This window comes from Arthrobacter sp. GW822-FHT05G07, from assembly GCF_058799755.1.
This window is the reverse complement of sequence record NZ_JBXALT010000003.1, coordinates 1-54,853: the sequence shown is the minus strand read 5'-3', so window position 1 is coordinate 54,853 and position 54,853 is coordinate 1. Positions and strand designations below refer to the sequence as shown.

The following is a 54,853-nucleotide window of genomic DNA, read 5'->3' as shown; positions in this document are numbered from 1 at the left end:
GGCACGGTACCCGGCAAGGTTCGACTGCTTGCTGAGCGAGTAGACACACAGCAGGCCATCCGTGGAACCACCGGTAACCCGGGGATCCAGGATGCTGGGGACGGCTTCCCCGCCGCGCTGGGCATCCCATTCGCCCCAGCCCAGCTCCGCGTAGCACTCGTCAGAGGCCACGACCGCTCCGAGCTCACGGGCCTGAGCTACGATCCTTTGGAGTGACTCAACGTCCCGGACGCTGCCCGTGGGATTGCCCGGTGAGTTGATCCAGATCAAGCGCACTTTAGCGCGGGTGGCTGGATCGAGTTCATCCAGGTCGTCAGCTGCAACGGCAGTGGCACCTGCCAGTGAGGCTCCGATGTCGTAGGTCGGGTACGCGACGGTGGGACGCACAACGACGTCCCCGGCGCTCAAACCCAACAGGAACGGCAACCAAGCCACCAGCTCCTTTGAACCCACCGTCGGCATGACGTCCTTGGGATCCAGCCCCGGGACGCCGCGACGACCGGCGAACCAGTCCACAACGGCCTGCCGCAAGGCTTCCGTACCGTGAACCGTGGGATAGCCGTGGGCGTCGGCAGCGTTGGCCAGAGCCTCACGGATCAGCCCGGGGGTGGGGTCCACCGGCGTTCCGATAGAGAGATTCACTGCACCGCCGGGATGCTTGGCGGCCGTGGCAACATACGGCGCCATGGCCTCCCAGGGGTAGTCAGGCAGGTTCAGGCCGAAAGCCGGCGCCGCGGAAATCAAAGAAACTACCGCCTAGTGGTCTTGGTTCTGCGGGGGCAGCGCGGCGATGTACGGGTGATCCTTGCCCGTGTTGCCGATCTTGGCGGCACCGCCCGGGGAACCGAGATCGTCAAAGAACTCCACGTTGGCCTTGTAGTAGTCGGCCCACTCCTCCGGGGTGTCATCCTCGTAGTAGATGGCCTCAACCGGGCACACGGGTTCGCAGGCACCACAGTCGACACATTCATCGGGGTGGATGTAGAGGGAACGCTCACCTTCGTAAATGCAGTCGACAGGGCATTCTTCAATACATGCCTTGTCCTTGACATCTACACACGGCTGCGCGATTACGTACGTCACGTCCCAGACCTCTCCACGGTTTGTCCCGGCGATAGCCGGGGTAATACGGCCGGCATCATGCCGGGCACTCAACTTCCGAGCCTATTATCCAACAGTGCGCTGACGCCAACCTAGCCCGCGTCTTAGTATGAAACGGTGACTCCCCCGAATTTGCCGCCCCGACAATTCCTTCTCGACGCAGAACCAGGCATCCGGGTGGTGGTCCGCTACCGGATCGAGGACGGGTTGACGGACGCCTTGGGCTATCTGGTGGGAACCACGGAAGGTTCCTGTACCGTACGGACCCGTACTGCCGACGTCGAAATTCCGTTGGCAATGGTTATCGCGGCGAAAGAGGTTCCCCCGCCACCGCCGCGGCGTCAGTCCGCCCGCGTCGCATCCGACTAACAACCAGCGGTTTAACAGCCATAAGCATGATTAACGTCACTACGCCGATGCCGAAGACCCACACGTTGCCCACCGCGTCACCAAGTATCAACTGCTTGGCCGCACCGGCTGAGGACAGGAAGCCGACGGCGGCATAGCTCACCACGCCTGCCACCGCCGTCGGTACTACCGAGCGGGACCACGAAGCGAGCCACAACTGCACAGAGGCAAGCAGCAGCAGCGCAGCGGCCACGCCCCATGAGATCTCCACCCCGGACCAAAGCAAGGTCTGCCGGTGCAAAACCGTACCGGCCAAGGCGACGAAAAGAGCCGCCGGCACGGCCGTGGCAATGCCACGGACCGAACCGGCGACTCTTCTCTTCATTCAGCTGTTCCTGACTGGTTCAGACCAGTACAGGCTAGGACTTGGCGCGGGCGCGGTTGGCCTTGGCGCGCTCGTTGGAGTCCAGGATGACCTTGCGGATACGGATATCTTCCGGCGTAACCTCAACGCATTCGTCCTCACGGGCGAATTCGAGGGACTCTTCGAGGGTGAGATCGCGCGGCGGCGTCAGGTTCTCGAAGGAGTCAGAGGAAGCTGCACGCATGTTGGTGAGCTTCTTTTCCTTGGTGATGTTCACATCCATGTCATCCGCGCGGGAGTTCTCGCCCACGATCATGCCTTCGTAAACCTCGGAGGTGGGCTTCACGAAGAAGGAACCACGTTCCTGCAGGTTGATCATGGCGAACGGCGTAACAACACCGGCGCGGTCGGCGATCATGGAACCGTTGGTGCGGTATTCGATGGGGCCGGCCCACGGCTCGTAGCCTTCGGAGATGGAAGCTGCGATACCGGCGCCGCGGGTGTCCGTGAGGAACTTGGTGCGGAAGCCGATCAGGCCACGTGCAGGCACGATGAATTCCATGCGGCACCAGCCCGTACCGTGGTTGGCCATGTTGGTCATGCGGCCCTTACGGGCAGCCATGAGCTGGGTGACGGAGCCGAGGTACTCTTCCGGCACGTCGATGGTCATGTGCTCCATCGGCTCGTGGATCTTGCCGTCGATGGTCTTGGTGACAACCTGAGGCTTGCCCACGGTCAGCTCGAAGCCTTCGCGACGCATCTGCTCAACCAGGATGGCCAGCGCGAGCTCACCACGTCCCTGGACTTCCCAAGCGTCGGGACGCTCGGTGGGGAGGACCTTGATGGAGACGTTACCGATCAGTTCCTTGTCCAGGCGATCCTTCACCTGGCGGGCGGTGACCTTGGCGCCCTTGACCTTGCCGGCCAGCGGCGAAGTGTTGATACCGATGGTCATGGAGATCGCGGGATCGTCCACAGTGATCAGCGGCAGCGGCTGCGGGTTCTCGGCGTCCGTGAGGGTTTCACCGATGGTGATGTCCTCGATGCCGGCGACGGCAACGATTTCACCCGGGCCGGCGGACTCGGCAGGTACACGGGTCAGAGCCTTGGTGGCCAGCAGTTCGGTGATCTTGACGTTCTTGAGCTCACCGTTGGCGCGCGCCCAGGCCACGGTCTGGCCCTTGCGGAGGGTGCCGTTGTAGATACGGAGCAGGGCGAGGCGGCCAAGGAACGGCGATGCGTCCAAGTTGGTCACGTGTGCCTGCAGCACGCCGTCCGGGTTGTACGTCGGAGCGGGGATGTGCTCGATGATGGTCTTGAAGAGGGGCTCGAGGTCCTCGTTCTCCGGAGCCGAGCCGTTGTCCGGCTGGTCCAGGGACGCACGGCCAACCTTTGCAGCGGCGTAGACGACGGGAACTTCGAGGACCTTGTCCAGGTCCAGGTCCGGAACTTCGTCGGCGAGGTCCGAAGCGAGGCCCAGGAGCAGGTCCATGGACTCGTGGACAACTTCGTCGATGCGGGCGTCGGGACGGTCGGTCTTGTTGACCAGGAGGATGACCGGGAGGTGCGCGGCAAGGGCCTTGCGGAGCACGAAGCGAGTCTGGGGCAGGGGGCCCTCGGAGGAGTCGACCAGAAGGACGACGCCGTCAACCATGGAGAGACCGCGCTCTACCTCGCCACCGAAGTCGGCGTGGCCAGGAGTGTCGATGACGTTAATGGTGATGGTCTCGCCGTTGGACGACGGGCCGTTGTAGGCAACCGTGGTGTTCTTCGCGAGGATGGTAATGCCCTTTTCGCGCTCCAGGTCACCGGAGTCCATGACACGGTCCTCAACCTCACCATGGGAAGCGAAGGAGTTGGTCTGCTTGAGCATGGCGTCGACCAGGGTGGTCTTGCCGTGGTCAACGTGTGCGACGATCGCGACGTTGCGCAGATCGCTCCGCGACGCAGTGTTGGTGATGGTTTCAGACATGCGTTAATGACTCGTTTCAGTGGTGAAGTCAGCTGTTTGTATCCGCGCGCATACCTGATCGACTTGATCGGAACACACAGCGAAAAGACCCCGGGACACAGGGCACCTGCATCCAGTCTAAACGCAGTTGCATTTCTCAGCCTAAAAAGCAAGCGATTCAGTGCTTCAATGTGGCGCTGCTCACACTTTCGAGTTGTTACGTAAACGCAAGTCCAGATGCTGGATTTTCCATGCCCCGTGCACCATGATGGGCTGCAGAACCAGTGCCATGTGGAGAACAACGATGCGAAACGCTCCGGCCGTGTTCCGCCTGCTCGCACCATTGATCGCCATCGGCGTTCTTTCGGTGGGCTGCGGACCAAGCCCAGCACCAATCAGCGCCCCCTCTGGCTCAACCGCGCCCGGGCCCGCGCAGACATCGGCCGCGGATAAACCGCTCAGGATCGCCCCGGCCCCCAGCTCGCTGAACCTACCCGTGGGCTCGCTGTACAAAAACCCCGCGAACAACCGCAGCGAAGTGGTTCTCGCAGACGTGCGCCACACGGCGGTACTCATCGGCGACTCCCAGTCAATGCCGAAGGACTCCTGGCCGCAGCAGGGCATCGCAGCCATGGGCTACAAACTGCACGTCGTAGGCATGGGCGGCACCGGGTACGTGGCCAGCAATGGCAAGACAGGAAACTACATCGATGCGTTGCAACGCGGCGACTGGGTGCTGCCCTTCGGCGACCCGCCGCTGATCGTGATCCAAGGTGGCGGCAACGACGCCACACAACGTGCCACCGACGCCCAGATCACCAGCAACGCCGAGCGGCTTCTCGCCGCCCTGAAGAAGCGCTACCCCGGCACCACGCTGGCCATGATTGGAACCCTTGCCAGGGGCGTGAGCAACGGAGGCGGACGCCGCACGGAAATAGATGCCCTCCTGGGCCGCATCGCCGCCAAGCACGCCATACCGTTCGTCAGCGCGGGCGATTGGCTCACCCGCTACAACGCGATTGTGGATCTCCAAGATGGCGTGCACTTGAAGCCGGCCGGGCATGCAAAGCTGGGCGCCGCCCTGGCTCACGAATTCACTGCGCTTGGCCTCACGGCACGCCGGGACAGCGCCGCCTCCGCACCGGAATCTGCACCTGAATCTGCACCTGCGCAGTAGAGCGCGCGTTGCGGGGCCCGCTCTGCACGCTTCGTGAGCCCTTTTGCGCGCAGAGCAGGCCTCACAATACGTAGTTGCGCGTTGCGCGGCCCGCTCTGCACGCTTCGCGAGCTTTATGACGTGCGCAGCAGGCCTCACAACACGAAGTTAACGGCAAGAGCCGGTGGTTCCCTTCCGGGGAACCACCGGCTCTGTTGCTGACCGGCTGATGAAACTTACGACGCCGGTCAGGCCACCTCTGGGGGCAACAGCAGTGAACCACCCGGGATGGCGTCCAGAAGTGCCTGCGTGTAGGCCTCCCTCGGGTTGTCGAACACGTCATCCGTGCTGCCAGTCTCCACAAGCTTGCCCTTCTGCATGACGCAGACGTGATCCGCAATCTGCCGCACCACCGCAAGGTCGTGGGTGATGAACAGGTACGTCAGGCCGAGGTTGTCCTGCAGGTCAGCCAAGAGGTTCAGCACCTGGGCCTGAACGAGGACGTCCAGTGCGGAGACCGCTTCATCACAAATGATGACTTCCGGATCCAAGGCCAAGGCACGCGCAATGGCAATGCGCTGGCGCTGGCCACCGGAGAGTTCGTTGGGGTAACGGCGCATGGTGGACTGCGGCAGCGCCACCTGGTCCAGAAGCTCGCGTACTTTCTTCTCACGACTGGCCTTGTTGCCAATCTTGTGGGTCCTCAACGGCTCTTCAATGGTGCGGAAGATGTTGTACATCGGGTCGAGGGAACCATACGGGTCCTGGAAGATCGGCTGAACCCGGCGACGGAACTTGAACAGATCCTTGCTGCCGAGCGTGGACGTGTCCACGCCGTCAAAGATGATCTTTCCAGACGTCGGTTCCAGCAAGTTGAGGACCATTTGTGCCACTGTGGACTTGCCGGATCCCGACTCGCCAACAATCGCCGTGGTGGTTCCACGCTTGACAGCAAAAGACACGGAATCCACGGCGGTGAAGTCTGTGGACTTGCCAATTCCTCCACGAAGCTTGAAGACCTTGGTCAGGTCCTGGACCTTCAGGACCTCCTCCGGCAGAGCCGTCTCGACGACGACGGGCTCAACAGGAGCCAGCAGCTCCTCCGACTCGATACCCTGCTCCTTGGCAACCTGGATACGACGTGACGCCAGGGACGGCGCCGAAGCAACCAGCCGCTTAGTGTAGGGGTGCCGGGGGTTACGGAGAAGTTCCAGAGACGGGCCGGACTCCACAACCTGGCCCTTGTACATGACAACTACCTTGTCCGCGCGCTCAGCTGCGAGGCCGAGATCGTGGGTAATGAGCAACACAGCCGTTCCCAGCTCGGAGGTCATCTTGTCCAAGTGATCCAGAATTTGCCGCTGGACCGTAACATCAAGGGCAGAAGTCGGCTCATCCGCGATCAGGAGGCGCGGCTGGCACGAAAGCCCAATCGCAATGAGCGCGCGCTGGCGCATACCTCCGGAGAACTCGTGGGGGTACTGTTTGGCGCGGCGGGTGGCGTCGGGCAGACCGGCTTCGGAAAGCACCTTGGCCACGTCCTCGGGTCCGGAAGGAAGCCCGTTCGCTTTCAACGTCTCCTTGACCTGGAATCCGATCTTCCAGACGGGGTTCAGGTTGGACATGGGATCCTGCGGAACCATCCCAATGGAATTGCCGCGAAGCTCGATCATCCGCTTCTCGCTGGCATGGGCAATGTCTTCGCCGTCAAACAGAATTTCGCCGCCGGCAACTCGTCCATTCCCGGGAAGCAGCCCGATGGCCGCCAGGGCTGACGTCGATTTCCCTGAGCCTGACTCCCCCACAATCGCCACAGTTTCCCCAGGCATGACCGTGAGGTGGGCGTTCCTCACAGCATTGACCTCACCATTACTGGTGGTGAAGTTGATCGCGAGATTCTTGATCTCCAGCAGCGGACGCTCCGAGCCAGCGACTTCTTCCTGGATGTGAACTGAAGAGTTCATGGCTTCGCCTTTCATCGTTTACGCGCCTTGGGGTCCAGGGCATCCCTGAGGGCATCGCCCAGCATGATGAAGCTCAAGACTGTTATGGAGAGAGCAATGGCCGGGTAGAGCAAGGGCATCGGGTTGGATCGCAATGATGCCTGAGCGGCCTGGATGTCATTGCCCCAGGACATGACACTCGGCGGCAGCCCAATACCAAGGAAGGAGAGGGTTGATTCTGCGACGATGAAGGTGCCCAGGGAGATCGTGGCCACGACGATGATCGGCGCGAGCGAGTTCGGCAATACGTGGCGCAGCAGTGAGCGGAAACGTGAAACGCCCAAGGACCTGGCCGCCATGACAAAGTCAGCATTCCTGACCTCAATCACAGCGCCTCTGGTGATTCGCGCGATTTGGGGCCAGCCAAAGACAATCAGGATCAACACCAAGGTCCACACCGTGCGGTTGGCGCGGAACACGGGAAGCTGCATCATGACGATCGCGCCCAGGATCAGGGGCAATGCGAAGAAGATGTCCGTCAGGCGGGCCAGCAGGGCATCAGCCCAGCCACCGTAGTAGCCGGCAAGGGCACCCACAACGCCGCCGAACAGAACCACGCCGATGGTAGTGAAGAGACCCACCGTCACTGACGAGCGGGTACCAAAAATAACGCGGGCGTAAACGTCGCAACCTTGCTGGGTAAAACCAAGCGGGTGTCCGCTCGTTGGTCCACCATCCGAGTTGGCCAACTGGCACGCCTCAGAGGACGGATCGATCTGTGAGAACAGGCCCGGGAACAGGGATACCACTACAACGGCCAGAATCATCACAGCCGAGATGATGAACAACGGCTGCTTGCGAAGGTTCTTCCAAGCCTCACCCCACAGGCTTGAAGGAGCGCTGTCTTCCTTGACCTTGTCCGTGGCCTGAAGCGGCGTCTCGTCAAGGTCGGCAACAAAGTGCTCGATGTGTCGGCGGGCGGTGTGCTGCCCGGTCAGGTTACTTTCAGGAGTCATAGCGGATCCTCGGGTCAAGCCAGGCGTATAGGAGGTCAACAAGCAAGTTGGAGAGGCAATAGATCAAAACCAACACCGTGACAATGGAGACCACCGTGGGTCCCTCACCCGACAAGACGGCACGATAGAGCCTGTTGCCCACGCCGGGAACGTTGAAGATGCCTTCCGTGACGATCGCGCCACCCATCAGCGTGCCCAAGTCTGCGCCCAGGAATGTCACCACCGGAATAAGGGAGTTACGCAGAATGTGGACGTTGACAACCCTGAAGCGGGACAGTCCCTTAGCCGTCGCTGTCCGGACATAATCGGCGTTCATGTTCTCTATGACGCTGGTCCGGGTCAAGCGGAGAACATACGCGAAGGAAGCCAACCCAAGGACGATTGCCGGCAGGATCAAATCCTGCACGGTTGCGGCCGCACTGACAGTTGGTTTCGCCCACCCCAACTGCACACCGATGAAGAACTGGAGTATGAAGCCAAGGACGAAGATCGGGATACCGATAACGATCAGGGAGGCGATCAAAACGGTTCCGTCAAAGAGCTTGCCCTTGCGCAGACCGGCAATGAGCCCGAAAGCAATGCCGAAGACTGCTTCAAAGATCAAAGCCATCACTGCAAGGCGGGCCGTCACAGGAAATACCTCGCCGAGGACGGCGGCAATGGGGCGGCCGGAGAAGTCCTGGCCGAGGTCGAACGTGAAGATGCTCTTGAGATAGAGCAGGTACTGGATGATGAAGGGCTGGTCCAGGTTGTACTGAGCCCTCAGCTTTGCAGCAACAGCCTCATTGACAGGCTTGTCGCCGAACAGTGCGGCAATGGGGTCGCCAGGAAGGCTGAACACCAGGAAGTAGACCAGCAGCGTGGCCCCAAGGAAAACGGGGATCAACTGGAGGAAGCGTTTGAGGATGTATGTCGCCATCAGCGCATCACACCCCGATCAGCAGGCACCCTGTCCATGGGTGCAGCGGAGTTGTTCATCGAAGAACCTTTTCGTCTGATGTGCAAACGTTCCAAGCCAAGGCAAGCGAAGGTCTGCACAAGGACGCCCAACCGGAGTTGGGCGTCATTGATTTGCAACGTGATACGGCGGCGGAAGCACTCAGCTGAGCACCTCCGCCGCCGTTTCGCGGTTACTTGCCAGTGATGTTGTAGTACAGCGGGACGCCGTCCCAACCGTAGTCAACATTCGTGACGCCTGTGCTCCAGCCACCCTGTGATACCTGGTACCACAGCGGAATAGCCGGCAGGTCCTGCAGCAGGATTTCCTGGGCCTTGTTCATGGCCTTGTTGCCTTCAGCCACGGACGGTGCGGACAGTCCATCGGAAATGGCCTTGTCGAACGTCGGGTTCTCATAGCGGGCGTCGTTCGAGCCAGCGCCGGTCTTGTAGATCGGGCCGAGGAAGTTGTACAGCGACGGGTAGTCTGCCTGCCAACCGGCGCGGATTGCACCAGTCAACTTGCCGGTCGTAGCAAGATCGCGGGCTTCCTTGAACGTTGCGAACGGAAGTCCCTCTGCCTTGATGCCGAGGTTGTTCTTCAGCTGGTTGGTAAGAGCCTCAACCCAAGCCTTGTGACCGCCCTTGTCAGCGTTGTACGCAATGGTGAAGGCAGTGTTCGGATCCCACTTCTGGATGGCGTCTGCCTTGGCCCAGAGTTCCTTGGCCTTGGTGGCGTCGAAGTTCAGGTTGTCCGAGCCCGGGATGCTGTCGCTGTAGCCGTCCAGGACGGGAGCAGTGAAGTCCTTGGCAGGCTGGCGGCCGCCGCTGAAGATCACCTTGGTGATCTCTTCCCGGTTGATGGCCATGGAGATTGCCTGGCGACGGAGCTTGCCGGCTTCTCCGCTCCACTCCGGGAGGTATTCCGGAATGGCGATGGTCTGGTTACCGGCGTAGGGCTTCTCGATGAAGCGGTCGCCAAGGTCAGACTTGAAGTTCTTCAGCGCGCTGGTGGGGATGACCTGCAGGATGTCCAGATTGTTGGACAGGAGATCCTGGTATGCGGCGTCATCGTTCTGGAAGATCTTGAACGTCACGCCACCGTTCTTTGCCTTACGAGGACCGTTGTAGTCCGGGTTGGGGACGAGCTGGATCTGCACGTTGTGCTGCCAACCGTTTTCCGCCATCTTGTACGGGCCGTTGCCTACCGGCTTTTCGCCGTAGGTCTTGGGGTCTGCGAGTGCCGCCGCCGGGACCGGCATGAACGCCGTGTAACCGAGACGCAGCGGCCAGTCAGATTCCGGCTGCTTGAGTTCAACGGTGAACGTGGTGTCGTCGACGACCTTGAGGCCGGACAACGTGTCCACAGTGGAACCCTCTGCACTTGCTTCGTCGTAACCCTTGATGCTCTCAAAGAAGGTGGCGCTCAATTGCGCGTTCTTTGCTGCTGCACCGTAGTTCCAAGAGTCCACGAACGTCTTAGCCGTGATGGCGTCACCGTTGGTGAACTTCTGGTCCTTCTTGATCTTGATGGTGAAGTTCTGTGCGTCGGGCGCCTCAATGGACTCCGCCAGCTCGTTTACCGGCTTTCCGGACGGGTCATAGCTGACAAGGCCGGAGAAGATCAGAGTTGCAATCTTTCCGCCGCCAACCTCGTTGATATCGGCCGGCATCAGCGGACGCTGCGGCTCCGAGCCGTCGGCAATGATGACCTTGTTCGGGTCACCCGCAGATGTACCGGAGTCGTTGCTGCCGCCGCCACCGCAACCGGTAGCTGCGAGGGCGATGATCGCCGCTACGCCTAGAGCTTTGGAAGTGCGCGAGAAACGCATTCCGCCTCCTATGTGTCGTGGAGTTGAGCAGGGAAAATTCGTGATTTCCCCCAGGCAAAGGCACAGTTTCCTACTGTGACGTTGCCTACATGTGTGTGTAAGCCTACCCACATTGTGTCCGGATGTTGGGACTTGCTGGCCAAACTGTAACCGTTCCGCAACCTCCAGATGCCTAAATTGTCAGGGATTTCAAGTCAAACGCTACCCGGTGGTAATATTCGCTGTCTGACAGCAGGACAGGACGATTTTGGCGCGAAAAAAGGACCCCGGTTCTGTTGAACCGGAGCCCTTCGACATCGTGCTTTGTCGAACTTCTACGCAATGAGCCGATACGCACGCACTGATTGAATGTTGTTCTTGAAGAACGTGCGGCTGTACCACCCAACGTCGAAGCCATACGTCGCACCGATCGTGAAACTCGAGGCGACTTCGTCCCGGTTGTCGAAGCTAACGCCCCGGGATATCCCCAACGTCCCGCAATTCGATGTCTTCACCAAGACTGAGGCTGTAGAGGCTCCCCCTCGCGTTCCGCCTGAGTTGGTTCCCGGCTCCGCCGACACCACCTCGCACTGAAGGGTCTGGACGTCTTTCGTGTCCAACCAGGGACCCACCAGGACGAAGACCAGGAATGCACACAGAGGAATGGCAAGCCAAGCCCACAACCGATCCATTTTAGAGAGGTTCTTTTGCGGCGAAGGCGTCAGAGCAGCCTGGGGCTGGACAGGGGCTAGCCCGAGCTCACGTAGGCGTGAATCGAGCCTGAGGGCGGCCGCCTCCCGCTTGTGGAGCGAGTAGGCGGACCGACACTGCGAGGTGGTCCAACCCGCTCCCCGGTAAGCAGCCCACTGCCTACGGGCAGGCCCCTCAATGATGAAAGCAGCCAAGGCAACAACGAATGCAATGATCTGGCTAAGGCCCCCGAACATGACGCCAAAGACGGCTATGTTGGCTACCATCTCCGGATCCGTAGGTAATTCGTAGCCTGTGCTGTCCAAGTACCCAAAGAACATTCCCAAGGCAATAACCGGAAGGCCTATGCGCAGGGAATACCGCCAGAGGTACGACCAGAACGACCAGTGAGCTGGAGGCATCCTGGTCACCGCTGGAAGGGTACTTCCATTCACACTCGCGCCCGGTGGGGCCTCACCAGTTGCTTCACCGGTGCCGGAGTTGTGCTGATGGCCTTCCCCTGCGGCTTGAGGGATCGGGTCGCGGCTCATGGGGTTAGACGTTGAAGCGGAACGTACCTTATATACACGAGGCATGACGAAACCTTCTGAATCCGTTGAAATTCATAGATAATTCCGTTGCTCCAAGACGGCCAAAGATGGTGTGGCGCGGACCTGCTGCGGACTTTTTGCGGACTAAGCGAACGGATCGTGCGCGGTCTCGGTCCACCACTCGTCCTTCTTCGCCCGTCTTGCTCGGACCCAATCGATGATGCTGGCGACGTCGTCGGCGTGCAGCATGATGCGGTTCTTGCTGAGCCTGGTGCAGTGACCGGACTCCCGGCAGTAGCGCCGGAGCTCCGTCTTGGTCATCCCCAACTCTGGGGCTACCTCTTCAGGTGTGCGGAAGACTGTTCCGGTCACGGCCGATCGCCTGGCGCCTCGGTGGGTAACGCCTTCAGCCAGTCGGTGAGTTCGTCGGCAAGGATAACCGGCTTGGAGTTGGCGTAGCGGGCAACGAGTTCGCGGCTTCGGACAGCACGTCGAATGGTGTCAACGCTGTAGCCGATGGCTGTAGCCGCTTCCTCGAACGAGTATGCGAGCTTTGGAGTTGTCATGGCTTCAACAGTAGTGAAGTCGTACTGTTTGCCACATGGAAGAGCCTCGAATGTTAACGGCCGCGGATCTGGCCGCCCGCCTGAATGTCGCCGTGGACACCGTTTACCGAATGTGCAGCGCCGGCAAGTGGCCGCACAGCAAGATCGGCCGGCTCTACCGATTCACCGAAGAGCACTACCAAGCCATCATCGCCACGCCAGAAAAGCCCGAACCGTGGACGAAAGAACGGCGGGACAACATAGCCCGGATGCTCCGCCAGCTATCAGAGTGAATTACGGAGCGGTTCGCTCCACCGTGGCGTCCAAGCTGAGCGCCTCCCATGCTCCCGGCGCCTTTTCGTTCATAACGTGGAAAACACCCTGCTGAAGCAGCACCTTCAAAGCGAATGCCGGATCCTCACGGAACTTGAAGCCGAACTCAACATCGATTTCACCTAAGCCATTTGGCTGCGTGCGGAACGAGTTTGCGACAGCCACACCCAGGTCATCCCCATCGACTTCAATCCTGCCAGTCATGGTGAACTCAAAAACTGCCACAGCGCACTTCCTTCACATCGATTCAGAGACGATTCCTACCTACATGGATGGCCGCCAATGGCCATTGAAGCCCAGCGGGAGAATCTCGGGGGGATATTTTCGCTGTACCAAGGGGGACGACGCGCAATGGGGCACCCGAGGGGACCCTCCCCTGGTCCTCGGGGACGCTCACAGCTACCATTGACGGCTTGTTCGCAGTGGTTTGGCCGCGAGCACTACTGAGGGCTTGGGAGTGGTCCTGTTGCCCTTGGACTGATTGCAGCGACGGCATATCACGACCACATTCGACATACGATCGAGGCCGCCTTTGGAGTGCGGAATGATGTGGTCTGCTTCAGCGCTGTTTGGTAAGAGTCCGACGTCGTAGTTGAGGATGACCTTGCAGTAGGGGCAACGCTCCTGACCATCACGCCTTGCGTTCCTCTTGGCTGACTGTGAGACGCGCTTCCATGTTGATGTGCCTGTCCTGCTGGTGGCCATGCTGTTCCTTTCAGCCGTCCATGCGCCTGAGGGGTATGCAGTGAGCGCATACCCCTCAGGCTGTGTGCGGAGTTCACTCTTCGATCAGTGCGGCGCCGTTGGTGAAAGTCCAGCCAGGTGCGGCACTGTCGGTGAAGTCTTCGCTGACGTAGCTGATTGCCCCGTCAGCAGAGGTCAGGTTGATGGTTCTGATCTTGCCCGTGCCGCCCATGATGGTGAATGGTGCCGTTCCTGCAAAGACCGTGATGCCGGTGTATGTAACCCGTGCACCGAGTTGGGTCCACGTTGTGCCGTCTGTGCTGGTGTAGAAGTCCACCCATCCTGCTGCGGCGTTGAAGTCGACCCGGATCCCGAGGAGCGCGCCTGCCGTGGTCGTAGCGGCAACGGTGGAGTCCACGGTTGTGACAGGTGTTGCTGTGCCGGCCGTAAACAGCTGAAGGCGAAGCTTGCCGCCGGAGAGCGTGATCACCTGCCAGGACCGTTGGTCGCCAGTCGTGTTGTATCTGCCCATGATGGTCTTGGATACAAGCGAGTCATAGTTTCCGACGACTCGGGCTGAGATGTTTGCCGCGGTTTTCAAGGCGTCCGGGGATGGGATAGTGGCTGTCGATGTGGTGGTGGTCATCGACAACACCGTCGGGCCGGTGGGCGGCGCGGGAGTGTCGTCAAAGCCTGGGATGACCGCTCCGGTTGCGTCCACCCATCCCTTGGAGATCAGGAGGCGGGCTACCTTGCGCGCGATGACCTGCTGGCCAAGTGCGTTGGGGTGTGTGCCGTCTGCCCGGAGCGTCGCGGGAACGGTGTCCCCAGTGATGTCGATGTTGTCTTGCGCTGTCGGGGTGAGGCCAAGTTGCGCTAGACCGTAATCGATCAAGTAGCGGCGCATGTCGAAGTAGTTCTCAGGGTAGGCGCTTGCGAGGGCGTTGTTCGCCGCTGTCACATTCGTGTGCCCGGCTGTGCCGATTGTTTCGGTGCCGGTTGTGAGAATGCCGAATACTAGGAAGCGTTTCGGTTCGGTGAGGTAGCCAACCATGCTGGCCGTGTCCCTGAGCACTCTGGCAGTGTTGGGGTCATTGCGGCCCGCCCAGAAGGTTTGGATAGCGCCCCGGTTGGCCTTGCCTTCCTGGGTGTAGAAGAGGGAACCGTTCGGGCATGCGGTCGCTGTTCCCGCCGTTGTACGGGTGAATGTCCATGCTCCCGTGGCTTGATCATGGGCAAGAGTGCCAGGAATCCCGCATAGGCGTCCTTGGAAGTGACCGATGTTCTGGAATCCAGCTCCGGCAAGGTTCCGCCATCCAGTGCTTGGGCTGACTGTGTTCACGGTGACTGGCGATGTGTCCGCGGGGATCATTCCGCCGGCGAGCGTGAGTGCTGGCGCAAGCCCGCCTTGCCTTGTAGCGATGTCGGCGGGTGCTTCCCCTGGTACGGACGGATTCCAAACGGTGATGCGGAGGTAGTCGGATACGAGTTGGTGCCAGTGAATGCCTCCACCTTGGCCACCAGCCGTTACTGAATCGCCGATTGTAGCTAGGACGGCTGGCCCGCTTACGGACACTGGGAGCGTTGTCAGGGCACTGGCGATCGTTGCCTCAAGCGCCGCCCGAGTAGCTGTTCCAAGGGCCGCGACAGCTGCCGCAATGGCAGCGTCAGCAGGGGCTCCGACAAGCGCTGCAGCTGCGGCGGCTGCCGCCGCAGCGGACTCCGCATCATTGACTGCATCGGCTAGGGCTGCTGAGGCTGCTTCCGCGGCTGAAGCTCCGGCTTGAGCTGCCTCAGCTTGAGCGTCTTGGGCTGCATGCCTCGCCGCCACTGCTTCGTCACGCACGCTTTGGAAGCTGGACTTGATGACCTTCAGCCCGCCGCCGGACATCTTCACCTGCGGGGACGTGGCCACGAACGGCGGCACGAAAGCATCTGCGCTCGATGTGAGCGGGTTCGTTAGAGGCAGCCCGTTCAAGTCCTTCAGCGACAGCGGCGTGCTCTCGCTCTCGTCGTTAGCGTCATAAACCGTGATGGCGGAGTTAGCTGCGCGTTGGAACGTGAACGGGTCAGCAAGGAGCTCTGATTCGAAGACGTAATCAGTCATCCTGGTCCTCAACTTCGTTGCTCGCGCCCGTGAACGTGGTGGGAGAATTCTCGGTTTTGGCTGGTTCTGCCTGTTGCTTGCCGGGCAAGCCGTAGATGAGTCCCATTTGGTGCTCCTTTTTGAAAGTTCGGGTGGACCCGGTGAAGGACATGCCAGACGGAGTGTCAGAGGGTTCTGGGAAGTTGTCCGGAGCGCTCCCCAAAATTAGGGAGCGTTGGCTGCACCGGCTGCAGGTGATGGTGTCTGTGGTTGGGTTGAAGGTTGCGGAGTTGGGGAGGCCGCCTCGGTGGTAGTTGAGCGGGGTACCGCAGGAGGGGCAGTATGCCTGGCCGGCGTCGTATGCCGCCGTGATGGCCTGGATTTTCTCTTTTCGGGTCCGCTGGCTCATCGGCAACCTTCCGTGGTGTCCACATGCTGGACTTGTGAGTGTGGGGTGAGTCCCGCCCAGCCGGTTGGAAAGGGCGGGACTCGTAGTGCGCTGGGTGGGCTGACGGGGATTCAGGAGAAAACCCGCCCATCGATCCCTGATCCGGGTAAGAAAGTTTAAGAACGCGGGGGTGACGTTGACGCACGGTCTGTGGTTACGCGGTGAGCGTGATCCTGGTGATGGCAGCTTCGTCGGGGAATCCGAAGCCAATACGCATGGTGGCGCGGATGGCGATCCGGTCAGAGGTGAAGTAGGTGGAGTCGTTGACTGCTACCTCGACGTCTTCGCGCAGGACGGTGACGATCCGTGGCGCCGCGACGCCGTAGATAACACCAGGGGTTGCCTTCTTGCTGACAGTGGCCGGGCGACCGAGGGGCATGCGCGGGTTCTCGAGCAGCGTCTTGTTGGACCCGGTCGCTTCCTTGAGGATGGCAAGAGCTTCGGCCTGGGCGGGGTTCAGGATCCAGCCGGTGATGTTTTCCCCTGCGTCTTCGGCGGCGGCGATTGCTTCAGCGAAGATGTCGAGGTTGGCGAGGTTGCCGGTCAGCTCAGTTACGTTTTCGAGGGAGTCGAGGCCCTTGGGTGCGGGGGCGGCAAGGTTTCCGAGGAAGGCGGCGTTGATCTGGCTGATGATGGAGCGTGCCAGGCCTTGGCCAACCATTTCCTGGGCGGAGGGGCTGGAATCATTGGCAAGCTCACGGGAGATGATCGTGAGGCCGGCGACCTTGGACGGTTTGACGGTGATTTCACCAACGGAGGGATCATCCGGCGCAATTTCGGCGCCTTCGGCTACCCACGAGGCGCCCGCGTCCTCAAGAAGGATCGGGATCTGAAGATCCTTGGAAGTGGTGGTAACCACGGTGGCAATGGATTCCTGGAACGGAATCGCCCGCTCTGCGATGGGCTTGGTGATCAAGTCCGAGTATTCGGTGGGAAGGAGGCTTTCGGCAGCAGCTTCGAGAAAAGTCATTTGGGGCTCCTAGGACGGAAGTTACGGGGAGAAGTGTCTTGCTGTCCGTAAGGCCCTGCCTTAGCGGCTGCCCGTCCTGGGGCTACATGATGTGGAAGCTGGCACCCGGCCTAGAAAACTACATCGCTGTAATTTTAACAGCCGGGTGCCAGCTAAACAACCCGCTAGCGCTTGGCTTTGTTCATTACCTTGCTCCAACTCGGGCCATCTGCGCCCGTGCCTTCACGGCTACCCGTGCCAGATGCTGGCACGGGATCGGAGCCAAAGCGCAGCCCGACCTTTTGGTGGGTTTCCTTGACGGCATCTTTCAGCTTCGCCTGGTCGATGATGCCTTCTTTGGTGAAGAGGTCCGCGGCATTCTGTCCAGCTAGCCATAGGGCGTCAGCGTTGAGTTTGCTGCCGTGCGGCATGTTCTGGGCAATGAGCTGCTTTCGGAGCGAGTCGACGGATCCGGCGAGGGTGTCACGCTCGGCCTCGGTGTCGCGCAGCTGGCGCCGATATTTGGCGGCCTCCTGTCCTGGCTTGTTGCCGCCCTTGCTGTCGTCGATGGCCTCAGCAGTACTGAGGCCGTCCTGAGAGGGCTGGGCGCCTTCTGGGGTGTCATTAGTAGTGACACCCTCGGGGCTGCTTTCGGGAGTGGGGGTGTTGACTTGTGTGGTCATGGGTGCCTCCTAGGCGTTGTTGTTCTGCTCTTTGAGCTTGTTGCTGTATCGGATGGCGCGGGATTCCCAGAGTTCGGCTTTGTTCCGCATTTCGTAGAACTTGCGCCGGTACTTTCGCAGTTCGGCGGCTTCGCGTTCGGCCGCTTTGCGTGCAGACCGTTCCTTGGCTAGGGCGTCGTGCCCGGCCCGCCCCAGTTGCTCGCTCATGCTTGGACCCCGCCAAGGAGTAAGTCCGGGTTTACGCCGGCGATGGTCCTTGAGTGGATGCCAGTCGCGATTTGCTCAACGACAACCTCCGCGACTGTCGGGGTTTGCGGACCGGCGAACACAGCCAGTAGCTCAAGCTCGGTGCTCGTTGCCTGGCGGGTGAGCGGCGAGAAGCGGTGACTCAGTCGTTCATAGTCAGCGTGGTGGGTTGCGTCCTCGCGATCCCGAAGCCTGCACGTAGCCGGATCATGATCGAACACGAAGTTCCGGATCCAAGCACCTCCACAGTCGGGGCAAGTCCAAAACATCGACGGAGATTCTATAGGTGGGTTCATGATGCCTCTTTCTGTTCAAATTCAGCTATCAGGGCTTGGAGCGCTCGAGACTGCCTATCCTTTTCAGCCTCGATGGATTTCTCTTGATCAAGTGCGCCGAAGTCGTTCGCGCGCGCTGGTTCCTTAGTTACGTAAGGTGATTGGCGCTTTTTTCCTCTATGTCCTTCCTCTGGTATTCCTCCTAGTGGCTCATCAGTACTCATAGAGGCCACCTTTTCGGTGCCCCAGTCTCCACCGTCAGGGTGGGGCACGTGGGGCACCTTTTCGGTGGTGGGTGGGGCACTTTTTTGGTGGTCCATGTGGGGCACCGTTTCGGTGCCCCGCTCGGCTGATTCGCGACTGTCTCGCGAGCCCTCCCGAGGAATCGAGGACCAAGCAATGCCCCGACCGTTGCGGCCACTATCGGCGGGAACAAATGTGAATTCGGGATCCAGCGCCAAGGCGTATTCGGCTCGGACGCCCAACTTGGCCTGTCCACTGGAAACCACGGCACCAGCCGCAACGAGGGCGGCAACGGCTCTCCGATACTGTTCCTTGGCGCTTGCCCTATTACCGTCACAGTCGTACCCGATGGCGGTGGCCACGGCCTCCCACCCGCCAAAGAAAACAGGAGGGTTGCCCGCGTCAAGGGATATGAGGGCCATGAACGTCAGGGCGCGTGCTTCCCGGTGGCTGAGGCTTCCCCAGTGGGCAAATACCTTGGCGACGTTCTGTGCTCCCATTTGGTGGCCTCCGTTCCTCTCGTGCCTTAGTTCCTGGTTGCAGTCGCGAGGGCGGCAACCAGGTCGAGGGCGTCTTTGGCCGACAGCTCGGCATAGTTCGGGGCCGTGTGGTCCGCCAGCCAAACGTCCACGGATCGGCTGTCCGTGGCCGCGTTCCAAACGGACGTGATGATCCACCGCTCATGCATGACCTCAGGCCCGAGCCATCGAACGTCAGAATGGCGATCCGGCTTGAACCCTGCAGGCGGCATCGGCGGTGGACCTAGTTCCTCCAGAAGTCCTTGGAAGAGGTCCGAAAGGGTCTTCCCTTCGGCCTCTGCAAGTTTTCCGAGCTCTCGCACTGTGACGGGCCAGTTGGTAAGGTGTGGCAAGAGAATCTCCTAATTAGCTGTTGGTGGGTTCCGAGGCCGTGACGGACTTTGGTGAGGCGTCACGGCCTTTCTCTGTCTTGAGTCGAACCTTGCAGGCTTTCGCCGGCGTCATCGCCGGCACCGGCGGCCCTTCGCAGGAGCAGTTCCCTAGCCATTCACAGTTGCAACCGCTCATGCGCTCTTCTCCTTCTTGAATGCGTCTTCCACCCACTCCAGTACGTCTGACTCCTTGTAAACGACGCGGCTACCGGCCAGCTTGCCAAACTTGGGGCCTAGACCTTTGTGGCGGTAGTAGCGGAGCGTGTTTTCCGGCACCCCGGTCAGTCCTGACACTTCGCTGGTGCTGAGAAGCTTCATGGCCTTTACGGCTTCCATCGGTCCTCCTATACGTCAGTGTTGGGCTATCCCAACACGAATGACGATAGATGAAAATGTTTGCCGGTGCAACACTGTTGTGGGAGTATCTCTACATGGATGAATTGCGAGAAGATACGCCAGTTGCGTTGTTCGGGGCCAACCTAAGGCGCTTCCGAGAAGCCTTTGGGTGGTCTCAATCTGAACTTGCGCGGCGCATGGTTGACGCCGGGTGGCCAAAATACAGCCAAGTCGCTGTATCTAGAACCGAGGAAGGCGCGCGAGCCGTGCGCCTAGATGAAGCAATGGCCTTAGCGGAACTTTTCAACCGAAAGCTCCAGGACCTCCTTGATCCAAAAGACGTGATCGACTCCTGGCAGAGACTTCGATACTTCATGGATGACTATTCAAACGCGGTCTCCGCACTCCGCCGGTCAGTCCGTGAACTTGAGGATCAGAGAGCACATCTTCACGTGGCTGCCCAAATGCTGCACCAGGAGGTCGATGGTGTGGGACGAGAGAAGATCAGCGAGACGATGCTCAAGACGCTATCGAACGCTGATCGAATGCTGAGTCTGAGCACACTTGACCAAGTCGAGATCGAGATAGGGGAAATAGCCGCAGAAGCCACCCGAGAGGACATGGAAGATGGCAAACATTCAGAAGAGGCCTGATGGCCGCTGGCGCGCCCGGTACCGTGATGACGCAGGCAAGGAGCACGCTAAGCACTTCGCCCGCAAGCTCGACGCTCAGCGCTGGCTGGATGAGGTAACGACATCCGTTGTCACGGGCTCATACGTTGATCCCAAGTCGGGGAAGGTTACGCTCAACTCTTTCTTCGCAGAGTGGTCACAGCGGCAGCTGTGGGCGGCCGGCACGGCCAAGGCCATGAGCCTGGCCGTCCGCACATGCACGTTCGGAGACGTTGAGTTCAGGAATTTGAAGCGGTCCCACGTTGAGGCGTGGGTGAAGAAGATGACCGTCGACGGGCTGGCGCCGGGAACTGTGAAGACGCGCTACAACAACGTGCGCTCAGTGCTTCGGGGTGCGCGGAATGACCGGATGCTAGCCGCGGATCCGGCTGATGGGGTAACGCTTCCACGGGCCCGGAAGAGTGAGCACGCCATGGCCATTCCTTCTCCCGCCGAAGTGGGTGCCTTGCTGACGGCCGCCGAACCGTGGTTCCGGCCGTTCCTGGCCATGGCTGCATTCGCTGGCTTGCGCCTCGGTGAAGCTGCAGCTATCCAGCTGACTGATGTCGATTTCCTAAGGCGCTCCCTGAAGGTCCAAAGGCAGATTCAGCGGGCCGGTAAAGGGAAAGTGGATATCACTCCCCCGAAATACGGCTCGGAGCGTCTCGTTCACATCCCTGACGGCCTAGTCCAGCTGCTCGCGATGCACGTGGAGCAGATCGGCGTGCACAGTGACGCTCAGTGGCTTTTCCTTGGCGACGGCGGTCTCCCGCCACATCAGAACACGGTGGGCTACTGGTGGCGAAAGACAGCCAAAGCGGCAGGTCTCACCGGATACACGCTGCATGACCTTCGGCACTTCTACGCATCGGGGCTTATTGCAGCCGGTTGCGATGTCGTGACCGTCCAGCGGTCATTGGGGCACTCTAAAGCGACAACAACCCTGAACACTTATGCGCATCTATGGCCTACAGCAGAAGACCGCACGAGGTCCGCCGCTGGAGCGATGATGAACGAAGCTCTCGGGATTTCTGCGGACTCTGTGCGGACTGCTGAAGCCTAGGTCCAGTGTTTACGCGGGAAAAGCGCCATAATCACACGTTGAAGCGGAACTCCACCACGTCGCCGTCGGCCATCACGTACTCTTTGCCTTCGATGCGAACCTTGCCACGGGACTTTGCCTCGGCCATGGAACCGGCGTCGATGAGGTCGTCGAAGGAGACAACCTCGGCCTTGATGAAGCCACGCTGGAAGTCGGAGTGGATCACGCCGGCGGCCTGAGGCGCGGTGTCGCCCTGGCGGATGGTCCAGGCGCGGGTTTCCTTGGGACCGGCCGTGAGGTAGGTCTGCAGGCCAAGAGTGTGGAAACCTACACGTGCCAACTGATCCAGGCCGGATTCGCTCTGGCCGTTCATTTCCAGCATCTCGCGGGCTTCTTCCTCGTCCAGTTCCACGAGGTCGGCTTCGAGCTTGGCGTCAAGGAACACGGCATCTGCCGGCGCAACGAGGGCTCGCAGTTCGTCCTGCTTTTCCTGATCGCCGAGGATGCCTTCATCTGCGTTGAAGACGTAGATGAACGGTTTGGCTGTGAGAAGGCCCAGCTCTTTGAGGTGTCCCATCTCCAGCTTATCGCTCTTGATCGAGGAGAAGATGGTGTCACCGCGTTCCAGAACTGCTTGGGCGGCCTTGATAGCGGCAAGCTCAGCGGCCTCGCGCTTCTTGATCTTGACCTCTTTTTCGATACGCGGGATCGCGTTTTCGATGGTCTGAAGGTCGGCGAGGATCAGCTCGGTGTTGATGGTCTCCATGTCGGAGCGCGGGTCAACCTTGCCGTCGACGTGGATGACGTCGGGATCGTCAAATACGCGGACCACCTGTGCGATGGCCTCTGCTTCGCGGATGTTGGCCAGGAACTTGTTGCCCAGGCCTTCGCCCTCGGATGCACCCTTCACGATGCCGGCAATGTCCACGAAGGACACGGGCGCGGGAAGCAACTTCTGCGAACCGAAGATCTCTGCCAGCTTCGCAAGACGGGGATCAGGAAGGTTGACCACTCCGACGTTGGGCTCGATGGTAGCGAACGGATAGTTCGCAGCGAGCACCTGATTGCGGGTCAGTGCGTTGAAAAGAGTTGATTTGCCGACGTTGGGCAGTCCGACGATGCCAATAGTAAGAGCCACGAGCATTGATTCTACCCGTTGGAACCATGTCCGCGGTTGTTCCCTCCCCCAACCGACGCCCGCGGCTGCAGCCTCGCTAAAACTGTCGTACCCCTGTGACAGGGTTGCCACATGGATGGATTTGGATTGGTATTGGCCCTGCTCATGCTGCTGATTGGCGCCGCGGTTGGTCTCGCGGCCGGCTATGTTGTCTTCCGACGCCGGGGCGCTGGCTTGGAAGAAGACTTCGACGCCGTTTCGTCGCGGCTTTCAGAGGTGACCGCACAGCTGGCAGCAGCCGACGCCGAGCGGCGGCTCTTGTTTACACAGAACCGCGAGCTGAGCGCAGCAAGGAACTCCGATGGCAGTGTTCTGCGCGCGCTCGCTCCAGTGGCCGAAAAGCTCACGGCGGTGCAGCAACAGGTGTCGCTCCTCGAACGGGACAGGGTGGAGCAATACGGCCAACTGGCCCAGCAATTGCAGGATGCGCGTTCATCCGACGAACAGCTCTTGCGGTCAACGCACGCCTTGGCCTCAGCACTCCGTTCCAACAGCGCACGCGGCCAGTGGGGCGAGGTTCAGCTCCGCAGGGTGGTGGAGGCCTCGGGAATGCTCCGGCACGTGGACTTCCACGAGCAGGTTCATTCCGGACGCGGCGACAACACGCTGCGTCCGGACCTGGTGGTCCAGCTTCCCGGTGGCAAGCAACTGGTGGTGGACGCCAAGGTGCCCTTGGCTTCCTACCTCGCTGCGCAGGAACAACTCCACGGAGACGGATCCTTCGGTGAGGCTGTGGGTCCGGCCATCAACCATGACTCCAAGACGCTGCTGGCACAGCATGCAAAGGCTCTCAAGGCCCACATCGACGCCCTGGCGGCCAAGAAGTACTGGGACATTCCTGGGAACTCCCCCGAGCTGGTGATCTGCTTCCTTCCGGCAGAGTCCATTCTGGCGTCTGCCCTTGAGGCCGACCCCGCCCTGCTGGAACACGCTTTGTCCAGGAACGTGGTCTTGGTGTCGCCCGGCACCCTGCTGGCGGTCCTCAAGTCCGTGGCCTTCACGTGGCGACAGGACGTCCTCACCGACAGCGCCCATGAGCTGTTCGAGCTCGCCAAGCAACTGTACGAACGCATGGGCACGCTGGGTGAGAACGTCGGCAAGCTGGGAAGCTCATTGAAGACATCCGTGGATCGCTACAACGCCATGGTGGGCACGCTCGAGGCTCGGGTGCTCCCGACGGCGCGCAAGCTCAACACCATGGACGACGCCGGACTTGCCGCGCCGATGTCCGTTGAAGTTGTTCCCCGCGCGTTGGCAGCACCGGAACTTCTTTCTGTCGACTCCCGCGATCAGCTGGATTCCGCCCGTGACCATGAGGACAGCCCAGACCGCGAATCAGCCGCCTGAGCTAAAGCCGGCTTAAAGGTGTCTGGTCCGGGATGGGTTGTGTTCACTAAGGTGAACCCAACCCATCCCGGACCAGCTATACCAACTATTTGCTAGGACGTCGGACGGTTTCCACGGCCGCCTAGGGCGCGTGTGACGTCGCCGGCTTTCTTCAGGGTGGCCCGCAGTTCCTTGGGAAGCGAGAAAAGCAGGTCTTCCTCTGCCGTCACCACTTCCTGGACCTCGCCGTAACCGTAGTCAGCCAAGAGTCGCAGGACATCCTTGACGAGCACCTCGGGAACAGACGCACCCGAAGTCACACCTACGGTGGCAACGCCCTCGAACCACGACTCGTCCACTTCATTGGCGAAGTCCACGCGGTACGAGCTCTTGGCACCATATTCGAGGGCTACTTCAACCAAGCGCACGGAGTTGGACGAGTTGGCCGAACCCACAACAATCACGAGGTCAGCCTGTGGTGCGATCTTCTTGATAGCCACCTGCCGGTTGGTGGTGGCGTAGCAAATGTCATCGCTGGGCGGATCCTGCAGCGTGGGGAACCGGTCTTTGAGCAGGCGAACAGTCTCCATGGTTTCGTCCACACTCAGCGTTGTCTGGGAAAGCCAGATGGTCTTCTCCGGATCGCGGACGGTGACCTTGTCTACCTCGTGGGGACCGTTGATGATCTGAATGTGCTCCGGTGCCTCGCCGGCTGTTCCTTCGACTTCCTCATGACCCTCGTGGCCTATGAGGAGGATGTCGTAATCTTCCTTGGCGAAGCGCACAGCTTCCTTGTGGACTTTGGTCACCAGAGGGCACGTGGCATCAATGGTGCGCAGTCCACGATCCTCGGCTGATTGCACCACTGCCGGCGAGACGCCGTGCGCGGAGAAGATCACCAACGCGCCTTCGGGGACCTCATCTGTCTCCTCGACGAAGATCGCCCCTTGTTCCTCCAGGGAGCTGACCACATGCACGTTGTGGACGATTTGCTTGCGTACGTAGACGGGAGGGCCGTAATGCTCCAGGGCCTTCTCCACAGCAATGACGGCCCGGTCCACACCGGCGCAATAACCCCGGGGGGCCGCCAACAGAACCTTCTTGGGGCCCGTGACGGGCGCCGCTGCCTGAACCTCTTCCGGGGAACGGCGTCTACGGGGCACCGTGGGCATAGGAATGGAAACTGCTGTGCTGGTCATTCCTCCATGCTACCGGGCCGGACTTTGCCTCCCTGCTATCGGGCCGGACTTTAGCTGCTGGCCGAACGTGACCCTCGTCGCCCTGACAGGACGGAGCCTATGACGCCTGCCACAAAGACTGCGCCCGACGCCACCGCCGCGATCACAATCCATTCCCCAAACCCTGTTTTGGCTGCCGTGAGGAACTCCTGTTTGAACAGTTCAGCCACACCGTTTGCGCTGGACAGGTTGCCGATCACTCCCCCTGCAAGATCCGCACCGGCCGTCCAGAGAGCAGCAAGTGCCAAGCCTCCCAGTCCGAGGAAAACCAGCATCAGGGAACGCCGACGCGTGGCAACAAGCGCCAGGAGCACGGAGAGCACAGCACCGAGGGCGGCCACCCACCAGAGGGGCGCAAAGGCCGCCACCCGCTCCACCAGCTGACGGTGGGAAGGTTCCCCCAAGGACACCAAGCTTTCCGATGGAACATCAATCCGAATTCGGGTGGCCTCCGCGAAGTGATCGCGAATAAGCCTGACCAAAGGGCTGATATCAAGGACCAGGGCAGTGGTGGCGGCGGCCTCCTCAGCTTGCTTCGCCGCGCCGAAGTTCAGCTTGTGGCTGTTTCGCACCGTCTCTTCCCACGCTTGGGGGTAGTCGCTCCACGATTGCATGCCCGATGCAGCGCTGCGGAGTGCATCGGCCGCCAAGGACTGTATAGGTCCTGGAAGATCCACTGAGGACTCGAACGTACCAACAGCGGCCGTGGCGAGCCGGCTTTGGAATTCCGGATCATTGCCCAGCGCACCCGCCATCCGGACAAAGCCCTCTTCTTTGACGATGTTCTGGTCGACCCACGCGGTAGGAACGGCTACGGCAGTGAGGAGTAGAGCGAGGATCACTCCCAATGCTGAGACAAAAGTACGCAAGGTCATCCTCGGGCTCGGGGGCTATGCCACCATCCTAGGTCTGTCCACATGACAGAAAAAATGTCGGAGGTGTTGCCCAAGCTATGGATAGAGTTGGAAGGCCGGTTAGCACCCACAGCCGCACCCTTAAGCGAGGACAATGACAATGCAGGAACAAGCACGGCGACTGAACCAGGTACGGGCCACCCATGTCCGCTGAAGCAACGCCGGAATCCACGCTGCCGGGTACTGCCGCCGAAACCAGCCCGGACAACCCCTGGCCCCTGCAGTTGCTGTCCCGCAAGCTCAAGGCACACATTGAGCGGGCGCCGGCTGCTTGGATCGAAGGTCAGGTCATTGAACTGAACCGCCGGGGTGGTAACGCTTTTCTGACACTGCGTGATGTTGACGCGGAGATTTCACTTCCTGCATCCGTCTGGTCAACGGTACTTGACCGCCAGAAGGTACCCCTGGAGCGTGGCTCGCGCGTGGTCGCCTTGGTGAAGGCGGACTTCTGGGTGAAGACCGGGCGCCTGAACATGTCAGTGAAAGACATCCGTCCGGTGGGCCTGGGAGATCTGCTGGCAAGGATCGAAAGGCTGCGCCAAGCTTTGGCAGCCGAGGGCCTGTTCGCGGATTCCCGGAAACGGAAGCTGCCCCTTCTCCCCCACCGTATCGGCCTCATCACCGGCCGGGAATCCGACGCCAAGAAAGATGTCATGCGCAACGCCGCCCTGCGTTGGCCGGCGGTTGAGTTTGACGTCCGCGAAGTAGCTGTCCAAGGTAACACCGCTGTTTCACAAATCATCGCGGCCTTGAAAAGACTGGACGCCGACCCGCACGTGGATGTCATTGTCCTGGCCCGCGGTGGCGGCGCGTTGGAAGACCTCCTGCCGTTCAGCAATGAAGACCTCATTCGTGCCGTCTCGGCAGCTACCACGCCCGTCGTCAGCGCCATCGGCCATGAAGCCGACCGTCCTATCCTGGACGATGTAGCGGACCTCCGGGCGTCAACACCCACGGATGCCGCCAAGCGCATCGTCCCGGACGTCGCCGAGGAACTGGCCATGGTTCGACAGGCCAGGGACCATCTCCGCCGAAGTATCAGCCGCATGGTGGACAGGGAGACAGATCGTCTCCACGCTCTAAGGTCCCGGCCGGTATTGGCCACTCCCGCTTCAATGGTGGATGCCCGCTCCGAGGACATCCACCGCCTGCAGCGCAGGACGCATTCTGCGGTCAGTACAGCGGTGGTCAGGGCGTTGGACCAGGTCCACCACTTGCGTGCCCAAGTCCGTGCCCTATCGCCACAAAAGACCTTGGACCGCGGCTATGCCGTTGTTCAACTTGTGGGCGAGGACCAGGCGGGGCACCACGTTGTCAGTAGCCCGGATGAAGCGCCGGACGGGACGCCACTGAGCATCCGGGTGGCCGAGGGCCGTTTCAGGGCTGTATCCGCTGGAGCGGGTCAGCTCGTCGAACACTGACAACTCCCGTTGGGCACCCACAAGTCGTCGACCACCACAAGCACAAAGGACCATCATGACCGAGAACAACCAAACAGCGCCGAATCCTGAATCCCTTGACGGATTGAGCTACGAGGAAGCCCGCGAGCAACTCGTGGCGGTGGTGGGACGTTTGGAGGCAGGCGGAGCCAGTTTGGAAGAATCACTGGCCCTTTGGGAGCGTGGCGAGGCCTTGGCCAAACGCTGCGAAGACTGGCTTGAGGGCGCCCGTAAGCGCCTGGCCACGGCCCGCGACGCCAGCAGCGACGGCGGGACCCCAGCCTAGGATTCCACCACGAGGGCGCGCTCAGCGGCGACATCGAAGTCAGCTTTGGGCCAGTCCAGCTGCAAACCGCCGAGGGCATCCAGCAGCAGTTGCTGGACTGCGATGCGTGCGTACCACTTCTTGTTGGCCGGCACCACGTGCCATGGGGCAATGTCGGTAGAGGTCTTCTCGAAGGCAACGCTGTAGGCGTCCATGTAGTCATCCCAGTACGCACGTTCCGCGAGGTCGCCGCGACTGTATTTCCAGTGCTTGCTGGGATCGTCCAACCGGGCGATCAAACGCTTTTTCTGTTCGTCCTTGCTGATATTGAGCATGACCTTAACGATGGTGGTTCCCTGCTCGGTCAGGCGTGACTCAAAGTCGTTGATCGCGGCGTACCGGCGCTCCAGTTCGGCAGCGTCCGCCCAGCCATGGACACGGTGGATCAGCACGTCTTCGTACTGCGAGCGGTCGAACACCCCCACCATTCCGGCGGCAGGGGCTTGTTTTTCGATTCTCCAGAGGAAGTCGTGCGACTTTTCCTCGTCCGTAGGCGCTTTGAAGGCGGTCAGTTGTACGCCTTGCGGGTCCATGGCGCCAACAACGTGGCTGACAATGCCGCCCTTGCCCGCAGTATCCATGGCCTGAAGGATGAGCAGGAGCCGTTTGGGGTTGCCGAACTTTCCTTCGGCGAAGAGCTTTTCCTGCAGTTCCGCCAGCCGCGCGTCCTGCGCGGCAAGCAACGCCTTGCCATCAGCTTTCACACCGGTGTAGCCGGGTGTGGATTCGGGATCCACGCCTGCCAGCGAAAACCCCGATCCAACCCTCAGTACTTCGGCCGGACTTTTGGCGAACTCAACTGCAGCAACCATTGGCATGCCTTTCTGCCCGGCCGCGCCCTCATGGCGCGGCTATGGACCTCAGGCTAGTTGCCCGGGTACCTCGACAGGAAGTCCGCCATGCGCCCAATGGCTTCTTCGATGTCCTTGACGTTGGGCAAGGTCACCATTCGGAAGTGGTCCGGACGAACCCAATTGAACGCACGCCCATGGGACACCAGGATTTTCTGTTCCTTCAGCAGATCCAGGACGAACTTCTCGTCATCCCGAATGTGATAGACCTCCGGGTCCAGCTTCGGGAACAGGTACAGGGCACCGCGCGCCTGCTGCGTGCTGACTCCGGGAATGGCGTTCAGGAGGTCGTAGGCCTTGTTGCGCTGCTCCAGGAGCCTGCCGCCGGGAAGGATGAGATCGTTGATGCTCTGGTAGCCGCCGAGCGCGGTTTGGATGGCGTGCTGTGCAGGTACGTTGGCGCACAAGCGCATGTTGGCCAGCAGGTTGATGCCCTCAAGGTAATCGGCGGCATCCTTCTTGGGCCCGGAAATTGCCATCCAGCCGGCGCGGTAGCCGCAGACGCGGTAGGCCTTGGACAGGCCGCTGAACGTCAAGCACAGGACGTCATCACCGGTGAGCCCCGCGAGGTTGATGTGGACGGCGTCTTCGTACAGGATTTTCTCGTAGATCTCGTCAGCGAAAAGAACCAATCCATGCTTCTCTGCCAACGCGACGATCTTCTTGAGGGTCTCCTCCGGGTAGACGGCGCCGGTGGGGTTGTTGGGGTTGATCACCACAATGCCCTTGGTCCGCGGCGTGATCTTGGCTTCCATGTCCTCAAGATCGGGCTGCCATCCGGACTCTTCGTCGCAGAGGTAGTGCACAGGACGGCCACCGGCCAGCGCGACGGAAGCCGTCCACAGCGGGTAGTCCGGCGTGGGAATCAGCACTTCGTCACCGTCGTCCAGGAGTGCCATGAGGGACATGGTGATGAGCTCACTGACACCGTTGCCGAGGTAGATGTCGTCAACGTGGATGTTCTGGATGCCGCGCGTCTGGTAGTACTGCGAAACGGCGGTCCTGGCGGAAAAGATTCCGCGGGAATCGCTGTAGCCTTGGGCGTTCGGCAGGTGGCGGATCATGTCCACCAAAATGGCGTCCGGCGCTTCAAAACCAAAAGGTGCCGGGTTTCCGATGTTCAGTTTGAGGATCCGGTGACCCTCCGCTTCCATTTGCTGGGCGGCCTGAAGAATCGGTCCACGGATGTCGTAGAGGACATTATGAAGCTTGGTGGACTGCTTGAAATTCGCCATCCCTCAAATATGCCACACGGGTGATGCAGTTCAGCTGAGACTTAACTCACAGATACGACGACGGCGGTGACGGTCCCGCGCGGGTCCGTCACCGCCGTCGTACGCGGTTTTGTTAAGGTACTACTTGACGATGCCTTTGTCCTTCAGCCATGCGGCTGCGGCATCCTTGGGCGACTGCTTCTGGTCGCCGCTGACTGCACGGTTCAGGTTGATCAGGTCGTCCGTAGTGAGGATTTTGGAAACGTTGTTGAGCGCTTCCTTGGCCTTGTCCGTCATCTTGGCTTCCTTGACCAACGGCAGGACCTGCTGTGCCTTGAAGTTGTTCTTCGGATCTTCCAGGACGACGAGGTCGTTATCTGCGATGGACGGCGTGGTGGTGTAGATGTCCGCCACCTGAACCTTGTCCTCCAGGAGAGCCTGGAGGGTCAGGTTGCCACCGCCGTCGTTGAAGGGCTGCAGGCCCTTGAGCTCGCAACCATAGTTGGCCTTCAGCCCCGGGAAGCCGTAGGCACGGGTCTCAAACGTGGCCGGTGCAGCCATGGTGAAGTCCTTGCAGACCTTGGCCAGGTCCTCGATGGACTTCAACTGGTACTTCTCCGCCGTGGCCTTGGTGACCACCATGGCGTCCTTGGACTCGGCCTTGGCCGGCTCCAGGACTGCGAGGCCGTCTGGAAGCTTGCCCGGGAGTGCCTTGTAGACGTCCTCGGCAGAAACCTCGGTAGCCTCGGTGTCCACGTAGGAGAGAAGGTTGCCGGAGTAGTCCGGGACGAGGTCCACGGAGCCGTCCTGGACAGCCTTGAAGTAGATCTCGCGCGACCCGATGTTCGGCTTGGACGTGGCTGTGAGACCAGCCGCGTTGAGGGCACCGACGTAGATCTCTGCGATGACCTGGCTCTCCGGGAAGTCTGCCGAACCGACTACCAGTGAGCCTCCGGCGGCGGAACCGCTGGGCGCCGAGGTGGAAGGCGTGGCCAAGGGACTGCCGCCGCAGGCGCTCAACGCGAGGGCCACACCCAGTCCAGCGGCAAGGCCGCCGAGACCACGGCGCGTAAGAGTCATGGGGACGGGGTTTTTCATGATGTACCTCCTTGAACGGCAGCCCCGGCGGGAACCGTGGCTGTGAGATCGTCGGCTGCCTTCTGGCGGCCGCTTGAGTCGAGGGTCAGGCCGGGCGAGATGACGAGCCTTTGTACGCCGGCCAGGACCAGGTCCACTGCGATGGCCAACCCCGCGATGAGCAGAGAGCCTCCGAGCATCCTCGGGAAATCCTGCAGCACGAGGCCGTCGAACAGATACCGGCCAAGCCCACCCAACGGAAGGTAGGCAACCACAGAGACTGTCGCGATGACCTGCAGAACCGCGGTGCGGATGCCCCCGAACATCACCTGCAGTCCGTTGGGCAGTTCCACGCGGAACAGGATTTGAAGTTCGGTCATGCCCATGGCCCGGGCAGCGTCCACCACCGTGGCATCAACGCTGGAAATGCCGGCGTACGTCCCGGCAAGCAGCGGCGGCACCGTCAGAATGACCAGCGCCCACACTGGAGGCATCAAGCCACTGCCGGCGAGCAATGCGAAGAGGACCAGCAAACCAAGCGTCGGGAGGGCACGCAATGCTCCGGCGACAGCTACCGCGACCACCCGGCCACGGCCGGTGTGGCCAATGTAGAGACCAATGGGCACAGCAATTGCTGCGGCGATGAGCAGCACCAGTCCGCTGTACTGCAGGTGCTCCAGCAGCCGGGTGGGGATCCCGCCGCTTCCAGCCCAATTCTTGGGGTTGGTCAGCCACGCGATCGTTTCGGCAAAGATGTTCATCCCGACGCTCCCGGGTCAGGGCGGAGGGCCGCGTGCGGCGTCGCAGGTCCGGCTTTAGGTTCGGTGAGCAGGGCGTTGGCGTCCGGACGTGAAGGCTTTCCCCCTGCTGCTCGGGACCACGGCGTCAAGAGCCGCTCCAAGACCACCAGAACAGCATCCATCAACAGGGCCAGCACCAGGATGGCAATGATGCCAACCACAACTTCGGTGATAAACGTGCGCTGCAGGCCATCCGTAAACAGAACTCCAAGGTTGCCCACTCCCAGCAGTGCCGCCACGCTCACCAAGGAGATATTGCTGACCGAAACCACGCGAAGCCCGGCGAACAGCACCGGCAAAGACAGCGGCAGGTCCACCTGGAAGAAGCGGGCCAGGGGTTTGAAACCCATGGCAACGGCAGCGTTTCGGAGGTCGTCATCCACGGAGTCGAACGCATCCATCGCCGCCCGGACCAACAGGGCCACGGCATAGATGGTCAGCGCCACCACCACGTTCAGCGGATCCAGGATCCGCGTGCCTAGGATGGTGGGAAGAATGATGAACAGGGCCAGGGACGGAATGGTATAGAGCAACGACGTGGCCGTAGCCACCACTGACCTGAGCGTGCTGTTGCGCCGGGCCAGCTGGGCCAGGGGAACGGAAATCAGCAGGCCAAGGATCATCGGGATAATGGCGAGCACCATGTGCTGCCCGGCCAGTCCCAGGACCATGCCACTGTTGGCAAGGAACCACTCCATCAGGTGGCGTCCTCCCTGTGATGGCGGACTTCTTCGATGAGTGCCAGGACTTCCGGCGCCTTCAGGACTCCGGCCACCCTGCCGTCGTCGTCAACCGCGACGCCAAGGCCCGACGGCGACGACAACGCCGCATCAAGCGCGCGCCGCAGCGTATCTCCCTTGCGGAAGAGCGAACCTCCGGGGATCAGCCCGGCGCCGTCACGCGGTGAGGACCACCCGAGTGGTCGTGAGTCTTCATCCACCACCAAGGCCCACTCGCCCGACACCCGTCCCGCGTGATGGCCATCCGATGGGCTGACCATGGTCACCGGGTGAAGGGTCACGGAGTCTGCCGCACTGAACGCGAGGTGCCGGAAACCGCGGTCGCGTCCCACGAAGGAGGCCACGAAGTCGTTGGCAGGCGCCCGAAGAATCTCTTCCGGGGCGGCGTACTGCGCGAGCCTGCCTCCGACGGCGAACACTGCCACCTTGTCACCGAGAACAGTGGCTTCGTCGATGTCGTGCGTGACAAAGACAATGGTCTTGGCCAATTCCCGCTGCAAACGCAGAAGTTCCTGCTGCAGTTCGTCACGGACCACAGGATCCACGGCGCTAAAGGGTTCATCCATCAGCAGCACCGGCGGATCAGCAGCGAGCGCGCGGGCAACCCCCACGCGCTGCTGCTGACCACCTGAGAGTTGGGACGGGTACCGTTTGCCGAGTACGGAAGCCAGCCCGACGACGTCGAGCAGTTCCGCAGCGCGTTTCCGTGCCGCAGCCTTGGAAACGCCGTTGAGCCGCGGAACGGTGGCGATGTTATCCAAGACGGAACGGTGCGGAAGCAGGCCCGAGGACTGCATGACATAGCCCATGGAACGGCGGAGCTTCGCCGCAGGAACCTGTGAGACGTGCTCGCCTGCAACAGTGATGGTTCCGCTGGTGGGCTCCACCATCCGGTTGATCATGCGCAGGGAAGTCGTTTTACCGCAGCCCGACGGGCCAACGAACACAGTGATGGAGCCCTTGTCGATGGACATGGTGAGGGCGTCCACCGCCGGTTGCCCGCCCTGGTATTGCTTGGTGACGCTCTTGAACTCAATCATGGCTTCGGCCATACCCGGGCTTACCTATCTGTGGTGGAGAACATCGGTAGAGCCAGATGATCATATGCACTCTTATTACTTGGCTGCAAAGCAATCTTCACCCAGCGTAGCCAGCGCCACCGACGATGTCAGCGCCGCCACGAGTTCCGTAATGAATCGGCAATGTTCAGCGTTTCCGTCGTTTGCCGCCTTTCCCGGCCCGTTCCGCAGCTTGGTCGTGCCGGTATCGTTCCGCTGCGCGTGGGCCCCGGTCCGCTGACATCACCTTTTGGTGCCATTCCCGTTGGTACGCGCGGCGGGCGGCCGCATCATGTTTCCTGGCCAGGGCCGCGAGTTCACGTTGCAACTTGAGGTAACTGGCCCAGCGCCGAGGATCGAGGTTTTCCTCCGCGAGCGCCTCCTGGACAGCGCATCCCGGTTCTGCCTGATGGGCGCAATCCGTGAATCGGCACCGGGAGAACAGATCCTCCAGATCGCCGAACATTTCTTCCATCCCCTCGTCTGCGTCGAAGAGCCCAAAACCACGGACTCCCGGCGTATCCATGAGTACGGCGCCGCCGGCCAGAGGCACCAGCTCCCGCGAGGTGGTTGTGTGCTTGCCCTTGCCGTCGCCGGCCCGGACGGCGCCTGTCTGCTGGACGTCTCGTCCTGCCAGGGCATTGATGAGCGTTGATTTCCCGGCGCCGGAGGGACCAAGCAAAACCAACGTTGCACCATCGGGGATGTGCTGCATCAATTCGTCCAGGCCGTCGCCCTGCTCCGCGGACGTTGTGACGACATCAACGCCTGCGGCCTGCAAAATAACCTCCCCTACGACGTCATCCGCGAGGTGAGCGAGGTCGGCCTTGGTGATCACTACAAGCGGCGTGGCACCGGAATCCCATGCAGCCACCAATGTCCGCTCGAGGCGGTTATGGGTCAGAGGACGGTCCACGGGCACCACCACCGCAACAATGTCGATGTTGCTGCCCAGGATTTGTTCCTCGGAGGATGCCTCGTAGGCCCGCTTACGGCTTAGCGCCGAATGCCGGGGAAGGACCTCGACGACGGCGGGCTCACCGGCGGTGTTGTGGCCGAGCCACACCCAGTCCCCCGTGGCCGGTACATGCCCATGGCTTGGGTAGGGCAGGTGGAGCAGATCGTTGGCGGATGCCACGAGCAACCGATTCCGGTCCAGGCGGACTATGCGGCCGGGGATGGCAGTTTCCTGGCCTTCCGGCGCGGCATGGGCACGGAAAAGCTCCGCCGTTTTATCGGTGAAGCCGAACTGCGCTGGTCCTTGTAGCTGCTTGGTCCCTTGTAACTGCTGGGTGGAACTAAAAGAAGGGTTGCTTGAAGAAGCGTGAGTGTTCAATGAAATGCCTCTGATGAGGCCCGGCCGCCTAGCTTCGGCAGGCTGATGCCGGGACAGGAATGGTGGGCTGATGACGGCGCGCCGCAACTGAGTGCGGGGCGCGCAAGATCGCGGCAATCATCAAATCCACCTCCTCGGCATCAAGACCGGCAGCTGGTGAGCCGGAAACGATGTTCAGCGTATCCAACATCGCGCACTTTTGGCTAGGCCTTCCAGCTCAGCTTCCCTCTGCGGGGCGCAGCTTCCCGTCAGAGGGGCGCTCGATGTGCAGGCGCAGTGCCGTGTCCACCAGGGACACGCGGTTGAGCTTCCCAACGTCCTGCAGCGGAATCCAGGCGGCGTGGGTTGTACTGCCGTCCACCTCATGAGTGAGTTCGCCACCCACCACCGTGGCCTCGTACACCAGGCGAAGTGCTTGGAAGTCCTTCACGGAGCCGTCCGGCCGCGTCTCGCCCGGCCAGTGGCCGACGTCGATCCCCAGCATGCGTTCAATGCGCGCTTCGTAGCCGGTTTCCTCAAGGACTTCACGCCTGCAGCCGTCCACGGGGTGTTCGGCCAGGTCCAGGCCTCCACCTGGTAGCGTCCACCCTTCCTTGCCGTCCTGCTTCCAGTACGCCAGCAGGATCTTCTCATCTTGGACAATCACGGCGTAAGCGGCTGGGCGGGTATCGAACTCCAGGGTCATGCAGCCAGCATAATTCCTCGGGTCGGATCCTTACGGAAGTTCGGCCGCCTTGATCGGACCCGCTTCTTCGGGACCTAGGTCAGGCGCCTCGCGAAGTTCGACGACGGTCCCCGGCTTCCCGAGTTCCAGCACCTTGATGCTGTTGCGGCCGGCTTTGAGCAACGGAGCGGGTGCGTAGAGGGTAACCTGCGGGCCCTTCTCCCAGTACCTGCCCAAAAGGAAGCCGTTCAGCCAAACGAAGCCCTTCCCGGAATCGGGCAAGGCAATGAAGGTGTCGGCTGGTTCCCCCACCTCAAAGTCACTTCCTGCCAGTCCCTCCAGGTCTTCCGGACCCCACTCTGCGAGGTCAACAGGTGTCTGCCTCCAGTGAAAGGTGTAGCGCTGATTGACGAGGACGCCGCCCAGGATTCCCTTGCCGTGACCGATCAGCGGGCCGTAATTGATGCGGCCGAGGTTTTCCACGAGGATTTCGAGCTTGGCAGCGATGCCGGTGCCCGTGACAGGCAGTCCTTCAGAGCCGTTGACGTCGTCCAGGACACCGGCAAAGGTGCCGTCCACCCAAACGTAGGCACGGTCATTGAGGCCGGTGATCTTCAACCGGCTCTCTGTGGGGGCATCGGGACGGCCCGGCAGTATGGCTTCGGAGGAGTAGAGGACCATGCCGCCGTCGAGTCCCAGTTGTTCGAAACTGAGCGGTTTGACGCTGCTGACCGGCTTGCCGGCGTCTCGGACGAGCTCCAGCAGCTCCGGTCCGGGGCTCAACGGCAGGGACTGCGCCGGGAGTACCGGCGCGTCTGCCAGCAAGTCAGCTGGAAGTTCGGGCAGGTCGTCAACGCCCTGTGCCCGGTAGAACTCCTTACGGAAGGCATGAAACTTGGGAGTCAGGGCGCCGTTCTCAGCGATGGGCGCATCCGAGTCATAGCTGGTGACCGTGGGCTGAAGCATGGTGCCATCGTGGTTACTGCCGGAGCGGAGGCCAAAGTTGGTTCCGCCGTGGGCCATGTAGGCACAGAGTGAACCGCCCAGATCCAGCATCTTGCGTGCTTCCAATGCGGCGTCTTCGGCATCCCGCCCGTGATGGTGTTCGCCCCAGTGGTCGAACCAGCCACCCCAAAACTCAACGTTGAAGAACGGCTCGCCGGGCCGGCGTCGCTGCCATGTAGCTACCGCTTCGTCGCCGCGGCTTCCCAACGTCGCTGTCGCCCATGTGCCTTCCACCGCGCCGCCGTCGAGGAAGTAGTCCGTGCCGCCGTCTGCTGTGAAAAGGAGTTCAGTGATACCGCGCTCCTCCAGCGCGCGCCGGTTCCAGCGAATGTACTCGTGGTCGTCGCCGTAGCTGCCGTATTCGTTCTCGATTTGTACCGCCACCACCGGACCACCCGCGGAGGTCTGCCGTGAGGCGACGATGGGAAGCAAGTGATCGAACCACTCCTCGATGGCAGCGGTGAACACCGGGTCCATGCACCGAAGGCCGATGCCGGGAATGCCTGTCAGCCATGAGGGGAAGCCGCCGTTGTCCCACTCGGCACAAATGTAGGGCCCGGGGCGGACGATGACGTCCAGCCCTTCCTCGGCTGCGAGGTCCATGAACCGGCCCAAGTCCTGCCAGCCGCTGAAGTCCGGAGCTTCGTCGCGCTTAGGCTGGTGGAAGTTCCAAGCAACGTACGTGTCCACCGTGTTGGCGCCCATCGCCTTGAGCCGACGCAGCCGGTCCTGCCACAGGTCCGGGTGCACACGGAAGTAGTGGATGGCTCCGGCGAGGATGCGATACGGTTCACCCGAACGGTAAAGGACGGCGTCGTGGTAGCTCAGCAGGGCGTTGTTCACATGGAACAGATTAGCTCAATTTCCAACATTTATGCACAGGTGATGATCACATGACCAATCTAGATACTTCCCCCGCCCAGGAAGTATGCCCCGCGGCGCCGGAAGGTCAAGGTCCTTGCGTTCAGCTGTGGCCCGAGCGTGAGGTTCCTTTGGGCGGGGTGCGCGCCATGAACGTCATGAGGACGCTGCCCCAGCGTGGACTGCCCACCGTGGGTGCGTGGTGCTTCCTGGACAGCTTCGGCCCGGACCGGGTGGCCATGAGCGTACTCCCCCATCCGCATTGCGGACTGCAAACGGTCACCTGGCCCATGGAAGGCGCCGTGCGGCACCGCGACAGCGTGGGCAGCGATGTAGTGGTCCGCCCTGGCGAGTTGAACATCATGACTGCAGGCCACGGGATTTCCCACTCCGAGTTCTCCGTCCTCCCGGCAACCACCGATGCCGGGTCGAGTCCGTTGGTTGAGGAAATTCCCGTGTCCCGCGGACTCCAGTTGTGGGTTGCCCTGCCGGAAGAGCACCGGCACCGTGCGCCGTCATTCGAACAAGTGAAAGACTTGCCGGTAGCGGTCGGTGAAGGTTTTACCGCCACCGTGATGGTGGGCGAGTTCGCGGGCCAGCGCTCCCCCGCCACGATGTTCAGCCCTATCGTTGGAGCCGACATCACGGGTACGGGGTCCCTTGAGCTTCCGCTGCGGCCGGACTTTGAGCACGCCGTACTGGTCCTGGATGGCCATGTAGTCATCGATGGCCAGGACATCGAAGCCGGTCCACTGGCCTACTTGGGCGCCGGAAGATCCAGCCTTTTGGTGGAAGCGCAGCCGGACACCCGCTTCATGCTCCTCGGCGGCGAACCGTTCGGAGAAGACTTGCTCATGTGGTGGAACTTCGTGGGCAGGACGCACGAGGAAGTGGAAAAGGCGCGCGAGGAGTGGGAAGCCGAAGGATTGCTCGACGACGACGCTGCCGCGACCTCGCGCTTCGGCTTCGTGCCAGGCCATGGTCCTGATGCGGGACCGGAGGCCGGCCGCATTCCCGCCCCGCCGCTGCCGGGAGTCAAGCTGCGCCCACGAACCCGAGGCTAAGTTCTAGAGTCGCTGTTCCGCTACAAGCCGGGGGACGCCGAACACGGGGTCCTGCTGAAGAATACGCACATCAGTGATGCCGCTTTCGGCCAACTTGGCTTTGAACGCTTCCTGCAGCCGCGGGACATTCATGCCGAGTCCACTGCCGAGTATCACCGGACCGTCGAGGCCAAGTTGGCGGACGGCCTGTTCGGCGAGGTCAGCCAGGTCACGACCCGCCTGGTCCACCAATGCCCGGCAGGTTTCGTCACCGGCGTCGGCGGCTTCCACCACCAACCGGGCCTGCTGTGCCCAATAGCGGCGGCCCGTATCCGGGGAGTGGAACAGTGCGATCAGCTTGCCGGGTTCGTCCACACCGACGGAGTCCAACAATGCCCGGCTGAGCCGATCAGGCTCCTTGCCTTGGTTCATCCGGCGCAGGCTGTGCCGGACAGCCTCGCGCCCCAACCAGTAACCGCTACCCTCATCCCCCAGGAGGTAGCCCCAGCCACCGGCCCGGGCTTCCTCGCCGGCGTCGTTCTTGCCCCACGCGGCTGAGCCGGTGCCGGCAATTACTGCGACGCCTGTGTTCGCTCCCCCGGCTGCCAAAAGCAGGCGTGAATCGTGAACCACCGTAATGCGGGCACCGGGAGCATGGGGTGCGATGAGGTCGGCGAGCGCCTGTGCGTCTTCATCGGTGTCTATCCCACCGGAGCCTGCGTACACCTGGTCGATCTGACCGCCACCAATTTTGCCGAACAATTCAGCCAGGTTGGCTGCGGCTTGCTCCCGGCTGACGTTCTGGACGTTGGAACTGCCTGCATTCTCATCACGGACCGGCGTGCCGTTTTCGAACCGAACGCCGCGGGTTTTTGTGCCGCCGATGTCGAGGCCGATGACGGTACCGCTCACGGCTTCCGCGGAAGCTTGGGAATGCTGGACCGAGTCAAGATTGTTCACCGTGAAAGACTAGCTTGGAGCGTCCGGAGGAGAAACCGCACATGCCTGAATCCCTGTTTGGTACACCGTTTATTGCAGCTCCCATGGCCGGGGGAACGTCTACACCGGCGTTGGTGCAAGCAGTTCATGAGGGTGGCGGGCTGGGTTTCATCGCCGCCGGTTACAAGAGCCCCGAAGCCATGACTGCCGAAATCGCTGCCACGCGGGCACTCGACATTCCGTTTGGCATGAACGTGTTCGTACCGGACCCACGTCAGCTCCCGCCTAGCCAGGAGGCCCGGGCGCATCTGGAGGCGTACCGGGCCGAACTTGAACCGGAGGCAGCCCGCTACGGCGTGACCCTGCCTCCCCTTCGGCTTGATGACGATGATGCGTGGCAGGACAAGATCGACGCCCTGCTGGCCGACCCGGTGGAGTTTGTAAGCTTCGCGTTTGGCCTCCCGGGAAAGCCTGTGGTCCGGGCCCTTCAAAAAGCCGGCAGCCAGGTCATCTCCAGTGTCACCAGTGTGGAGGAAGCTCTTGCTGCTGCTGAGGAAGGCCCTGATGCCATCGCAGTGCAACATAGCTCTGCGGGCGGACACACGGCAGCCTTTCTGCCTGGCGGACGGGAACCTTCAGCCCGTACGACGGCGGAACTGGTAACCCAGGTGCGTGCCGCCGTCGGACTTCCGCTGATAGCGGCGGGCGCCATCATGGATAGCGCCGCGCTGCGTGATGTGCTCGCGGCCGGCGCGGCGGCCGCGCAAGTGGGTACCGCCTTGGTTCGCACGGACGAGAGCGGTGCACGGAAGCCGCACAAGGACGCCCTGGGCGACCCTGCCTTCACGGACACGGCAATGACCCGGGCTTTCACAGGACGATGGGCTCGTTCGCTGGTTAACGAGTTCCTCCGCGATCATCGTGACGCTCCGGAGGGCTATCCCGCCATCCACCACCTGACGAGCCCCGTTCGGGCTGCGTCATCCGCGGCGGGAGATCCCCACCGCCTCAACCTGTGGGCAGGGACCGGCTGGCAGCAGGCCAGGGAGGGCTCGGCGAAGGACGTGGTCAGGGAGTTCCTGAACGGGCTCTGACAAGTTCGGCGAGCAAATTCCCGCCTTCGTTGACCACGAGTTCCCGGAACAGTCTGACGGCGTCCGGCTCGAAGCTTCGCTCCCGCCAGGCGATGCCGATCTGCCGGAACGCCAGGTCCGATTCGATGGCCACTTCAACGAGGCCAAGTTCGGCCTCCGGAAGGAACTGGCCCGTCCCCGATCCGGGCCCCGCCGGCGGCAGGATGCTGAACCCCAACCCGGCGGAGACCAATCCGCGCGCGGACGTGGACTCTTGGACTTCAAAGGCGATCCGGGGCCGGAAGCCGGCTTCCCGCAAGAGCGCCTCACCCAGCGCCCGCAGGCCCACCCCCTCCGGAAGTGTGATGTAGGGGTCCTGCCGGAGTTCGGAGAGGTGAACGCTTGACCTGTGCGCCAGAGGATGGCGGTAGTGCAACACTGCGCGCAAGGGTTCGCGGTACAGCGGCAGGGCGTGAATACCCCGCCCCTCCGGCGCAATCGGTGCCGTCAAAGCGAAATCCATGCTGCCGTCGGCCAGTTGCTTCAGACAATCGTCGCGGGGACCCTGCCAGAGGTCGAACACCGCGTGCGGGTGGCGGCCGCGAAAGGCGCTGATGAGCAGAGGGAGGGTCGCTTCACCGAAAGTGTGTTGAAACGAAACCCCAATGCGACCCCGGACAACGTCCGACTCATGCCGCACCCTGTCCAGCCCGGCCTGGAAATCCTCCAGCGCTGCCTCGATGTAGGGCAATAGAGTCCGGGCTGCAGGCGTAAGCCGGATCCCCCGGCCGTCGCGGATCAGCAAGTCCATCCCGACGATGGCACTGGCCCGGGCCACTGCCCGGCTCACGGTCGACTGTGGAATGCCGAGGATCTCAGCGGTTTCAGTCATGTGTTCCGTTCGGCCGAGCTCAGCAAGGACGGGCAGCAGGGGAAGAAGCTGTACGAGTTGCTGGTGGTCGGGTTCCATGAGGCTCCATTGTTCGCAGGAAGTATTCATGCACTAACGCATCAATCGTAGATGACCTATGCATTGGAACGCAGGGTCAGCTTGGTCCTAGTCTGGCTCGGTGAGCAAAGCTACCTCCATGGCCAGCACCGATTCCTGGGATGGACACGTCAAAGGATCCCGCGGCTACAGCCGCGTCCTGGCCGCTCTGGCGCTTGCCGGCGTCGCGACCTTCGCCCAGCTGTATTCCACGCAGGCCGTGCTTCCGCTCATGGCCGCCGACCTCCGGATCACGGCAGCTGAAGCTGCCCTGAGCATCTCCCTGGCCACTGTGGGCCTGGCTGTCACCGTACTTCCATGGTCCTTTGTGGCCGACCGGATAGGCCGGGTCCGCGCCATGGCCATCGGCATAGCCGCCGCAACGCTTCTGGGCCTGCTGGTTCCACTTGCGCCAACCGTGCCCGTGTTGCTGGGGCTCCGAGCCTTGGAAGGCATGGCCCTGGGCGGCATTCCCGCGATCGCTATCGCCTACCTCAATGAGGAAGTCACCAAGATTCACACTGCCCTCGCAGCCGGCACCTACGTTGCCGGAACCACACTGGGCGGTTTGGCCGGGCGGTTGGTGGCCGGCCCCGTTGGAGAACTCTGGGGATGGCGTGCCGCAGCCTTCGCTGTCTCCCTGCTGGCCACCGTATCCGCTGTCTTGTTCCTGGTCCTTGTTCCCAAGCAGCGGCGTTTCAGTCCGGCACCGGCCATAGGTTTTCGCGGGGCCCTCCGAACTTTGGGCGGGCACTCCAGCAACCCCAAGCTGTTGTCGCTGTATTTGCAGGCATTCCTGCTCATGGGTGGCTTCGTTGCCGTTTACAACTACCTCGGCTTCCGGCTGCATGCCGAACCATTTGGCCTACCCGCCACGGTTGTCAGCCTGATCTTCCTGGCGTACTTGTCCGGAACCGTCAGCTCACGTTGGGCGGCCGGGCTGACCGCCAAGTTTGGCCGGCGGAACGTCCTGCTGGCTGGTATCGCCATCATGTCGGCAGGTTTGGCCATGACGTTGGTGGAGAACCTGACAGCCACCTTGGCCGGGCTGGTGATCTTTACGGGTGGCTTCTTCGCCGCCCATAGCGTCGGCTCCGGGTGGACCGGTGCCATTGCAACCACAGGCCGCGCTCAAGCAGCATCACTGTACAACCTGTCCTACTACCTGGGTTCCAGCGTTATCGGTTGGGCAGGCGGCCTGGCCTTTCAGGCATTTGGCTGGCCGGCTTTGGCGTTGAGTGTCATTGCGCTGTCCATCACGACGGCGGCAGTCACTTTGATTGTTCACCGCCCCCCGCGCCACTCCCGCTGATTCAAGGCGGTCTGCCCCTACAATCGGAGGCATGACACAGGTCACGAAAAACCGGGAGCTGTCGTCACCGGAGCGTTTGCAGGCGTTTACGGATGCCGTGGTGGCGATTGCATTGACGTTGTTGATCTTGCCGCTCATGGAGAGCGTGGGTGAACTGGCGGACCATGACGGCACTACGGCTGAGTGGTTGGCGGAGGAACAATACGCCCTTCTCGGTTTTGCCCTGAGCTTCATCCTCATCGCAGTTTTTTGGGTGCACCACCATAAGCTCTTTCGCAGCGTTAAACAGGTGGACGCGGGTTTGTTGTGGTTGACCGTGGCATGGATGTTCACCATTGTGGTGATGCCCGTTGCGACGTCACTATCCACCCAGATGGAGTCTGATTGGGCACAGCCACTGGTCTATATAGGAACCTTGTTCGCCACCAGCCTGATGCTTCTTCTGGCCCGCATCTACCTCCGGTCCCACCCTGACCTCCACGACATGGCTGACGACGACGCCGTGATGGGCATTCGAGCAAGTTGGATCGTGTCCGGGCTCTTCCTTGCAGCACTCGTTCTGGCCGTTGTCATTCCCGGCGCCGGAAACTGGCCCCTGCTGTTGATGCTGCTCAGTGAGCCGCTCCAGCGGTTGGACCGGCGGCGAGGTCGTCGCTCACCCGCGAAGCGATAGTCACCTGAAGATTTCACGGATTAGGATGGGTGAAAGGCAATTTCAGGAGGATCCGTGAGCAACCCCACGAAGAATGTTCGGTCAAGCACGGGCAGCGCAGAGCCGCTGGATGCGATCGATGAACGAATCCTCGCAGCATTGGTGGACGACGCACGGATCTCCAACAAGCAGTTGGCTGAACTCGTGGGAATCGCGCCGTCCACGGCCCTGATGCGCACCAGGGCGCTCTCTGAACGCGGAATCATCGAGGGCTTCGAAGCTGTGTTGAGCCTGCCGGCCATCGGCCGCTCTGTTCAGGCTCTCATCGCTGTTCGGCTGCGTGCCCATGACCGTGACCAAATTGACCGCTTCACTGCGCGGGTCCCCAAGCTCCCGGCGGTCATCTCCACTTTTCACACCACCGGCTCAGTGGACTACCTTCTCCACATTGCCGTCGCCAACACCGACGACCTCCGTAACTGGCTCCTGGACAACCTCGCCACGGACCCCGTGGTCGGCCACACGGAAACCACTATGGTGTTCCAGCACATCCCCGGCAACCGGGGACCGTTGCCCGAGTAAGAGCCGGGGCATCGGGTTTCAGTCCCGCAAGGCCTTCCGAAGAGACACAGCCGCGAGCGCCAGGGCTGCCGCGCCACACAAAGCCGTGAAACCCACGACGGCGGTCTGCAGGCCTAGCGCCGAGACTGCCAGTCCGAGCCCAATCACCGGAACAGCGCTCCCCAGGTACGTGATGACGTACACGGTGCTGATGACTTGTGCATGGCGGGCAGCTTCCACTTTCCCGGCCACCTCGTTGAAGACCTGCCTGAAGGCAATTCCTTGGCCCACTCCCGCTGTGATGCTGGCAGCTACCAGCAGCCAAGGGCTTGACCACGCCGCCGCAGCTCCCACCAAAACCACCGAGGCGCCCAGCACGGCAAGTGCCACGGGGACGACGAACTTTCCGCGTGCACCCAGCAACTGGCTCAAGGCCGAGGCACCCAAAGTGACACCGGCAAGCAGACCGATCAGGGGCCGTGAATCGGCGTGGACCACGCTGGCGAAGTATCCGGGTGCCAGGGAAAGGCAGAAACCGAACACCGCGAAACTCAGGAATCCGGTGGCCGCTGCCATCCAGAATGCTCCGCGTGCGTCTTGCGAGATGGACGGCTTCCGCGGGGCAAGGACCTTGAGGGGCTTGGGCCCTTCCGCGGGCGCGATGGCGGGCCTGGCTTTCAGCAACCACAACGGAATGAGCGCTGCTATCAATACCGCCGAGTGGATGTAGTACGGAGTTCGTGTGGGGTCCGGCAAGAGCGACAAGAAGCCACCGATTGCGGGACCTGCAGCAACGCCCCCGGCAGAGGAAAGCAGAGTAAAGCGGGAAGCCCAGTCCGGCCGCTGTGGCAGCAGTTCGCGCAAGGCCGCCGAACTGGCTCCGGTTGCGAGTCCTACGGCCACGCCCTGCAGCGCCCGGCCCAGGGACAACGTGACAAGCGAGTCCGCATTCGCGAAAATCACGCCACCCACCAAACCAACCAGCACGGCCAGCACCAGCGCTGCCCTCCGCCCAATGTGGTCCGACCAATGACCCGCCACCATGAGAACCCCCACCAGCGCGAGAACATAGCTCGAGAAGGCAACCGTCACTCCCAGCGAAGACATGCCGAGCCTGGCTTGCAGCAAGGGATACAAAGGCGTGGCGATGTTGGCGCCAACCAGCAGCGTAAAGATCACAACCCCGGCCAAGACCAGCCTGGCGGTGGTGGAGGCATCCCATCCCCAGCGCTCGGCTGTGGCCGGGCGCATGCGGAGTTCGCTCAAGACAGTCATTTCCATGCCTTCGGACTCGGTGGCCGGGCTGTTGGTTTCCTTGTGGGAAGCGCAGCCCGGCTAAGTATTGATGGCAATAGAATGCAGTAACTCTGATCTCAGAGAACCTTAAGGATGCGAAGATTGAGCAAAACACGCAAAGTAACACGATCCAAGTGAGCTGGAGTGACCATTTGAACACCCTTGACCCAATGGACTTGAAGATCCTCCTGGAACTCATCAAAGATCCCCGCATCCAGATCGCCGAGTTGAGCGACGAACTGGGCATCGCACGCAACACGGCCCAAAGCAGGGTCAAGCGCCTTCTCCGTTCCGGCGTGCTGCAAGCCGCCGGCCGGGAGGTAGATCTCGAAAAGGTGGGGTACGACGTCGTCGCCTTTGTGACCATTGAAGTCACCCACCGGGAACTCGACGGCGTCATCGGCGCCTTGCGCCTGATCCCCCAGGTGTTGGAGGTTCATGAAATCTCCGGCCGCGGCGATCTGTGGTGCCGGGTGGTAGCAACGGACACTCACAACCTGCAGTCAGCGTTGCGCTCGGTGCTCCGCACCAAGGGAGTCATCAGGACCGAAACAGTGCTTGCCCTGCACACCCATATCCCGTACCGCACGGAGCCACTCATCGGGAGGATGGCGGCAACACCAACACGGCCCCGGCAAGAGGGGCTGAGCGCCGGCTCGGAGGCTTGAACGGACTAGGATTTTAGGCATGGATTGGCTCTCACACATTTCCCAGATCAACTGGCTCGCCATACTTCTGGCCTTTGTTGCAAGCATGGTGATCGGCTTCGTCTGGTACATGCCGGCCGTACTCGGTCGCAGGTGGATGCAGGCAATCGGCAAGACCGAAGAGGACCTCAAGAACATCGAAGGCGGCGCAAGCATTTGGCTTCCCATGATGGTGGCAGCAGCACTGACCAGCATTCTCCTCGCTGTCCTCATCAGCGCGTTGGACCTCAATACCTTCCTGGCCGGCGGTTTCTTCGCGCTGATCCTGGCCGTGATATTCCGTGCCGGCGGCCATGTGATTCACAACGGCTTCGCCGGGCGCCCATCAGCGGTAACCGTGATCGATTCCGGCCACGACATCGTGGCAATGACCATCGCGGGCGCCATCATCGGAGCCATGCAGTAGCGTTCAACCAGTGACCATTATCGACAACGCCGTATATGTAGACGGCGTCCGCACTGCCACCCCGCATAACCTCGAACAGACGTTTGAGATGCTCGCGGAACACGGCGGCATGGCCTGGATCGGGCTGTATCGTCCCACCAAGGAGGAGATGGCCGCCGTGGCCCAAGAGTTCGGGCTCCACGAACTCGCCGTGGAAGACGCCGTCTCGGCGCACCAGCGACCCAAACTTGAACGCTACGACCACAACCTGTTCACGGTACTGCGGCCGGCCCGCTACCTGGACGAAACCGAAACTGTTGAGTTCGGCGAACTGCACGTCTTCACCGGACCAAACTTCGTAGTGACCATCCGGCACGCCGAAACCGGCGGAGTTGCCCGTGTGCGCAAGCGGCTTGAGGAGCGCCCGGACCTTCTCCGCCACGGCCCGGAAGCAGTGCTCTACGCCCTCCTGGACCAAGTGGTGGACGACTATGCTCCAGTAGTTGCAGGCCTCGAAAACGACATCGACGAAATTGAAGACCAACTCTTCAGCGGCGACAGCGCCGTTTCACGCCGTATCTATGAGCTCGCCCGCGAAGTCATCCAGTTCCAGCGTGCCATTCATCCCCTGCCGGACATGATGGTGTTGCTGGAGAAGGGCTTCGAAAAGTACGGCGTCGACATCGAGCTGCAGCGCTCGCTCCGGGACGTCGAGGACCACGTCCAACGCGTGATCTCCAGGGCCAACTCATTCCGGGATCTCCTTCAGAACGCCCTCACCCTCGATGGCACACTGACTGCCAACCGCCAGAACGAGGCCAGCGCTGCCCAAAACGAGCAGGTCAAGAAGATCTCTTCCTGGGCTGCCATCCTCTTCGCTCCATCCTTCGTGGCGGGCGTCTACGGAATGAACTTCGACCATATGCCTGAGCTGCACTGGGAGTTCGGCTATCCCTTGGCTGTTGGCCTCATGTTCGGCGCCGCCTTGCTCATGTATGTCATCTTCAAACGCAAAGGTTGGCTGTGACGCCCACCTTTAAGCCCGCCTCGCGCATCTCGCGGAACCCTGCGAGGACTTTGATTGAGGGCATGGCGCACGACGCCGTGCGGTCGGGTTTTGAGCTTGAACCCAGTCAGCGGCAAGCAGCCGAGCGGTTGGCGGCCTTTGGTGCGCAGGTTACCGGCCGCCGTCGGGCGCTTCCGCGGAAGTCACCACGAAGCCTCTACCTCCACGGACCTGTGGGCCGCGGTAAAACGTGGCTGATGGACAGTTTCTACGGACGGCTGGATGCGCGGAAACGGCGGGTCCACTTCCACGATTTCTTCCGCAAGCTCCACAGCGGCACACATGGCCCGGAGGCCGGTAACGGAACAGCGATCCAGCAGTCAGTGGACGCGCTGCTGGACGGTGTGGAGGTGCTGTTTTTTGACGAGTTCCACGTGCACGACATCGGTGATGGCATGTTCATTTCCCGTCTGCTGCGGACCGCCGCGCAGCGTCGTGTCCTCCTGGTGGTTACGTCCAACTACGCCCCGGATGATTTGCTGCCCAATCCCCTGTGGCATGACCATTTCCTGCCCACCATCGAGGCCATCAAGGAGATGATGGACCTCGTGGAGATCAATGGCGCCTCGGATTTTCGTCGCTATCCGGTGAGTGATACCGGCCCGGGTCATGGTGCTTTCCGGTCGGGACGCATCGTCTCCCCCGGTACACCGCGGCAGCTGGGACGTCTCGGCCTCTTCCGGCCCCCGCCCTCACAAAGCCGGGTGTTGAATCCCACCACCCAACCAATCGTGGTCAAGAACTCGGACCCGGAGCTCCTGTGGGTCGGTTTTGAGGAGCTGTGCAGCGGGCTGACCTCGACGGCGGACTTTCTGGCGTTGGCCGAAACGCACAAAACGTGGGTCATTGACGACGTCCCCGTCCCAGCGGAAGGTGATGCTGCATCCGCGCCGGCCTGGCAGCGGTTCAGCAACGTGGTGGATGTGCTCTACGACCAGGACATCACCTTGTTCCTGATAGGAGAGGGACCACTCGACTGGGACATTGACGCAAGCGACGGCGTCCTGCCGGTGGATCTGGCACGCATCGCCAGCCGTTTATCCCTGCTAGGCCGCTCCGATGCGGACACAAGCATGGAAAGCGAAGAGGCCGCCGGAAGCTAAGCATCCAGCGGCCTCTTGTAGTGAAGTGCCCGAGGCGGGCAGTTAGATGACGCCGCCCGCGGCGGATGGGGCGCCTGCGTCGTGTCCGCCGTCGCCTACGGTTTCGCGGGCAACGTAGTTCTCAATGTCGAAAAGGTTCTCTGCCCGTTCGGTGATGTTCAGCAGCGTAGTCATGGAAGCGACTTCCTCAACCTGCTCCTTCAGGAACCACAGCATGAACTGCTCACCCAAGGCATCGCCCTCTGCGCGGGCAACGCGGAACATTTCCTCGATGTTCCGGGTAACTTCTTTTTCCTGCTCCAAAGCGAGCGCGATGGGTTCCTTGGCATTGGCGAAGTTGTTGCGGACCGGATTGATGCCCGGAATCTCCACGTGCACGTTCCGGTCCAGCATGTACTGGACCATCATCATGGCGTGGTTGCGCTCTTCGAGTGACTGGCGATAGAAGTGACGGGCCAGCTGCGGCAAATCTTCGCCATCAAAATACACAGCCACGGCGATGTATTGCTGGGAGGCCGCAAACTCATTGGCGACCTGGGCGGACAACAGCTCATTGAAAGTCTTCTTAGCCATGGCTCGATCCTACAGCCGGCCCATGACACTTTTGGTGGTGAGGTTGGCCACTGCTCACGGCAGCAGAAGGCTGATCCCCACACCGGCCGCAGCGGAAAGAACGCTTGCTGCCATGGATCCCAATCCATTGATGAGCGCCAGGCCAGTCCTTCCACTTTGAATCAGCCGGATGGTCTCCAGGCTCGCCGTACTGAACGTGGTGTATCCGCCCAGGAAGCCTGTGCCCAGGATCAAGAACAGGGATTCGGCCGCTTGGCCGCGCATCACCAGTCCGGCGAGGAACCCAAGCGCCAACGAACCTGTGACATTGATCAGGATGGTTCCCCACGGGAGGGCAGTCTTGAGGCGTTGCCTGACAAAACCGTCCACCATGAACCTGACCGCTGCGCCGACTCCGCCCGCGAGTGCAAGGAGTATGACGGTCACGACTTGCCCGTTGCGCGGCGATGATGCCACGCCCCCAACCATATGCCCGCGGTAGTGGCCGCGGCTCCGCCGAGCAAGCTCGCTGCCAGGTAGCCGGCAGCTCCAAGTGCTTCATCCGCCGTGAAAAGGTGGACTGCGTCCAGAGCCAGGGTGCTGTACGTCGTGTAAGCGCCCAGGAACCCCGTACCCAAGGCGAGCCGCAGAACCCGGCGACTGCCGACGTCGAGCCCTCTGCGGGAGAGTCCCTCCAGTAAGGCGCCCAGCGCCAGCGCGCCGGAGAGATTGATGGCCAAGGTAGGAAGCGGCCAGGCATTCGGCGCTGGTATCACCAGTCCAAGGCCGTACCGGGCGAGCGCTCCAAACACCCCGCCGGCCGCCACTATGCCGATGAAACCCCAGTGAAGATGGATCGGTTCCTTTGCCTCAGTCGTCGTCATCGTCGTCCGGGACCCGAGGGTTCACGGGGACAACGAGCACAGGCACCTCTTGGCGATGGAACAGGTGCCGTGCCACGGAACCCGACGTCAGCTCTTTGAGCGCGGCCGTCAGCTTATGCTCCCGTGTTCCCACCACGATCATGGAGGCACCAATTTCCGCGGCCAGACGTGCCAAGGCGCGTGCGGGCTCGCCCGCAAGCGGCACGATGGACCAACCTATGTCCTGGCCAGCCAGTTGCTCGGCAATGGTGCCCGTCAGTGAATCCGGTATCCCTTGTGCTCCGGCAACGCCATCCGGATCAATCGGGGCTGTCTGCCCGCCAGTTGTCCCATCGACGGGATACACCGTGACATCCGAATATGCGCAGACCAGCGGCAAGCGCGCGCGGGCGGCCACGTGTGCTGCCTGCTCGACGACCACAGGCTGTTGCCCGGGCATCACGCCTACCAGGATGGGGCCGGACATGCTGCCGGAGGCCTCGGGACGTGGTGCGGGGATCTCAGTCACAGGGCAATTCTACGTCGCCTCTTGTCAGCGGCTCCGGCGCCCGGACCACAAGCCGTAGAGCAAAGGAACCACTGACGCGATCATCAATACATTTCCGAGCACGGTGTCGTCGGTGCGGATCACGGAGCCGGCAATCAGCATCGCTCCGAAGATCACAGCACCCACGGCTCGCCGCGCTATGCGAATGAGCCGCGCAATCTGTCGCTCCAAGCGCCGGTTGTCTACCTGAAGTGACCCTTCCTCGAGTCGGGTGACCAGCCCGTCCAGCCGTTTCGGCAGGCGCAAGGCGACCGCGGCGGCGTCGAACGCCTGGGATGCCACATCATTGATGAGATTACCGCGCTCGTCGCGCAGCAACTGTGCTGCATAAGGTTCCACCGAGTCCCACAGGTTGAATCGGGCGTCCAGTGAGCTGCACACCCCCGACGTCAGCGACATGGCGCGGATGATGAGCAGGAAATTCTCCGGCAACTGAAACGGAAGCGACCTGATCACGCTGCCGAACTCTGCCCCAAAGTCACGGAACTCCCGCGGGTCCACATCGCGAAGTTCGGCAAAGCCCATGCCCCCAAAGCGAGCGAAGAGTTGCGTCATGGCCCGCTCCAACTCAGCGGTGTCAGCCGAAGGCATGAGGACGCCAACATCGCTGATAGCGGCTACGAGACCTTTTCCATCCCTCGAAGCAGCCGCAATCAGTAGCTTCCGCAGTCCCCTTCTGGTCTTCGCAGGGACCTCACCCATCATTCCAAAGTCAATGAACGTCAGTTTCCATGGACGTTCGGATGAGCCGGCATGAGGTGTGACAAAGATATTGCCGGGATGCGGATCGGCATGGAAGAAGCCGTTGGTGAACAACTGGTCAAACATCACCGAAGCGAAGACAGGGGCAACCGACGCCGGGTCAATCCCGGCCATCCGAAGCGACTCCGCATCTGTAATCTTGATGGCTGTGACATCTTCCAGCGTGAGCACCCGGCGCGTGGTCCGTTCCCAGACCACCCCCGGCACCGTCACCCTGGCGTCATCGACAAAGTCAGCAGCAAAGCGCTCCGAATTTGCTGCCTCGTTCAGGTAGTCGATCTCCTCCAGGCTGGTCTGCGCAAACTCCTTGATCAGAGCGGGCACATCTGCGCGGTGCGAAACGATGCGAATACGGCTCAGCCAGCCTCCCACGCGTCGCAGGGCGGCCAGATCGACGTCCACGATGGTATCGATGCCCGGCCTTTGCACCTTGAAAACCACGCTGCTGAGGCCCGTGTCCTCCGCGTTGCCGGGGAGGAGTTTCGCTCGGTGGGCCTGCCCGAGGGATGCTGCTGCGATGGGCGTTTCCTCGACCGACGCGAACACAGCTTCCAAGGGAGCCCCCAACTCCGCCTCGGCGAGAGCGCGTATGGCAGGGAACGGAACCGGCGGCACTTCGTCCTGAAGGCCCTCCAGTTCGGCAGTAATCTCCGGCGGGAGCACATCCAACCGGGACGACATGAACTGGCCCACTTTGATCATCAGGCCACCAAGCTCCACGGCGAGCCCGTGGAAACGCTGCGCGAAGCGTCGCATCCTCGCGGGTCGATTGCCTTCGGTAAGCCTGCGCAAACCCAGCCGAGGCAGAAACAGCTCAAACCACCACGTCTGGGCCAACTGCCACGCCGCAAATCGTAGGATTCGACGGTAACGGGCTCGGGCTTCCCCTGCCAGGGGATCCGTCCGGTCGCGTTGTACCGACGTCACCCCTTTCAGTCCTGGGCGAGGATCGAGTACAGCCGGCGGCGGGCGTCTTCCAACACTGTTACAGCCTCCTGCACCTGCTTAGGCGTTCCCGTGCGCCCCACCTGGGCCGCGGCCTGGGCAAGCTCCACCCCGGCCTTCGGCAGCGCAGCGAAACCGTGGGTGCCGGCTCCGGACTCCCATGGCGCTGCCGTTTCGGCACTTGCAACATCCTCTCGGCCCGCTTCCGTCAGGGAGTAGATTTTGCGGCCATTGGATTCCTCCGTGCTGACAAAACCCTCATCTGCCAGCAGCTGAAGGGTGGGATAGACAGAGCCTGCGCTCGGCTTCCAACTTCCACCGCTCCGCTCCTCAATTTCACGGATGATCTGATAGCCGTGCATGGGGCGCTCAGCGAGGAGGGCCAGAATTGCTGTCCTCAGCTCGCCCCGGCCGGCCCGGGTGCCGGAGCGCTTCTCGAACCGTGACCTAAACTCCTCCACGGCCTGCCACATGCCGTCAAGGTTGTTTCCCATAAATCCGTTTGCGGGGAATGAATTATGCATCAGGCTCACCTCGGTATGTCGCGAACGATACTGAACGATAGTTAACGATATACAGGCTCGAGCCAGGAAACAATGGACTCTCGACTCGCGGGTGGCGGCTAGTCAAAGGCAGCTATTAATGTTTCACTAATAGTATGTCCAGAATTCAGGCACAGCAGGATGCGCAGATGGTGCGTTCGGTCCTGCCACTACTTACGCTCACCTTGATCGCCGAGGAGGAATCCTATGGGTATCAACTGGTCGAGCGGCTTGCCGACCTGGGCCTGGATGTCACAACCGGTTTGGTCTACCCAGTCCTCAGCAGGCTTCAGCGCGACGGCTTGGTCAGCACCAGGATGGTCGCATCAACCAACGGTCCGCCACGGAAATACTTTGCCCTGACAGGCAACGGAAAAGCATCCCAAGCATCCGCCCGGAAGCAGTGGCAGCTCGTAGCGTCTGCCGTCCAGAAAGCCACAGAAAAGGATTCCCCCACGACATGAAAAACTTGGTATCTGCCGCATCGCCCCGCAGGTCACTCCGCGACCGGATACAAACCGATATGTACCTCACCCGCCTCGACTGGCACCTTGAAGCAGTCCTAACAGGCAAGGAACGCCGGGCAACAGTCAAGGAATTACGGCAGGCACTAGCCGGTGACCCCCGGGATACACCATCAAGCCTTCGAGATCTGGGTTCGCCCAAAACGCTCGCCCGGCAATACGCCGTCGACGATGACCGCCGGCCGTTGTGGTCCATCGGCATCATCACCGCCGGGTTGGCCCTGCTTGTCTATTCGGCCCTGTTCTTGGCTTTCACCTTCGGCATGGTTGCCGCCGTCGATGCGAATACGCCCATGGAAGCCCATGCCACATTCTTTTTCGTCGACGTCACCGCTTTCTCCTCACCCGATTCTGTAGGCATGGGATGGACAAGCAGCTGGGCTTGGCTCAACGTCCCCGCCATCATCGGCGTCGTCGCGCTTCTCCTCGGTGCACGATCTTGGCGGATTTTCAATCGTCGATGATTCTGATCAGTTCAAAGAACCGGAATCAGACCCGTTAGTTGATGATTTCGCCGCGTTCGTCCGCAACGATTGCCGCTAGGCGCTCCCGCCACTCTTGAAGCGCCTCAGGAGTCAAACGAGTCCAGTCGGTCACTTCACCAATGACCTTCAGCGGGGCGCTGCTGCGAAAAGACCGGGTAGGGTTGCCCGGGAATTTCTTGTCGGTCACATTAGGGTCGTCCTCGAATGAGCCGGTGGGCTCAACAGCGTAGACACGCGGTTCCCCGTTACCGGCCGCAAGCTCGGCAGCCAGTCCCGCACCGTCCCGAAGAGCGGTGAAGTAGATATGGTTCATCACGACCTCGGGACGGTAGTTCGACCTGAAGCCTGGCCTCAGCAGTTCGCCGTCCCGAAGATCAGCTTTAGTGCCGTGAAAGAACGGGCCCTCATCCAGTGGTTGACTCACGGCTACAGCCTACTTCCAGGACAGCGGGTATTGGCGGGGGCATCCTTTCAGATCCGGGTGATTTTCCAGGCCCTGACGTAGAGCCACATCGCCACTGTTGCAGCCGTTACCAGGAAAGGCAGCCACAGAAAGAACATACCGGCTCCTGTACTGACGCCGACGATCGCGATCCACCAACTGAGTGCTGCTGTGAAGCTCATGAGGATCAGCACGGACTTGCTCTGCGCTCTCAGAGCAGTCCTGCCGTTCGGAGCCGGCATGCCGAGGTGGCGGGCCGGCGTACGTCTGCGCCGTTTGGCCACGACAACAACAACTCCGAGGGATACCAGCGCCGGGACTGTCAAGAAAATAACACCAGCGGGACTGTTGACGATTCCGAGGAGTGCGATGCACCAACTGAGTGCGGCTGTGAATACCGTAAGGATGAGGACGCTTGAGCGCAGCGAATTCCGCCGTGGTGTCAGTGGTTCACTATGACTGCTCACGGCCGCTCCCCCGGGCTAAATCCTCGACTCCCTGAGTCTTCCATGAGAGCACATTCCACAGGTTTTTAGGAGAGTTCAGAACAGGATTCTGCCGGTGCGGGAGTCTTGAGTTGTTCTTGAGGAACTGTTGACCGAACACAGGATTGGATCTTGATTCTGGCCCGGCACAGTAGTTCTTGTCAGCCAGAGAGGCTGAAAAAGAACGGCCGGCCGGACCCGCGGTGGCCTCCCGAAA

Annotated in this window: 63 protein-coding genes (1 of these 63 cut by a window edge); 19 read left to right on the top strand and 44 right to left on the bottom strand. The window is 61.4% G+C overall.

What is annotated here, in order from left to right; genetic code table 11:
• Positions 1–744 carry the 5' portion of a succinyldiaminopimelate transaminase gene (gene dapC / locus AC1RJY_RS05410; protein ID WP_011775448.1) on the bottom strand. 405 nt of this gene lie to the left of the window's left edge, so the window shows 744 of its 1,149 coding nt (coding positions 1–744); its start codon is at positions 742–744; its stop codon lies off the left edge, out of view.
• A gap of 12 nt (positions 745–756) precedes the next feature.
• Entirely contained in the window at positions 757–1,083 is a 327-nt protein-coding gene (fdxA, locus tag AC1RJY_RS05405; protein WP_017200392.1) for a ferredoxin, read from the bottom strand.
• A gap of 135 nt (positions 1,084–1,218) precedes the next feature.
• Between fdxA and AC1RJY_RS05400 the strand changes: the two genes are divergently transcribed.
• Positions 1,219–1,470 (top strand): putative acetyltransferase, encoded by a 252-nt coding sequence (locus tag AC1RJY_RS05400; RefSeq protein ID WP_498601743.1) that lies wholly within the window; start codon positions 1,219–1,221, stop codon positions 1,468–1,470.
• Here AC1RJY_RS05400 and AC1RJY_RS05395 read toward each other — a convergent pair.
• Positions 1,403–1,834 carry a hypothetical protein gene (locus AC1RJY_RS05395; protein ID WP_210063586.1) on the bottom strand — a complete coding sequence of 144 codons (432 nt, stop codon included), beginning with the start codon at positions 1,832–1,834 and terminating at the stop codon, positions 1,403–1,405. The two genes, AC1RJY_RS05400 and AC1RJY_RS05395, sit on opposite strands and share 68 nt — an antisense overlap.
• A 34-nt stretch (positions 1,835–1,868) precedes the next feature.
• Positions 1,869–3,785, bottom strand: a complete 1,917-nt coding sequence (gene typA, locus AC1RJY_RS05390; protein ID WP_011775451.1) for a translational GTPase TypA — start codon at positions 3,783–3,785, stop codon at positions 1,869–1,871.
• Between the two features lie 160 nt (positions 3,786–3,945).
• Here typA and AC1RJY_RS05385 point away from each other — a divergent pair, with 160 nt between their 5' ends.
• Positions 3,946–4,941, top strand: a complete 996-nt coding sequence (locus tag AC1RJY_RS05385; RefSeq protein WP_498601741.1) for an SGNH/GDSL hydrolase family protein — start codon at positions 3,946–3,948, stop codon at positions 4,939–4,941.
• A gap of 227 nt (positions 4,942–5,168) precedes the next feature.
• On the opposite strand, the gene AC1RJY_RS05380 is transcribed toward AC1RJY_RS05385, so the two are convergent.
• From AC1RJY_RS05380 to AC1RJY_RS05350, 7 genes are all read right to left on the bottom strand, one after another.
• The gene (locus tag AC1RJY_RS05380; protein ID WP_238324338.1) at positions 5,169–6,884 is read right to left on the bottom strand and encodes a dipeptide ABC transporter ATP-binding protein; all 1,716 of its coding nucleotides are present in this window, start codon (positions 6,882–6,884) and stop codon (positions 5,169–5,171) included.
• Between the two features lie 11 nt (positions 6,885–6,895).
• On the bottom strand, positions 6,896–7,879 hold the full coding sequence (locus AC1RJY_RS05375; RefSeq protein ID WP_014922304.1) for an ABC transporter permease: 984 nt from the start codon (positions 7,877–7,879) through the stop codon (positions 6,896–6,898).
• The gene (locus AC1RJY_RS05370; RefSeq protein ID WP_011775455.1) at positions 7,869–8,798 is read right to left on the bottom strand and encodes an ABC transporter permease; all 930 of its coding nucleotides are present in this window, start codon (positions 8,796–8,798) and stop codon (positions 7,869–7,871) included. The genes AC1RJY_RS05375 and AC1RJY_RS05370 overlap by 11 nt, the downstream gene beginning before the upstream one ends.
• Before the next feature lie 211 nt (positions 8,799–9,009).
• Positions 9,010–10,647, bottom strand: a complete 1,638-nt coding sequence (locus AC1RJY_RS05365; protein WP_014922306.1) for a peptide ABC transporter substrate-binding protein — start codon at positions 10,645–10,647, stop codon at positions 9,010–9,012.
• A gap of 314 nt (positions 10,648–10,961) precedes the next feature.
• Entirely contained in the window at positions 10,962–11,738 is a 777-nt protein-coding gene (locus tag AC1RJY_RS05360; protein ID WP_498601971.1) for a hypothetical protein, read from the bottom strand.
• 273 nt (positions 11,739–12,011) lie between these two features.
• Positions 12,012–12,239 (bottom strand): hypothetical protein, encoded by a 228-nt coding sequence (locus AC1RJY_RS05355; RefSeq protein WP_498601740.1) that lies wholly within the window; start codon positions 12,237–12,239, stop codon positions 12,012–12,014.
• Positions 12,236–12,433 carry a hypothetical protein gene (locus tag AC1RJY_RS05350; RefSeq protein WP_498601739.1) on the bottom strand — a complete coding sequence of 66 codons (198 nt, stop codon included), beginning with the start codon at positions 12,431–12,433 and terminating at the stop codon, positions 12,236–12,238. The genes AC1RJY_RS05355 and AC1RJY_RS05350 overlap by 4 nt, the downstream gene beginning before the upstream one ends.
• Before the next feature lie 50 nt (positions 12,434–12,483).
• Between AC1RJY_RS05350 and AC1RJY_RS05345 the strand changes: the two genes are divergently transcribed.
• On the top strand, positions 12,484–12,705 hold the full coding sequence (locus AC1RJY_RS05345; RefSeq protein ID WP_498601738.1) for a helix-turn-helix domain-containing protein: 222 nt from the start codon (positions 12,484–12,486) through the stop codon (positions 12,703–12,705).
• A gap of 1 nt (position 12,706) precedes the next feature.
• On the opposite strand, the gene AC1RJY_RS05340 is transcribed toward AC1RJY_RS05345, so the two are convergent.
• The 10 genes from AC1RJY_RS05340 to AC1RJY_RS05295 all read right to left on the bottom strand — a co-directional run bounded on the left by AC1RJY_RS05340 (position 12,707) and on the right by AC1RJY_RS05295 (position 19,605).
• On the bottom strand, positions 12,707–12,970 hold the full coding sequence (locus AC1RJY_RS05340) for a hypothetical protein (protein ID WP_498601737.1): 264 nt from the start codon (positions 12,968–12,970) through the stop codon (positions 12,707–12,709).
• 174 nt (positions 12,971–13,144) lie between these two features.
• On the bottom strand, positions 13,145–13,450 hold the full coding sequence (locus AC1RJY_RS05335; protein ID WP_498601736.1) for an HNH endonuclease: 306 nt from the start codon (positions 13,448–13,450) through the stop codon (positions 13,145–13,147).
• Between the two features lie 73 nt (positions 13,451–13,523).
• Positions 13,524–15,536, bottom strand: coding sequence for a hypothetical protein (locus tag AC1RJY_RS05330; RefSeq protein ID WP_498601734.1), 2,013 nt, complete (start codon positions 15,534–15,536; stop codon positions 13,524–13,526).
• A 581-nt stretch (positions 15,537–16,117) separates the two neighbouring features.
• Entirely contained in the window at positions 16,118–16,933 is an 816-nt protein-coding gene (locus AC1RJY_RS05325) for a phage major capsid protein (protein WP_498601732.1), read from the bottom strand.
• Positions 16,934–17,097: 164 nt separating this feature from the next.
• On the bottom strand, positions 17,098–17,595 hold the full coding sequence (locus AC1RJY_RS05320) for a hypothetical protein (RefSeq protein ID WP_498601730.1): 498 nt from the start codon (positions 17,593–17,595) through the stop codon (positions 17,098–17,100).
• Positions 17,596–17,604: 9 nt separating this feature from the next.
• A complete protein-coding gene (locus AC1RJY_RS05315) occupies positions 17,605–17,802 on the bottom strand; it encodes a hypothetical protein (protein WP_498601729.1) in 198 nt (65 codons plus the stop codon).
• Positions 17,799–18,062 carry a hypothetical protein gene (locus AC1RJY_RS05310; protein WP_498601727.1) on the bottom strand — a complete coding sequence of 88 codons (264 nt, stop codon included), beginning with the start codon at positions 18,060–18,062 and terminating at the stop codon, positions 17,799–17,801. Before AC1RJY_RS05310 ends, AC1RJY_RS05315 begins: the two co-directional genes overlap by 4 nt.
• Before the next feature lie 71 nt (positions 18,063–18,133).
• Positions 18,134–18,859, bottom strand: coding sequence for a hypothetical protein (locus tag AC1RJY_RS05305; protein ID WP_498601725.1), 726 nt, complete (start codon positions 18,857–18,859; stop codon positions 18,134–18,136).
• A 26-nt stretch (positions 18,860–18,885) separates the two neighbouring features.
• Entirely contained in the window at positions 18,886–19,230 is a 345-nt protein-coding gene (locus AC1RJY_RS05300) for a hypothetical protein (RefSeq protein WP_498601723.1), read from the bottom strand.
• Between the two features lie 171 nt (positions 19,231–19,401).
• Positions 19,402–19,605 carry a helix-turn-helix transcriptional regulator gene (locus AC1RJY_RS05295; RefSeq protein ID WP_498601721.1) on the bottom strand — a complete coding sequence of 68 codons (204 nt, stop codon included), beginning with the start codon at positions 19,603–19,605 and terminating at the stop codon, positions 19,402–19,404.
• A gap of 50 nt (positions 19,606–19,655) precedes the next feature.
• Between AC1RJY_RS05295 and AC1RJY_RS05290 the strand changes: the two genes are divergently transcribed.
• Together AC1RJY_RS05290 and AC1RJY_RS05285 are read left to right on the top strand one after the other, a co-directional pair.
• Positions 19,656–20,258: a helix-turn-helix transcriptional regulator gene (locus AC1RJY_RS05290; RefSeq protein ID WP_498601719.1), complete on the top strand. Its 603-nt coding sequence runs from the start codon at positions 19,656–19,658 to the stop codon at positions 20,256–20,258.
• On the top strand, positions 20,233–21,339 hold the full coding sequence (locus tag AC1RJY_RS05285) for a tyrosine-type recombinase/integrase (RefSeq protein ID WP_498601717.1): 1,107 nt from the start codon (positions 20,233–20,235) through the stop codon (positions 21,337–21,339). Before AC1RJY_RS05290 ends, AC1RJY_RS05285 begins: the two co-directional genes overlap by 26 nt.
• A 31-nt stretch (positions 21,340–21,370) precedes the next feature.
• Here AC1RJY_RS05285 and ychF read toward each other — a convergent pair whose 3' ends face one another.
• Entirely contained in the window at positions 21,371–22,456 is a 1,086-nt protein-coding gene (gene ychF / locus AC1RJY_RS05280) for a redox-regulated ATPase YchF (RefSeq protein ID WP_026005753.1), read from the bottom strand.
• 111 nt (positions 22,457–22,567) lie between these two features.
• Between ychF and AC1RJY_RS05275 the strand changes: the two genes are divergently transcribed.
• Complete coding sequence (locus AC1RJY_RS05275) at positions 22,568–23,842, top strand: DNA recombination protein RmuC (protein ID WP_498601715.1); 1,275 nt, start codon at positions 22,568–22,570, stop codon at positions 23,840–23,842.
• A gap of 92 nt (positions 23,843–23,934) precedes the next feature.
• Here the strand turns inward: AC1RJY_RS05275 and AC1RJY_RS05270 are convergent, their stop codons facing one another.
• Both AC1RJY_RS05270 and AC1RJY_RS05265 read right to left on the bottom strand, forming a co-directional pair.
• On the bottom strand, positions 23,935–25,020 hold the full coding sequence (locus AC1RJY_RS05270) for a 4-hydroxy-3-methylbut-2-enyl diphosphate reductase (protein WP_014922310.1): 1,086 nt from the start codon (positions 25,018–25,020) through the stop codon (positions 23,935–23,937).
• Positions 25,021–25,070: 50 nt separating this feature from the next.
• Positions 25,071–25,934, bottom strand: coding sequence for a hypothetical protein (locus AC1RJY_RS05265; RefSeq protein WP_498601713.1), 864 nt, complete (start codon positions 25,932–25,934; stop codon positions 25,071–25,073).
• A gap of 182 nt (positions 25,935–26,116) precedes the next feature.
• Between AC1RJY_RS05265 and xseA the strand changes: the two genes are divergently transcribed.
• Together xseA and AC1RJY_RS05255 are read left to right on the top strand one after the other, a co-directional pair.
• Positions 26,117–27,394, top strand: a complete 1,278-nt coding sequence (gene xseA / locus AC1RJY_RS05260; RefSeq protein WP_210063582.1) for an exodeoxyribonuclease VII large subunit — start codon at positions 26,117–26,119, stop codon at positions 27,392–27,394.
• 55 nt (positions 27,395–27,449) lie between these two features.
• Positions 27,450–27,698, top strand: a complete 249-nt coding sequence (locus AC1RJY_RS05255; protein WP_011775462.1) for an exodeoxyribonuclease VII small subunit — start codon at positions 27,450–27,452, stop codon at positions 27,696–27,698.
• On the opposite strand, the gene AC1RJY_RS05250 is transcribed toward AC1RJY_RS05255, so the two are convergent.
• From AC1RJY_RS05250 to AC1RJY_RS05210, 9 genes are all read right to left on the bottom strand, one after another.
• The gene (locus AC1RJY_RS05250; protein ID WP_014922313.1) at positions 27,695–28,549 is read right to left on the bottom strand and encodes a polyphosphate kinase 2 family protein; all 855 of its coding nucleotides are present in this window, start codon (positions 28,547–28,549) and stop codon (positions 27,695–27,697) included. The two genes, AC1RJY_RS05255 and AC1RJY_RS05250, sit on opposite strands and share 4 nt — an antisense overlap.
• 53 nt (positions 28,550–28,602) lie before the next feature.
• Positions 28,603–29,823, bottom strand: coding sequence for a pyridoxal phosphate-dependent aminotransferase (locus AC1RJY_RS05245; RefSeq protein ID WP_011775464.1), 1,221 nt, complete (start codon positions 29,821–29,823; stop codon positions 28,603–28,605).
• 120 nt (positions 29,824–29,943) lie between these two features.
• Complete coding sequence (locus tag AC1RJY_RS05240) at positions 29,944–30,900, bottom strand: ABC transporter substrate-binding protein (RefSeq protein WP_011775465.1); 957 nt, start codon at positions 30,898–30,900, stop codon at positions 29,944–29,946.
• A complete protein-coding gene (locus AC1RJY_RS05235; RefSeq protein WP_011775466.1) occupies positions 30,897–31,640 on the bottom strand; it encodes an ABC transporter permease in 744 nt (247 codons plus the stop codon). Before AC1RJY_RS05235 ends, AC1RJY_RS05240 begins: the two co-directional genes overlap by 4 nt.
• A complete protein-coding gene (locus AC1RJY_RS05230) occupies positions 31,637–32,377 on the bottom strand; it encodes an ABC transporter permease (protein WP_011775467.1) in 741 nt (246 codons plus the stop codon). Before AC1RJY_RS05230 ends, AC1RJY_RS05235 begins: the two co-directional genes overlap by 4 nt.
• On the bottom strand, positions 32,377–33,471 hold the full coding sequence (locus AC1RJY_RS05225; RefSeq protein WP_498601709.1) for an ABC transporter ATP-binding protein: 1,095 nt from the start codon (positions 33,469–33,471) through the stop codon (positions 32,377–32,379). The genes AC1RJY_RS05230 and AC1RJY_RS05225 overlap by 1 nt, the downstream gene beginning before the upstream one ends.
• A gap of 154 nt (positions 33,472–33,625) precedes the next feature.
• Positions 33,626–34,813 carry a ribosome small subunit-dependent GTPase A gene (gene rsgA / locus AC1RJY_RS05220; protein WP_498601707.1) on the bottom strand — a complete coding sequence of 396 codons (1,188 nt, stop codon included), beginning with the start codon at positions 34,811–34,813 and terminating at the stop codon, positions 33,626–33,628.
• Positions 34,814–35,030: 217 nt separating this feature from the next.
• The gene (locus AC1RJY_RS05215) at positions 35,031–35,498 is read right to left on the bottom strand and encodes an NUDIX hydrolase (RefSeq protein ID WP_014922319.1); all 468 of its coding nucleotides are present in this window, start codon (positions 35,496–35,498) and stop codon (positions 35,031–35,033) included.
• Positions 35,499–35,528: 30 nt separating this feature from the next.
• Positions 35,529–37,325, bottom strand: coding sequence for a glycoside hydrolase family 35 protein (locus tag AC1RJY_RS05210; protein WP_498601705.1), 1,797 nt, complete (start codon positions 37,323–37,325; stop codon positions 35,529–35,531).
• A gap of 50 nt (positions 37,326–37,375) precedes the next feature.
• Between AC1RJY_RS05210 and AC1RJY_RS05205 the strand changes: the two genes are divergently transcribed.
• The gene (locus AC1RJY_RS05205) at positions 37,376–38,407 is read left to right on the top strand and encodes a pirin family protein (RefSeq protein ID WP_014922321.1); all 1,032 of its coding nucleotides are present in this window, start codon (positions 37,376–37,378) and stop codon (positions 38,405–38,407) included.
• Positions 38,408–38,410: 3 nt separating this feature from the next.
• On the opposite strand, the gene AC1RJY_RS05200 is transcribed toward AC1RJY_RS05205, so the two are convergent.
• Positions 38,411–39,346: an N-acetylglucosamine kinase gene (locus AC1RJY_RS05200; protein WP_011775474.1), complete on the bottom strand. Its 936-nt coding sequence runs from the start codon at positions 39,344–39,346 to the stop codon at positions 38,411–38,413.
• Between the two features lie 41 nt (positions 39,347–39,387).
• Between AC1RJY_RS05200 and AC1RJY_RS05195 the strand changes: the two genes are divergently transcribed.
• Positions 39,388–40,419: a nitronate monooxygenase gene (locus AC1RJY_RS05195; protein ID WP_498601704.1), complete on the top strand. Its 1,032-nt coding sequence runs from the start codon at positions 39,388–39,390 to the stop codon at positions 40,417–40,419.
• Here AC1RJY_RS05195 and AC1RJY_RS05190 read toward each other — a convergent pair.
• Complete coding sequence (locus AC1RJY_RS05190; protein WP_011775476.1) at positions 40,394–41,368, bottom strand: LysR family transcriptional regulator; 975 nt, start codon at positions 41,366–41,368, stop codon at positions 40,394–40,396. The genes AC1RJY_RS05195 and AC1RJY_RS05190 overlap by 26 nt on opposite strands.
• A gap of 100 nt (positions 41,369–41,468) precedes the next feature.
• On the opposite strand from AC1RJY_RS05190, the gene AC1RJY_RS05185 reads away from it, so the two are divergent.
• Genes AC1RJY_RS05185 through AC1RJY_RS05175 form a run of 3 tightly spaced genes read left to right on the top strand, consistent with a single transcriptional unit; the run spans position 41,469 to position 43,932 of the window.
• Positions 41,469–42,698, top strand: coding sequence for an MFS transporter (locus tag AC1RJY_RS05185; protein ID WP_011775477.1), 1,230 nt, complete (start codon positions 41,469–41,471; stop codon positions 42,696–42,698).
• A gap of 31 nt (positions 42,699–42,729) precedes the next feature.
• Entirely contained in the window at positions 42,730–43,371 is a 642-nt protein-coding gene (locus tag AC1RJY_RS05180) for a TMEM175 family protein (protein WP_011775478.1), read from the top strand.
• A 54-nt stretch (positions 43,372–43,425) separates the two neighbouring features.
• Complete coding sequence (locus AC1RJY_RS05175; RefSeq protein ID WP_011775479.1) at positions 43,426–43,932, top strand: Lrp/AsnC family transcriptional regulator; 507 nt, start codon at positions 43,426–43,428, stop codon at positions 43,930–43,932.
• 18 nt (positions 43,933–43,950) lie between these two features.
• On the opposite strand, the gene AC1RJY_RS05170 is transcribed toward AC1RJY_RS05175, so the two are convergent.
• Complete coding sequence (locus tag AC1RJY_RS05170; RefSeq protein ID WP_498601701.1) at positions 43,951–45,186, bottom strand: MFS transporter; 1,236 nt, start codon at positions 45,184–45,186, stop codon at positions 43,951–43,953.
• Between the two features lie 191 nt (positions 45,187–45,377).
• Between AC1RJY_RS05170 and AC1RJY_RS05165 the strand changes: the two genes are divergently transcribed.
• Genes AC1RJY_RS05165 through zapE form a run of 4 tightly spaced genes read left to right on the top strand, consistent with a single transcriptional unit; the run spans position 45,378 to position 48,468 of the window.
• Positions 45,378–45,875, top strand: a complete 498-nt coding sequence (locus AC1RJY_RS05165; protein ID WP_052295504.1) for an Lrp/AsnC family transcriptional regulator — start codon at positions 45,378–45,380, stop codon at positions 45,873–45,875.
• A 19-nt stretch (positions 45,876–45,894) separates the two neighbouring features.
• Positions 45,895–46,320 (top strand): DUF1761 domain-containing protein, encoded by a 426-nt coding sequence (locus AC1RJY_RS05160; protein WP_011775482.1) that lies wholly within the window; start codon positions 45,895–45,897, stop codon positions 46,318–46,320.
• A gap of 10 nt (positions 46,321–46,330) precedes the next feature.
• A complete protein-coding gene (gene corA, locus AC1RJY_RS05155; RefSeq protein ID WP_011775483.1) occupies positions 46,331–47,326 on the top strand; it encodes a magnesium/cobalt transporter CorA in 996 nt (331 codons plus the stop codon).
• On the top strand, positions 47,323–48,468 hold the full coding sequence (zapE, locus tag AC1RJY_RS05150) for a cell division protein ZapE (RefSeq protein ID WP_238324339.1): 1,146 nt from the start codon (positions 47,323–47,325) through the stop codon (positions 48,466–48,468). The genes corA and zapE overlap by 4 nt, the downstream gene beginning before the upstream one ends.
• A gap of 42 nt (positions 48,469–48,510) precedes the next feature.
• On the opposite strand, the gene AC1RJY_RS05145 is transcribed toward zapE, so the two are convergent.
• The 6 genes from AC1RJY_RS05145 to AC1RJY_RS05120 are packed head-to-tail and all read right to left on the bottom strand — an operon-like array spanning position 48,511 to position 52,682.
• Complete coding sequence (locus AC1RJY_RS05145) at positions 48,511–49,041, bottom strand: ferritin (protein ID WP_011775485.1); 531 nt, start codon at positions 49,039–49,041, stop codon at positions 48,511–48,513.
• Between the two features lie 54 nt (positions 49,042–49,095).
• Complete coding sequence (gene crcB / locus AC1RJY_RS05140) at positions 49,096–49,467, bottom strand: fluoride efflux transporter CrcB (protein ID WP_011775486.1); 372 nt, start codon at positions 49,465–49,467, stop codon at positions 49,096–49,098.
• Positions 49,464–49,904, bottom strand: a complete 441-nt coding sequence (locus AC1RJY_RS05135; protein ID WP_011775487.1) for a fluoride efflux transporter FluC — start codon at positions 49,902–49,904, stop codon at positions 49,464–49,466. The genes crcB and AC1RJY_RS05135 overlap by 4 nt, the downstream gene beginning before the upstream one ends.
• Positions 49,891–50,412 carry a universal stress protein gene (locus AC1RJY_RS05130; RefSeq protein WP_011775488.1) on the bottom strand — a complete coding sequence of 174 codons (522 nt, stop codon included), beginning with the start codon at positions 50,410–50,412 and terminating at the stop codon, positions 49,891–49,893. Before AC1RJY_RS05130 ends, AC1RJY_RS05135 begins: the two co-directional genes overlap by 14 nt.
• Before the next feature lie 24 nt (positions 50,413–50,436).
• On the bottom strand, positions 50,437–52,140 hold the full coding sequence (locus tag AC1RJY_RS05125) for an ABC1 kinase family protein (RefSeq protein ID WP_011775489.1): 1,704 nt from the start codon (positions 52,138–52,140) through the stop codon (positions 50,437–50,439).
• 5 nt (positions 52,141–52,145) lie between these two features.
• Positions 52,146–52,682 carry a helix-turn-helix transcriptional regulator gene (locus AC1RJY_RS05120; RefSeq protein WP_011775490.1) on the bottom strand — a complete coding sequence of 179 codons (537 nt, stop codon included), beginning with the start codon at positions 52,680–52,682 and terminating at the stop codon, positions 52,146–52,148.
• A gap of 134 nt (positions 52,683–52,816) precedes the next feature.
• Between AC1RJY_RS05120 and AC1RJY_RS05115 the strand changes: the two genes are divergently transcribed.
• Both AC1RJY_RS05115 and AC1RJY_RS05110 read left to right on the top strand, forming a co-directional pair.
• Positions 52,817–53,164, top strand: coding sequence for a PadR family transcriptional regulator (locus AC1RJY_RS05115; RefSeq protein WP_014922334.1), 348 nt, complete (start codon positions 52,817–52,819; stop codon positions 53,162–53,164).
• Entirely contained in the window at positions 53,161–53,688 is a 528-nt protein-coding gene (locus AC1RJY_RS05110) for a hypothetical protein (protein ID WP_011775492.1), read from the top strand. Before AC1RJY_RS05115 ends, AC1RJY_RS05110 begins: the two co-directional genes overlap by 4 nt.
• Before the next feature lie 34 nt (positions 53,689–53,722).
• On the opposite strand, the gene arr is transcribed toward AC1RJY_RS05110, so the two are convergent.
• Positions 53,723–54,133 (bottom strand): NAD(+)--rifampin ADP-ribosyltransferase, encoded by a 411-nt coding sequence (arr, locus tag AC1RJY_RS05105; protein WP_011775493.1) that lies wholly within the window; start codon positions 54,131–54,133, stop codon positions 53,723–53,725.
• Between the two features lie 47 nt (positions 54,134–54,180).
• Positions 54,181–54,618 (bottom strand): hypothetical protein, encoded by a 438-nt coding sequence (locus tag AC1RJY_RS05100; protein WP_011775494.1) that lies wholly within the window; start codon positions 54,616–54,618, stop codon positions 54,181–54,183.
• Between the last annotated feature and the right edge of the window lie 235 nt (positions 54,619–54,853).

Bases quoted from the DNA above. Each gene is read 5' to 3' on its own strand.
- AC1RJY_RS05145 (WP_011775485.1), bottom strand. From the start codon at position 49,041: ATGGCTAAGAAGACTTTCAATGAGCTGTTGTCCGCCCAGGTCGCCAAT.
- AC1RJY_RS05245 (WP_011775464.1), bottom strand. From the start codon at position 29,823: ATGGCGAATTTCAAGCAGTCCACCAAGCTTCATAATGTCCTCTACGAC.
- AC1RJY_RS05225 (WP_498601709.1), bottom strand. From the start codon at position 33,471: ATGGCCGAAGCCATGATTGAGTTCAAGAGCGTCACCAAGCAATACCAG.
- AC1RJY_RS05180 (WP_011775478.1), top strand. From the start codon at position 42,730: ATGACACAGGTCACGAAAAACCGGGAGCTGTCGTCACCGGAGCGTTTG.
- AC1RJY_RS05165 (WP_052295504.1), top strand. From the start codon at position 45,378: ATGGACTTGAAGATCCTCCTGGAACTCATCAAAGATCCCCGCATCCAG.
- AC1RJY_RS05365 (WP_014922306.1), bottom strand. From the start codon at position 10,647: ATGCGTTTCTCGCGCACTTCCAAAGCTCTAGGCGTAGCGGCGATCATC.
- AC1RJY_RS05305 (WP_498601725.1), bottom strand. From the start codon at position 18,859: ATGGGAGCACAGAACGTCGCCAAGGTATTTGCCCACTGGGGAAGCCTC.
- AC1RJY_RS05190 (WP_011775476.1), bottom strand. From the start codon at position 41,368: ATGGAACCCGACCACCAGCAACTCGTACAGCTTCTTCCCCTGCTGCCC.
- AC1RJY_RS05255 (WP_011775462.1), top strand. From the start codon at position 27,450: ATGACCGAGAACAACCAAACAGCGCCGAATCCTGAATCCCTTGACGGA.
- AC1RJY_RS05370 (WP_011775455.1), bottom strand. From the start codon at position 8,798: ATGGCGACATACATCCTCAAACGCTTCCTCCAGTTGATCCCCGTTTTC.
- AC1RJY_RS05265 (WP_498601713.1), bottom strand. From the start codon at position 25,934: ATGACCTTGCGTACTTTTGTCTCAGCATTGGGAGTGATCCTCGCTCTA.
- typA (WP_011775451.1), bottom strand. From the start codon at position 3,785: ATGTCTGAAACCATCACCAACACTGCGTCGCGGAGCGATCTGCGCAAC.
- AC1RJY_RS05395 (WP_210063586.1), bottom strand. From the start codon at position 1,834: ATGAAGAGAAGAGTCGCCGGTTCGGTCCGTGGCATTGCCACGGCCGTG.
- AC1RJY_RS05120 (WP_011775490.1), bottom strand. From the start codon at position 52,682: ATGCATAATTCATTCCCCGCAAACGGATTTATGGGAAACAACCTTGAC.
- AC1RJY_RS05320 (WP_498601730.1), bottom strand. From the start codon at position 17,595: ATGACCACACAAGTCAACACCCCCACTCCCGAAAGCAGCCCCGAGGGT.
- xseA (WP_210063582.1), top strand. From the start codon at position 26,117: ATGTCCGCTGAAGCAACGCCGGAATCCACGCTGCCGGGTACTGCCGCC.
- AC1RJY_RS05110 (WP_011775492.1), top strand. From the start codon at position 53,161: ATGAAAAACTTGGTATCTGCCGCATCGCCCCGCAGGTCACTCCGCGAC.
- AC1RJY_RS05195 (WP_498601704.1), top strand. From the start codon at position 39,388: ATGCCTGAATCCCTGTTTGGTACACCGTTTATTGCAGCTCCCATGGCC.
- AC1RJY_RS05205 (WP_014922321.1), top strand. From the start codon at position 37,376: ATGACCAATCTAGATACTTCCCCCGCCCAGGAAGTATGCCCCGCGGCG.
- AC1RJY_RS05285 (WP_498601717.1), top strand. From the start codon at position 20,233: ATGGCAAACATTCAGAAGAGGCCTGATGGCCGCTGGCGCGCCCGGTAC.
- AC1RJY_RS05295 (WP_498601721.1), bottom strand. From the start codon at position 19,605: ATGGAAGCCGTAAAGGCCATGAAGCTTCTCAGCACCAGCGAAGTGTCA.
- AC1RJY_RS05325 (WP_498601732.1), bottom strand. From the start codon at position 16,933: ATGACTTTTCTCGAAGCTGCTGCCGAAAGCCTCCTTCCCACCGAATAC.
- AC1RJY_RS05275 (WP_498601715.1), top strand. From the start codon at position 22,568: ATGGATGGATTTGGATTGGTATTGGCCCTGCTCATGCTGCTGATTGGC.
- AC1RJY_RS05375 (WP_014922304.1), bottom strand. From the start codon at position 7,879: ATGACTCCTGAAAGTAACCTGACCGGGCAGCACACCGCCCGCCGACAC.
- AC1RJY_RS05115 (WP_014922334.1), top strand. From the start codon at position 52,817: ATGTCCAGAATTCAGGCACAGCAGGATGCGCAGATGGTGCGTTCGGTC.
- AC1RJY_RS05240 (WP_011775465.1), bottom strand. From the start codon at position 30,900: ATGAAAAACCCCGTCCCCATGACTCTTACGCGCCGTGGTCTCGGCGGC.
- AC1RJY_RS05270 (WP_014922310.1), bottom strand. From the start codon at position 25,020: ATGACCAGCACAGCAGTTTCCATTCCTATGCCCACGGTGCCCCGTAGA.
- AC1RJY_RS05380 (WP_238324338.1), bottom strand. From the start codon at position 6,884: ATGAACTCTTCAGTTCACATCCAGGAAGAAGTCGCTGGCTCGGAGCGT.
- AC1RJY_RS05215 (WP_014922319.1), bottom strand. From the start codon at position 35,498: ATGACCCTGGAGTTCGATACCCGCCCAGCCGCTTACGCCGTGATTGTC.
- AC1RJY_RS05290 (WP_498601719.1), top strand. From the start codon at position 19,656: ATGAAAATGTTTGCCGGTGCAACACTGTTGTGGGAGTATCTCTACATG.
- AC1RJY_RS05315 (WP_498601729.1), bottom strand. From the start codon at position 17,802: ATGAGCGAGCAACTGGGGCGGGCCGGGCACGACGCCCTAGCCAAGGAA.
- AC1RJY_RS05330 (WP_498601734.1), bottom strand. From the start codon at position 15,536: ATGACTGATTACGTCTTCGAATCAGAGCTCCTTGCTGACCCGTTCACG.
- AC1RJY_RS05135 (WP_011775487.1), bottom strand. From the start codon at position 49,904: ATGACGACGACTGAGGCAAAGGAACCGATCCATCTTCACTGGGGTTTC.
- AC1RJY_RS05360 (WP_498601971.1), bottom strand. From the start codon at position 11,738: ATGCCTCCAGCTCACTGGTCGTTCTGGTCGTACCTCTGGCGGTATTCC.
- AC1RJY_RS05350 (WP_498601739.1), bottom strand. From the start codon at position 12,433: ATGACAACTCCAAAGCTCGCATACTCGTTCGAGGAAGCGGCTACAGCC.
- AC1RJY_RS05235 (WP_011775466.1), bottom strand. From the start codon at position 31,640: ATGAACATCTTTGCCGAAACGATCGCGTGGCTGACCAACCCCAAGAAT.
- AC1RJY_RS05170 (WP_498601701.1), bottom strand. From the start codon at position 45,186: ATGACTGTCTTGAGCGAACTCCGCATGCGCCCGGCCACAGCCGAGCGC.
- AC1RJY_RS05250 (WP_014922313.1), bottom strand. From the start codon at position 28,549: ATGGTTGCTGCAGTTGAGTTCGCCAAAAGTCCGGCCGAAGTACTGAGG.
- AC1RJY_RS05345 (WP_498601738.1), top strand. From the start codon at position 12,484: ATGTTAACGGCCGCGGATCTGGCCGCCCGCCTGAATGTCGCCGTGGAC.
- AC1RJY_RS05230 (WP_011775467.1), bottom strand. From the start codon at position 32,377: ATGGAGTGGTTCCTTGCCAACAGTGGCATGGTCCTGGGACTGGCCGGG.
- AC1RJY_RS05335 (WP_498601736.1), bottom strand. From the start codon at position 13,450: ATGGCCACCAGCAGGACAGGCACATCAACATGGAAGCGCGTCTCACAG.
- AC1RJY_RS05160 (WP_011775482.1), top strand. From the start codon at position 45,895: ATGGATTGGCTCTCACACATTTCCCAGATCAACTGGCTCGCCATACTT.